A 57671-nucleotide genomic window follows, 5' to 3' on the forward strand; every position below is an offset into this window, starting at 1 on the left:
CTTGTCTTTCATACCATGCTTGTGTTCTGAGATGGAGAGCTTTATTGTAAACCAATCTTACACAGCCCAAAGTGCGCCGCAATAGCGACTCTTGTTCTGGTGTGGGGTAAAATCGAAACGAATAGGCTTTTTCCATATCTTAACATTCTGGCATATATTTCGTAAATGTGCTAATATTTAACGGTAAAGCCAACCTAGAACGACGGGGTTTCAGACCCAAATTTTCGATGAGTAAGTATTTGATACTAGATATTCTGTTCAGATCATACCGGAATCAGTGGCCAAAATTATTTATCAGTAATCAGTAAACAGTGAAAAGACAGCACTGTTAATGCTATTTCATCCTCCTCACTTAATACCCCTGACTAAAAACCCAGATCTGATAACTGGTAACTGGTAACTGATCACTGAGTGCTGATTACTGACAGGCTGCGGTGGATGTGGAGAAATTTAGTTATTTCCTCCACTGCTAGAGGGCCACTGATGCGATTGCCTTGCATTCTCTCGCAACCTAATTCTTGCAGGATTTCTAATTGTTGTTGGGTTTCTACTCCCTTGGCGATCACTATTAAGTTAAAACTTTTCGCTATCGCCAACAATGACGAGATAAAACGGGTATCTTGGGGATTATTACTCAGGTTTTTCGTTAAAGATTGCTCTATTTTCAGTTTTTTCACGGGAAATTGACCGAGATAGGCGATCGACGCGTAACCGCTGCCAAAATCATCAAGGGTGATACTAATACCCAATTCCTGCAAATCCCCAAGAATTCGACCGGTTTCGCGGCTATTTTCTAGTAAACTTGTCTCGGTTATTTCCATCTCCAGAAAGAAAGGCCCGATTTTGCTTTCAGTCAAGACTTCTTTGAGGATGGTGAGCAACTGCGGATCCCGCAATTGGTGCGGGGACAGATTGATCGAGATGGGAGTGTATAATAATCCTCGCTGCTGCCATATTTGTGCTTGTTGACAGGCATTTTTCAGCACCCAACGATTAAGCTCAAGGATTAACTCGCTTTCTTCGACTAAGGGTAAGAAACGATTAGGAGCGATTAATCCGAATTGAGGGTGTAACCAGCGCAATAATACCTCTAACCCTTCCACTTGTCCCTGAGTCATATTAACTTGCGGTTGATAGTAAAGAGCTAATTCATTATTTCTGATTGCCTGATAGAGAAAATATTCAACTTTAGAACTACGAGTATTTTTAGGGCGAACATTAACTGACTCTATCCTGGAGTTATTATTGATATTATTCTTGACCGCTACTAAATTCTCCTCCAGTTTCTGTAAAATTATTTTTCTGTCTGTGCCGACGGGGGGACAGATAACTGAACCTAAATTTAATCGCACGGCTAGGGAGTGATTTTCGATTTCGTAATTATTTTCTAGGGTTTTAATAATTCTTTGACTAACTTTTTCCAGATCATTGGCATTATTAATTTGTGGCAGCAGGATAATAAATTCGTCCCCTCCCCAACGAGCGACTATATCCCCCGATCTCAAATTTTTTCTTAACCGTTCACTGACGATTTTTAATAGCTTATCTCCCAGTCGATAACCTAGTCGATTGTTGATATTTCTTAGCCGCTCTACATCCACTAATAACAGACCGAGCAGTTGATTACTTTTCTGGGCATTATTAATAGCATTTGACAGATATTCATTAAAGAGAGAACGGTTAGGCAAATTCGTGAGAGGATCTAGGAAAGATTCCTCTTGAGTCCTGTTATCAAAACTAAGGGTCTGGGATGGGGAATTATGGAGAATTAGGGTACTTTTTGTGTGGAGGTTATTCTGGCTATAATTTGCTTCATTTTCCGTTAGATGCACTCGTAGCTGTCCTGAACTTTTAACCGGTGCTTGCTCTATTTTTTCTTGACTGGCTATTAAATGAAAACTGGCATTTATATCACAGCCAAAGTTAATTAAATCACCATCTTTTAATTCATGAACCAAGCATTTAGACCCATTGACATAAATACCATTATGACTTTTATTTCCCTCTAAATCACCATCAAGAATCCAATAGGAAAATTTTTGGCGATCAATACTCTTTTTAATTAAAGTCGCATGATAGCGAGACGCGTGTTTGGAGCGAAGAACAATTTGATTATCGGACTTACGGCCGAGAGAATATTTCATGTCTTCTAGGGTAATTGTTCTTCTCCCTTGAGGATCTTCCACAATGAGGAGATAACGGGAATTGGATGAACCATTAATCATTTTTTAAGCACCTCGACAAAATATAAGTTAATATGCTCTCTCAAAAAGTCAAGGCTTATTCGTCTTTGACTTAATTTATTTTCTCAATAAAGTGTTAGGTGTGATTCGGAACAGTTACTTAACGGCAATTGAGTCACATCTTCTGGTTTCAAGGACTGAGTCAACCAAAATCCTTGCACTTCTTCAAATTCTGTTCTAGGCCGATTATAGTCGATAACATGGCTAAATGCTCGGTTTTTGATGGTAAAGATTGGATAAAGGTTCGCTCTTCAAACTGTCGAGGGGATATTTATAAATATAACTTAAGAAGGAATAGCCAGCATCAAAATTATCTAAAACTAACTGTACCCCTAATCCCTTGGCTTAAAGCTGACCCCGCTTCCACGCAGTTTTAACGAGTAATTCAGATAGTCAACAGCTTACCGACAATCAGCAATTATCAGTCATCCTTAAACTGGTACAAATGTATAAACAACCCCGTGTAAGCATCCCACTTGCAAAGCTAATGCTTTCCAGCGTTTGGGGGAGACAGTTCCTCCACGGACATCTGAGAGCAAATCGGTTTTTAGTGGTACGATTAACTGCCAATCAAACTTTAAAAACCCGCTCCCTTCTCCCCACTTCCCACTTCCCACTCCCCAACGGAGGGTTTGGGGGGTAGAATCCCCCAAGAGTCAAAGATTAAGTGATAAAATCGGAAATAACAGCCAATTCTAGCAGAGAGTTTCCCTTTAAAAATCCCAACCTAGTAAATTGACAAAAATGAGATGCAACCGACAGGAGTTCTCCCTATGGATAGCAACCGATTAATCGAAGAATTAAAAAATCCCGACTTTTATCCTCATTCTGTAAAAATTCCCGTTGAAATTATCCAAACCCATGCTTCAATTATCTTCTTGACAGGAGATTATGCCTATAAAGTCAAGAAACCAGTTAATTATAATTTTTTAGATTTCTCCACTTTAGAAAAGAGAAAGTATTATCTAGAACAGGAACTAGAGTTAAATAAAAGAGTCGCGGCGAATATCTATCTGGAAGTTTTGTCAATTAATGAGGAACGGGGTAGCATAAGTTTAAATGGAGAAGGGAAAGCGATCGAATACATTTTAAAAATGAATCAGTTTCCCCAAGAATGTTTACTGAGTAAGGTTTTTGAACGGGGAGAACTAACGGAAAAAGCTATAAAATCTTTGGCTGAAAAAGTGGCAGGATTTCATCGACAAGCTCTGACTAATTCCTATATTACCCAATTTGGCAATTTAGAAGTTATTAAACAAGCTTTTGATGAAAACTACCAACAAACCGAGAAATATATTAATTTTGTCCAAACCCAAAAACAATACGATGAAACGAAAGCTTATACAGATAAATTCTTCGCAGAACACGGAGATTGGTTAGAAGAAAGACAAATAAAAGGGATGATTCGCGAATGTCACGGAGACTTACATTTAAATAATATCTGTCAGTGGCAGGGAGAAATACAATTATTTGATCGCATAGAATTTAATGAATCTTTTCGCTTCGTTGATGTCATGTATGATCTTGCTTTTACAGCCATGGATTTAACCGCTAGGGGGAGAGAAGATTTCGCTAATTTATTTGTGAATACTTATTTAGAACAAACCGCCGACTGGGAGGGTTTAAAAGTCTTGCCTCTCTACCTGACTAGACAAGCATATGTGAGGGCAAAAGTCAATAGTTTTTTGCTTGATGGTGACAGTTTTTCCGAGAAAATTAAAGCCAATGCACAGGATTATTATCAATTAGCTTGGCAGTACACACAACCGCAGAAACCGAGATTAATTCTGATGTCGGGATTTTCTGGCTCGGGTAAGAGTACCATAGCGAAAGTAATTGCTAAAAATCTTAATGCTATTCAGATTCGTTCCGATGCAGTTCGCAAACATTTGGCTGGAATTGACTTAAATCAAACAGGAATTCTCGACATATATAGTCTGGAAATGAGTCAAAAAACCTTCGCTAGACTGGCAGAATTAGCCGAAATCTTAATAGCTTTAGGTTATCCGGTTATTCTTGATGCACGCTACGATAAATATGCTTGGCGAGAACCTTTATTAACCTATGCCCAAAATTTACAGATTCCTTTTCATATTGTCCATTGTCACGCACCTATAGAAGTTTTAAAACAACGGATTGCCGCTAGAAAAGGTGATATTTCTGACGCTACTATCGAGGTTTTAAATGCCCAAATTGAGAAAACAGAACCTTTTAATGAAAAAGAACAACCCTATCTAATTTCCCTAGACACTACTAATCCCGATTGGCCAGAATTTTTAGAGAGTCAATTAGATAAATAGGTTGAGATGAATCACCGATATAGCCATTCTTATAATTAAGTTATCTTGTATAAAGCAGCAAGAAGGAGAAGCGATTATGGAAACTGTAGTGTTAAATCTAGAGACAGTTAATTTGACTGATGAACAATTTTATCATCTCTGTCAGGCTAATCAAACATGGAATTTAGAACGTAATCAAAAAGGAGAATTATTAATTATGGCTCCCGTGGGTGGAAATAGTGGTAAACAGGAAGCTAATTTGATTGTTAAAGTTGGGGTATGGAACGAACAAACTCAACTTGGTGAGGTATTTAGTTCTTCGACAATTTTTCGTTTACCAAATGGAGGAGATCGTTCTCCTGATGTTGCTTGGATAAAACGGGAGAGATGGGAAGCTTTGAGCGCAGAAGAGCGAGAAAAGTTCCCACCTTTGTGTCCCGATTTTGTGATTGAATTACGTTCTCGTACCGATTCTTTAACCTCTTTACAGGACAAGATGCGTGAATATTTAGCCAGTGGTTTACGTTTGGGTTGGTTGATTAATCCGCAACAGCAGCAGGTGGAAATCTACCGACTAAATAGCGATGTGGAAATTATTAATTTACCTGCTATTTTATCCGGAGAAGATGTGTTAACCGGGTTTGTTTTGAATTTAACATAGGAAGGATTACAGGGAATAACAAAGGGAATGACACCGAATCAGGCTATCTCTATTTTGTCAAAACATTTCCAGAAAAGCGATCGATTGTCAGCTTGGCGGTGTATAATCTCTCAATATCGCCCAAAAAAAAGAATCAGGATTTCAGGAACAGATTCTCTGGCTACTGCTTCAAAGAAAGAAGAAACTCTCAGTCACAACATTGATATTTGTCAATAATGTCACCTAAAATTTTCAATCATCACTTTACTCCCCTCAAATCCCTCTCTTTGGGGTTATTTCTCCTGCAAGCTTTCACTCCCCTCACCCTAGCAGCCCCCCCGCGAGAACTGGATCAAACCGTCGGCTGTGATATTCTGGTGGTGGGTGGTGGTTTAGCCGGTGCCGGTGCGGCCTACGAAGCTTTATTATTAGGAAAAACCGTCTGTTTAACCGAGATTACCGACTGGGTGGGGGGACAGATATCTTCTCAGGGAACCTCCGCATTAGATGAAAGACGAACACAAAGAGAAAAATTATTTTTCCCGAAAGGTTATCTAGAATTTAGGGAAAGAATTAGAAAGCATTACGGGAAACGCAACCCCGGAGAATGTTGGGTAAGCGGGTCTTGTTTTTTGCCTTTTGATGGACATAAATTATTATTTCAACAGTTAGAAGACGCTGCCAAAAAAGGCAAAGGAACCCTGAAATGGTTTCCCTCCACGGTAGTCAAAGAATTAAATATTGAAACTTTACCCAATCGCGGTACTGGTCAACAGATTACCGGTGTAATTGCTATTCAACATAGTCCCGCAAAAGGTACTCCTCCCCTAAATACCGAGTTTTTATCGCAAAAAATGGAGGATATCTATCGCTACGAAAATTCTCCCCGTTTTGATAAGAAAATCCTCCGTTTTGTCCCCAAATCCTCCCAACCGAATCAATTAGCAGATTGGTATGTGATTGAAGCGACCGAAACCGGGGAAATAATCGGATTATCAGATATTCCCTACCGTTTAGGTGTCGATAAGCGCAGTTATCTCGAACCTTCTTCCTCTAGCGTCACTGGAGACCCCTACTGTACCCAAGGCTTTACCTATACCTTCGCCATGGAGGAAACAGAAAAACCACAAACCCACGAGAAACCCGTTTATTATGAACGCTATGCCCCCTATTTTAGCTATGAATTGCCCCGATTAGCCGATTTTGACCTCGTTTTCACCTATCGTCGTATTTGGAGTCCGCAACTGGGTAAAGAGAAAACCTTTGGGGGAATTACTTTCACTGAACCCGTCCCGGGGGATATTTCCATGCAGAATTGGACCTGGGGAAATGATTATCGTCCGGGGACTGCTAAGGATAACTTTATCTACACCCGTGAACAGTTGCAACAGTTAGGACAGTTATCTCCGGGGGGATGGATGGGAGGATTACGCACAGAAACCCTCGCGAGGGGCGAAGAACACGCCATTTCCTACTATTATTGGTTAGTAGAAGGAACCACCGATTCCCAGTTAGGGGACGGGGTAAAAGTTCCCCATTTGAATAACCGTTATCTCTCCGGTTTTGATTCTCCCATGGGTACTGCCCACGGTTTGTCAAAATATCCCTATATTCGGGAAGCAAGACGGATTATCGGTCGTCCTTCCCTGACTTACCCCGATGGTTTTACCGTCACAGAAATCGATATTTCCCGACAAAATTTTCAAAGCGATTTCTATCGTCAAAATCTTTCTCCAGCAGAATATCGGCGCTTAATTGCCACCTTGGCAGGATTAGAGGGATTTTCCGTACTTGATGGCACATTATCCCCCGATAAGGCCGTTAAACGCAAGCGATCGACTATTTACCCCGATTCCGTCGGTATCGGTCACTATGCGATTGATTTTCATCCCTGCATGACGGAACATCCCCCCGAAAAACCTGGTAATACAGAAAAAGCAGGAGAAAGACGGGGACAAGGGCAAGCTTACCCCTTCGAGATCCCTTTAAGGGCTATAATTCCCCAAAAAATCGATAATTTACTGATAGCGGGGAAAAGTATCGCTCTCAGTCATATTGCCGCGGCCGCCTATCGTGTCCATTCCTTCGAGTGGTCCTCTGGGGTAGCTGCTGGCATCACGGCCGTGTATGCTTTAGATAATAATGTACTGCCCTATCAATTAGTAGAAAGTGACTTTCTCATTGGGAATAAACAACTGCGAGAATTACGACAAAAAATCGCTGCTAGTGGTAATCCAACTGTGTTCCCCGATGCCTCAATTTTCCGGTCGATGGATGATTGGTATTAATTAACAAAAATTGCAGGAGTCAGGAGTCTTTAAGCAGTCAGCAGTCAGCAACTCGGACTGTGATAATAACTAGAAAACGGTTACGACTGTTTTGGGTTGAGAATACTATTAATAATCAGAGCGTTTTTGGGAAGATAAGGAGGATCAATCATTTCACGATGAATACCAGTGGCATAATGATTGATTCTTTCTCCTTTTGTTGCTTGTATCCAATCATCTTGAGCTTCATAGTTTCCCTCAGCACGAATCAAATGAATAGTCCCTTGAATTTGTACATTTTTTAAGTCAGAATTCCAAAGAAAATTAAAGTATTCCCACACTTGATTATAAGTGCGATTGCGGAGTTTTTGATTCTCTAAAAAGTAACCTCTTAATTGCTGACGTTTGGGATTTAATAAGAAAGCATCAACCCCTTCTTGAATCTCTGACATATCAGCTTTTTTAGCCTCACGTCCTCCTCTGTAAGTATCCAGTAAAATGACATCAGAAACAACTCTCCCTCGACTTTCTAATTGTTGAGCCATTAACATCGCTAAAAATCCGCCAGCGGAATGTCCCATTAATTTTATATCTTGATTCTGAGCCAAATCCTCAATTAATTCAGCGTATTTTTTTAACATTAATTCATCGCTAATATACCGGAAAGTATAGAGAGCATAATCCGTTATATACTCTGCTAAATTGGCATAAGCAGCAGCGAAACCAAGAGCGGGAGGAAATAAAAAGACGGCTTTTTTTTGCTCCTTATTAAACACCACATAAGGACGTTCTTTCGGCTGAATATTCATCTCCTGAGCATAGATAATATAATCGCTTAATTCGGCTACTGTTGGCTTTTCATAAATCATTGATAAAGGAATTTCTATGGCCATTTTCTCATAAATTAAAGCCATAAGATTCATAGCTTGTAAGGAATGACCACCCAACTCAAAGAAGTTATCATTAACCCCTATCTTGCCAGCTTGTAGAAGTTGTTGCCAAAGGCTTACTAAGATAGTTTCCGTTGAATTGCGGGGGGCTAAATAGGGTGATTCAACTAGAGAAGTCTCATCCGGTATAGGCAATTTATGAACGTCTATTTTTCCGTTAGGATTTAAGGGAAAATCCGACAACAGGACAAAAGCAGAAGGGATCATATAAACGGGTAATTTCTGTTGTAAGAAACGGTGCAGCTCCTGAGAAGTTATTAAAGTATCTTTTCTCATTACATAAGCAACTAACCGTTGATTATATAAGGTGTCTTCCCGCATAATCACAACAGCTTGTTCGACGTTGGGATGAGTTTCTAAAACTGTCTGAATTTCTCCTAATTCAATACGGAAACCTCTCAGCTTGACTTGATTATCAATTCGCCCTAAATATTCAATATTGCCATCGGGGAGATAGCGAGCTAAATCCCCCGTTTTATATAATTTCCCCTGAGCAAAAGGATGAGGAATAAATTTTTCAGCCGTTAATTCAGGTTGGTTGAGGTATCCACGCGCTAAACCCATTCCACCAATATGTAATTCTCCAGCAACACCAATAGGAACCGGTTGAAGATAGCTGTCGAGGATATAAACTTGAACATTAGCAAGGGGACATCCAATAGAAATTTGGGAATTTGGCTGACAGCACCAGCCAGTGGTATAAACGGCTGCTTCTGTCGGTCCATAAAAGTTATATAATTCACAGTTTAACTGCTGAAAAAATCGTTGATTGAGTTCATAAGATAAGGCTTCTCCCCCGACAATTACTCGTTTTAAACAGTGGCAATCTTTGCTCTTGGGATGTTGCAGAAAAACTCGCAATATTGAGGGAACACAAGTGAAATAAGTTACTTGTTCTTGCACAATTAAATCTATTAAATAATCTATATCTTTATACCCGTCAGGTTTAGCCACGACTAGGGTAGCACCAGATGTTAAAGATGAGAAAACTTCCCAAACTGAAACATCAAAACTAAAGGGAGTAATTTGGAGAATGCGCTCTTCAGAGGTAAGATTATAATAATCAATAGTGTATTTCAGCGTATTAGAAATTCCTTGATGAATATTCATCACACCTTTAGGTTTTCCTGTTGAACCAGAAGTGTATATAACATAAGCTAAATTTTCTGGTTTAACTGGAGAGGTCAAATTCTCTTGACTATAATTAGCTATCCTTGACCAATCTGTATCTAAACACAGTATTTCGGGGCAATTTTCTGGTAGAGATTGGACTAAAGATTGCTGAGTTAACAACAGAGAGATAGCTGAATCAGATATCATATAATCCAAGCGCTCAGGGGGATAATTAGGATCCAAAGGAACATAAGCTCCCCCGGCTTTAATAATTCCCAATATTCCGATAATCATCTCAAAAGAACGCTCAATAAAAATCCCCACTAAAACTTCTGAGGTTACGCCTTTTTCTTGTAAATAGTGGGCGACTTTATTAGCCCTATTATTTAACTCTTGATAGGTCAAGGTTTTCCCTTCAAAAATAACAGCTATTGCATCAGGATTGTGCTTTACTTGTTCCTCAAATAGCTGATGGAGACATTGATCTTGAGGATAGGCCACTTCGGTTTGATTCCACTCTATTAGTAATTGATGCCGTTCTTCAGGGGTTAATAAATTAATCTCAGATAATTGACAATCTGGATTCTGAATTACACTTTCAATAATTTGTAAAAAGTGACCGCTCATTCTGGCGATAGTTTCAGGCAAAAATAAATCTGGCTCATATTCAATAGCTAATATAAGATTATGACTATCTTCAAAGAAGCTCCAAGTCATATCAAATTGAGCCATGCGTGGTTTTAGGGGATAGGGTTGATGTTCCAAACCTGGAATTTTTAAGACAGTTTTGCTTTCTTTACCCAGTAGAGAAAACATGACATCAAATAAGGGATTTCGGGACAGATCTCGTTCTAAATTGAGAGCAGATACTAATTTATCAAAAGGATAATCACGATATTCATAAGCATCAAGACAGGTGTTAGTTACTTCCCCTAAGACTTGCTTAAAAGTTACTCCCTCTGGTAATAAAGATCTCAAAGCCAAGGTGTTAACATAAAACCCGATCTGGTTTTCTAAATCAGGATGATTTCGTGCTGAAATAGGGATACCAACTACTAAATCCCGTTGACCGGTGTGGCGGTAGAGTAATATTTTAAAGAAAGTCAGTAGGGTAATAAATAGAGTCGTATTATTTTGAGTTGCAAAGGTTTGTAATTGTTGGCTAAGACTCTCACTAAATTGATAAGTGTAGGAAGCCGCTTGAGAAGATTTTACTTGAGGTCGAGGGAAGTCTATCGGTAAGTTTAAGATAGGGGGATGTTCGGAAAAAACCTCACACCAATACTCATGTTGTTCTCTAACTTCTTCACTTTCTAACCACTGATTTTGCCATGCCGCATAGTCTTTATACTGTAGGGTAAGAGGGGGTAATTCAGCTTTTTTTTGTTGAGTATAAGCAGAGTATAATGAAAAGAACTCTTGAAAGATAATATCAAGTGATTGTGCATCTCCAATAATATGATGGACAGTCAAACCAAAGATAAATTCTTCTGACTTAATCTGCACCAATAAGACCCGAATAAGGGGCAACTTTTCTAAACTAAAAGGTAAATTTGCCGAATCTTGAATCAAATCATCTGCTAAAAGTTCAGCCTCTTTTTCTCCTCTTAAATCTTTAAAAATGATTAACTGTTCTGTGGGGATTTGCTCATGAATAACTTGCTTAATATTGCCCCCAACACTGGTAAAAGTGGTTCTGAGAATTTCATGACGGTTCACCAGTTCTTGAAAAGCTGCTGTTAATATAGAAACATCTAATTTGCCATTAATTCTCATGGCAAGCCTAATATTATAAGCACTAGAAGATTCGCTGATATGCTGCAAAATCCAAAGCCTTCTTTGACCGTGAGAGACTTCGTAATATTTTTGTTTTTCCAGTGGGTTAATTGAGTCAGATTGTGGTAAGTTGATCATCGTTTTTGTCGGGATTGAATTAATACAGCTTGTTCTTTTAAAGTATTATGGGTAAAAATTTCCCGTAATCGGAGGGAAACACCAAATTGATTACGGATTTGTGACACTAAGCGCATCGCCTTTAGACTGTTTCCTCCTAGTTCAAAAAATGACTGATTACTGTTACTCACTTCTGCTTCTAATAACTCACCCCAAAGGGAAGCTAATAAAGCTTCTTGTGGATTAAAATCTGGGACTTGGTTAGTTGAGTCAGTAATATTTTCTTCGGGTTTTGGCAAAGCTAGACGATGAATTTTTCCATTGGGTAACAAGGGAAAAGCTTCTAACCGCATTAAAAAGCTAGGCTGCATATAAATCGGTAAGAGTTGCTTTAATTTACCTCGAATATATTCCTGATGAACTGTATCCTCTGCTTGATAATAAGCAATTACGGTTACTAATTCCTCCTTTTTATTAGCTATAACTAAGGCTTTTTCTACTCCCTCAATCGCACTGAGGACATCTTCAATCTCTCCTAATTCAATCCGTACCCCATTTAATTTAATTTGGTTGTCACTGCGTCCTATTACTTCTAAAGTTAGATCAGGAAGCAGTCTGCCTAAGTCTCCAGTACGATAAACTATATCCCTCCCCCCATTCAAAGGATTAGGCACAAAAACTGAATGAGTTAAGCTTTCATCTTGATAATAACCTTTTGTTAAATAGGGGGATTTAACGAACACTTCTCCTACTTCTCCTATTGCCCTGGCGCGATTTCCATCAACCACTGCATAAGCGGCATCTGGCAAAGTTTGACCACCCGGAACCCGTTCATAGGGAATATTATTAGGGTTAGGAATTCGATAAAAATGCTTAACAAATGTAGTTTCACTCGCTCCATAAATATTGACAAATTCTGTCTGAGAGCCAAAAATTTGATGCCATTCAGCCAGTTCTTTCACAAATAAAGGCTCTCCTCCTAAGACAAAAATTCGCAAATTTTTCAGGAGATTATGAGCATTAATTAAACCACGCCCCATCTTTAAAAATAGACGCATTACCGAGGGGACAGTGTGTAGTAAGTTAATTTTCCATTCTCCTATTCGCAGTAATAAAAGCTCTAAGTCTTCTCGCTCTGTACTCTCTGGAATATACAGAGTTCCCCCTGAGCATAAAGTCACACAGGTTTCCCTCAAATAAGCATCAAAATTAATTTGAGCAATTTGTAAACAGCGCCAACTTTCATTAATGCCAAATTCCCGTTTTTCCCAATCAATGAAATGACGTAAGCTGCCGTGACTGCCTAAAATTGCTTTAGGTTCACCGGTTGAGCCAGAAGTAAACATAATATAATTAGAATCATCAGCATCCGGCATAGCTAGAACGGGTTGCAGTTTGCTTAATTGGCAAGGAAACTCTTGATAATCCATGCCATTCCACTGATGATATTGCTGAATTTTATGAGCCTTAACCACTAAGATATGAGGCGGTTTTTCTAATGCGGATAGTTGGGGTTTAATCCCCTCTAAATTCTCCGCCGCAACTAAGATAATTTCGGGGCTAGTTTTAATCATCATGCGTTGCCGACGCTCCTCTGGTTCATCTAAACGTAGAGGTAAATAGATTCCTCCGGCTTTAAATACTGCCAGCATGGCGATTAACTGACGATAATCTCCTTCTAGGAGAACACCACAAACCTTGTCTTTTTCCACGCCTAATTCTTTTAAGGCATAAGCCCAAAAGTTAGTTAGTTCATGTAATTCTTGATAGCTAAATTTACCCCCTGGATAAATAATCGATGTTTTCTCCGGTTTGGCTTCAACTTGGTCAATAAAATCATGGATAATGGTACGGGTTTCTAAGCGAGGAATAGGATTGATAAAATTGGCGATGAAAGCGGTTTCTGCTGCCGATAACAAAGAAATGTCTTTGACGGGTTGGGCAGGGTTAGATAGCATTTCATTCAAGAGTTTATCGAAGTGAATGAGACATTTTTTCATCCTCTCCTCTTGGAATAAGTCGGTGTTATAAATTAGCTCTAATCTGAGTTTTTCCTGAGCTTCACTAAACACAAAAGATAGATCAAACTTACTGGTCGGGGTCAGGGAATCTAGAGATTTTATTTGTATATTTTCTAAGCCTACAGGTTGATCAAAATTTTGCAGAAGGACTAATATATCAAACAAGGGAGTGCGGTTAATTTCTCTAGAAACAGCTAATTTTTCTACTAAAATATCAAAGGGATAATCGGAATGTTCTAAGGCTTCGGTAACGGTTTGACGAACCTTTGCGAGTAGATTTTTGTAGCCTTTTTCGGGTTCAATTTGGTCACGAATAACTAAGGTATTGAGAAATAAACCGATTAGAGATTGCAGTTGAGGATGGTTTCTAGTGGCGATTTCTGTACCAATAGTAATATCATGTTGACCACTGTAGCGATACAGTAATATTTTGACAGCCGCTACCAATGCCATGAATAGGGTTATTTCGTTTTCTTGACAAATTTTTCTTAATTTAGAAATCGTTTCTCGGTCAAATGTCCAGCTTAAATGAGAACCCTTAAACGTCTTTATTTGGGGACGTTTAAAGTCTGTCGGTAAGTGAACTCTGGTCAGTTGTCCATTGTCCAGTTTTTGCCGCCAGTAATCTAGGTTTTTTGAATTATTTTCGCTCCTTAAAAGATTATTTTGCCACCCTGCATAATCTTTATATTGTATCGGCAATGGCTCTATATTAGGCTGTAATCCTTTGGCTAAATCAGAGTAGTATTCTAAGCATTCTTTAGCTAACAAACTCATTGACCAACCATCACAGATAATATGATGAATTTCTAACTCCAAAATATATTCATTCGGAGACAGTTTATAAACCTTAGAGCGCACCAGGGGACTTTTTTCTAAGTCAAACGCTTTTCTCTCTTTTGCAATCGTTTCTAAGATTTCTTCATCAGGTTTATTTGTCCAGTCTTTAAATTCCCAATCAAAAGGACGATTTTGCAGGATTTTCTGTTGTGGTTCACCGTTAATTAAAATGAAAGATGTCCGCAGGGATTCATGACGGGAAATCAATAATTGTATGGCTTTTTCAAAGACATCTGGGCTAAAATTTCCTGCTATTTTGAGGGTGGAAACAATATGATAAGCTACATTATTGAGATCCATCTGTTGCAAGACATAGAAACGTCTCTGAGCATGGGATGTTTCGTAGGTTTCTTGTGCAGATACAAGGGGAATAGTGGCTACCGTCAGAGGGGTAACAGTGCTTAATAATTCTGCTTGTTCAGCAATGGTAGGATGAGCAAATACTTGTTTAATGGGCAAAGATTGCCCTAACTTTTCTTGAATTTTACTCACTAGAGAAATAGCTTTTAAGCTATGTCCTCCTAACTCAAAGAAGTTGTCATTAACCCCTATTTGTGATAGCTGAAGAACATCTTGCCAAATCTGAGCTAAGAGGCTTTCTTTTTCATTTCTTGGGGCTAGATAAGCAGATTCAATAATTGATGTCTCATCGGGGACAGGTAATTTTTTCCTGTCTATCTTGCCATTGTTATTTAAGGGAAAATCTGACAACATGACAAAGGCAGAAGGAACCATATAAGCGGGGAGTTGCTGCTGCAAGAAACGGCGCAATTCTCCGATACCTAATGAGGGGAATTTCCTGACTATATAAGCGACTAAGCGTTGATTTTCTGACGTATCTTCTCGCAAAATAACTACGGCTTTTTCCACTTGAGAATGGGTCTCTAAAACTGCTTCTATTTCCCCTAATTCAATCCGTAATCCCCTCAGCTTAACCTGATTATCAATGCGCCCTAAAAATTCAATATTGCCCTCTGGAAGATAGCGAACTAAATCCCCCGTTTTATATAATATACCCGAATTAAAAGGGTTAGAAATAAATTTTTCTTTAGTTAATTCCAGACGATTGAGATAACCCCGCGCTAACCCCACACTGCTAATATGTAACTCTCCAGGAACCCCAATCGGAAGCGGTTGTAAATTCTGATCTAAAATATAAATTTTTGTGTTAGAAATTGGCTTGCCAATAGACGGGGATGAGGAGTTTCCTTCCTCAAAATCGGGAACTATTCCTGAAGTGGTTACTACTGTATTCTCTGTAGGACCATAATTATTAATAAGCTTAAAAGGCCTTGATACTGAAGGATAATGATGGAGTTTATCCCCACCCGTTAAGATAATTCTGAGGGCTATATTTTCATCCCATTCTAAAGATAAAATCTTCTCAACTAGGGGAGTTGGTAAAAAGCTGACGGTGATTTCTTGGGCAATTAACCAATCTCGCAAGTCCGGGGGAGATTGCATGATTTCAGGTTTAACTAAGACAAGACTCGCACCGGCTGTTAAACAGGGCCATAACTCCCAAACCGCAGCATCAAAAGCGCTTCTTGCTAGTTGAGTAGTTTTGTCTAAAGGCGTAATTTCAAAAGCGTCTTGATGCCAACAAATTAAATTCATTAACCCCCGATGGCTAATTAATACTCCTTTGGGTTTTCCCGTTGAACCTGATGTATAAATAACATAGGCTAAATTCTCAGGAGTCGTTAGATTGAAGGGATTTTCTGGGCTATAGGTAGCTATCTTTTCCCAATCCCTATCTAAACACAGTAATTCGACACCAGTTTGGGGAAGAAAATCCCCTAAAGATTCCTGAGTTAACACCAAAGAAACACCCGAATCTGAGAGGATATCCCCCAAGCGCTCGGTAGGATAATCTGGCTCTAAAGGTACATAAGCTCCCCCAGCTTTTAATATCCCTAATAAACCGATGACCATCTCTAGGGAACGCTCCATAAAAATACCGACCAAACTTTCTGGATTTACACCCTTATCTCGTAAACAGTGAGCTAACTGATTTCCCCGGTTATTTAACTGTTGATAGGTCAATTTTTGGTCTTCAAAAATAACCGCTATTCCCTCGGGATTCTGGGCAACTTGTTCCTCAAATAATTGATGTAAAGACTTATCTAAAGGATAATCAGCCTCAGTATTGTTCCACTCTACTAATAACTGATGTTGCTCTTCTGTTGTCAATATAGGTAATTGTGTTACTCGTTGCAGAGGTTCAGTAACAATTCCTGTTAAAATAGTCTGTAAATGTCCTGCCATCCGTTCAATCGTATCCTGAGTAAAACGGCCAGTATCATAGATTAACTGAATCAGTAACTCCTGTTTAGGAATAGCAACCACCGTCAAAGGATAATTAGTTTCCTCAAAATTCTCCACATCCTTAACCCTTAAGGATTGACGAGAATCTCTCGATAACGCTTCTCTGGGATAATTCTCAAAAACGACCAAACTCTCAAACAGGGGAACCCCCGGTGGAATATCACTCAATCTCTGTATTTCAGCCAGAGAAACATAAGCATAATCCTGAATTTCTGCTTGCTTTTGCTGTAATTCCTGTAACCAAGATAACAATAAATCTGATTCTCTGATGGAGACTCGCAGCGGCAATGTATTAATAAATAATCCTACCCTATGTTCTACCCCTGATAAATCATGGGGGCGACCAGAAACCGTAACCCCAAATAAAACTTCTGACTCCCCACTATAGCGACTGAGAAGAATCGCCCAAGCGGCCTGTACTAGAGTAGATAAGGTCAGATTATGCTTTTGCGCCAAAGATTGCAGGTCTTTCGAGTGAGAAGCCGATAAATGACAGTTATACTCTTTATAAGTCGGCTTACCTTCAGATTTCATTAACTGGAGTCTGTCCACCCTCAGGGGGGTGGGAGTCATAAACCCTTCAAGAGTTCGCTGCCAAAAACTCTCAGCAACAGATGGGTTTTGCTGCTGTAACCAAACAATATAATCTTGATAAGGACGCGGCAAAGGAAGATGATAACTTTTCCCTTGAATACCTGCCTCATAAAACCCTAAAACTTCTTGATAAATAATAGGCATACTCCAACCATCCAGAATAATATGATGATGATTGCAGAGGAATTTATAAGTTTGGTCTGATAGTTGAATCATCAAGCAGCGCATTAAAGGAGCAACTTTGAGTTCAAACCCTTGTTGACGCTCTGTTTGTAACAATAAATCTAAACGTTGTTGTTGTTCTCTGGGGGAAAGATTGCGCCAATCTTGATAATCCCAAGGCAAATCAACCTTTTTTCGCACAATTTGCAGAGGTTTTTCCCGTTTTTCCCAAAGAAATAGAGTCCTTAATACCGAGTGACGCTCGACAACTTTTTCCCACGCTTGCCTAAAAACTGTAAGGTTAATTTCTCCCTCCAGAGTAATTAGAGTTTGACTACAATAAATCCCTGAATCAGGAGTATAGAGACTATGAAAGAGCATCCCTTCCTGCATGGGGGAAAGAGGATAAATAGACTCCACATTTTTGGCGGGTTGATTTTTTGTGTCTGCCATGAAAGATTCTCCTTATTAGTCAATTTCTGCCAGAATATCGTCTAATTCCTGTTGATTCAATTGCGCTACTGGAAAATCTGAGGGAGTGTAACCCCCAGCATCAGGAGATAAACAATGCTCAATCAATTTCAGCAAAGCTTCTTTATAGCCGCGCCCTAAATATTCTACCGTCGAACGTTCATAGATGAGAGCGCTATAAGTCCAGTTTACTTGTAACTGTCCCTCTATAACTCTGGCCGTAATCTCTAATAAATGACTACGATGTCCCTTAAGACTGTGATTAGGCCCCTTAGACTCATCCGCTAATTTCCAATCCCCTTTTTGCAATCGTCCTTGCTCAAATTGACCTAAATAATTAAACAAAACTTCTCTGGCAGGAATTTCAGCTAATTTAGACTTAATATCAGCATCATCACTCAAATATCGCAAAATTCCATAGTCAATTCCCCTGTGAGGAATAGCTCGTAACTGTTCCTTAATAGATTTGAGTCGCTCACCGGGGTGATTTTCGGGGGGGAGTCGCAAAACAACCGGAAAAAGACTGGTAAACCAACCTACCGTCCTCGATAGGTCAACCTCACCGAACAAATCTTCTCGTCCGTGTCCTTCTAAATCAAGGGATATGGTCAAATTTTCTGTCCATTGTGTCAAAGTTTCTGCTAAAGCGGTTAACAAAACCTCGTTAATTTGAGTGTTATAGGCAGCGGGAACCTTTTGCAAGAGGGTGCGGGTTTGTTCTTCATCTAGAGTCACCGTGACATCATTTGCCATCGCTACTGTATTGTCTTCTTTTCCACTCTCGTTATCTACAGGTAAATTTCTCGCTTCTAACCAAGGTTGAGTTAACCAATAGTCTAATAGCGCTTTCGCTTTTTCCCCTTGTCCATAATCCCTCAAGAGAAGCGCCCAATCCTGAAAAGCTATGGTTTTTGGAGGAAGTTCTACATTCTCCCCCCTTTCCAACTGTTGATAGGTCATCAATAAATCTTCTAGCAAAATTCGCCAAGATACACCATCAACTCCCAAGTGATGAATAATAATCAGTAACCGACTAGGTTGATAGGGGGCCAATTCAAATAGTACGGCCTTGATTAATAGTCCACTAGAGAGATTTAAACTTGCTTGTTGAACTGTTGCCATTGCTAAGAGAGTTTCCCCTTGCTGAGATTGAGGAATAGAAGACAAATCAATCACCTCAAAAGGTACTTCATCCGACATTCCTTCATTGACTTGTTGCCATTGTCCTTCCTCCACAGTAAACTGTAACCGCAAAGCGTCATGATGTTCAATTAATTTTCTCAGAGATTGAGCTAACAAATCAGCTTTCAGGTGATGGGGAACTTCTAAGAGGACAGACTGATTAAAGTGGTGCATTTCAGCGCGATTTTGCTCAAAAAACCACAGTTGAATGGGAGTGAGAGGCACAATACCCGTCACTAAACCCTGTTTAGCTAATTCGGCTGTGGAATAATCGGCAACTGTAGCCAGTTCAGCAAGAGTAGGATATTCAAATATCTGTTTAGGAGTAATCTTCAACCCGGCTTGACGAGCGCGAGCGACAACCTGAATACTGAGAATAGAATCGCCCCCAACTTCAAAAAAGCGGTCATAACGACTCACTTGTTTAATGCTGAGAACATCTTGCCAAATACTAGCCAAAATCTTTTCTTTCTGAGTATGAGGGGGAACAAAATCCTGCTCAGATGTGCAAGGTATCTCAGGGATGGGTAATCTTGAACGGTCAATTTTTCCATTAGGAGTCAGAGGGAGAGCTTCTAAGGACACAAAAAGAGCCGGAATCATATACTCTGGCAACTTCTGTCCCAAGAAACGACGCAAATCCTCAGTATTTATCGGGCCATTTTCTCCTACTAGATAAGCGACTAACCTCTTATTCCGATAGGAGTCCTCCCAAACCTTCACCACCGTTTGCTTAACTTGGGGATAAGTCCCTAGAGTTGCCTCAATTTCTCCTAATTCAATGCGGAAACCCCGCAATTTTACCTGATTATCACCCCGCCCCAAAAAATCAATATTTCCCTCGGGTAAATATCGGGCTAAATCTCCTGTTTTATAGAGTTTTGCATTGGGTTCATTGCTAAACGGATTGGAGATAAATTTCTCGGCGGTTAATTCAGGTTGATTAAGATAACATCGAGCTAACCCTTCACCCCCGATATATAAATCACCAATAGTTCCTAGAGGAACCGGTTGCTTAAAAGAGTCCAGAATATAAACTTCAGTATTGGCAATAGGCCGGCCGATACTCGGTTGTCCATGGTGTCCTTTAGGCACTAAGCTAAAAGTGGAATAAGTGGTATCTTCTGAAGGACCATAGAGATTATAAACTTTCTTAATGTTTTCCTGCTGGTAAAGCTTCTGGACTAATTGATTAGACAAAGCTTCTCCTGCGAGGTTTACCGTTCGCACAGTCTCAGGTATCGCCTCAATTTCCAGGAGTTGGGCGATCGCTGTAGGTACGGTATTAATTAATGTTACCTCTTTGGCTGCACTTAAACTAGGCAAATCTAGAACATTCTGGGCCAGAATAATCTTACCCCCCACAGTCAAGGGCAAAAATAGTTCAAATACTGACAAATCAAAACAAATAGACGTAGAACCCAAAACCCCCGCTAATTCCTCACTGCTAAAGACTTCCTTGGACCAATTCAGTAAGGTTGTGGTGCTTTGATGCTCAATGACAACCCCTTTCGGTTTCCCCGTTGAACCGGAGGTATAAATCACATAAGCGGTATTACTGGAACTTACGGGTAAAGAGAGGTTTTCGGGACTTTCTAGGGCTATATTTCTTGGTTCTGCCTCTAATATCACCAGATTCCCTGGATAATTCCCTAATTTCTCGACTAATTTTTCTTGTGTTAGCAACAAGGAAACTTGGGCATCCCCTAAAATGACATTGAGGCGTTCAGTTGGATAAGCTGCATCTAAAGGTACATAAGCTCCCCCTGCTTTGAGAATGGCTAATAACCCTATAACCATCTCAGTTGTCCGTTCTAGGCAAATTCCCACCAAAGACTCCTGTTTCACCCCTTTTTTGCCTAAATAATGCCCTAATTGATTCGCTTTTTCGTTTAATTGACGGTAGGTTAATTGTTCATTTTCTGCAATAATAGCGATCGCATCAGGACTGCGCTTAACTTGCTCCTCAAACAATTGATGAATACAGTCATCTGGATAGTGAACCTCAGTATCATTCCATTCTTTCAATAATTGATGTTGTTCTTGCTCAGAAAGTAAACAACAAGTCTCATAACGTTCTAACCCTTCCGTTGCCATAGCGATGAGAGTTTTCTCGTAGTATCCTCCGATTAACTCCATCTGCTTTTCCCCTAGATAATTCCCATCATATTTAAGGGTAAGTTCTACTTCAGATGAAAGGGGATGAAGACTAAAATTAGCTAACAATGTAAAATTAGTTTGATTAAAAAACTTCCCTCCCAAGACCTCTAAATCTTGCACCCCGATGATACCTTGATAAACATGAAAATGAATAAAATTAAAAGCCGTATCAAACAAAGGTTGACCCGCAAAAGTTTTTTGTAACTCAGCCAGGGGATATCTTCGCCAAGATAAGCATTCTCTTTCAACATCAAAAGCTTGCTTAACTAAATCGCTCCAAGAACCTCCAGATAACTCTAAACGTAGGGGCAAAGTATTCAAAAATAAACCTAATATCTTTTCCCCATCGGCTACTTCTAACCGTCCATTAGAGACTAAACCTGTAACAATATCCCTCTGATTATTCAGTAAACTTAATACCCGAAAATGAGCCGCCAATAAAACACTTTTTAGGGGGACTCCAACTTGTTTACCGAGTTGTTTTAATCCCTGAGATACCTGACTAGATATGGGAACTAACCAATCCCAATCTTGATTAACTTGATTAGATTTCGACCACTGAGGAAGTTTGGTCAGCGTGACATCTCTGAGTTTTTCTTGCCAATAATTCTGGCATTCTGTCGATTGAATAGTTTTCTTTTCTAAGGCGACAAAATCCCTAAAACTGATATCTGGAGGGGGAGAAAGAGGTAAAACTTTTTTGTCGAGAAGATAGAGATACTGTTGTAACAATTCTGTGAGCAATGAGGCGACACTCCAACCATCTAAAATAGAGTGATTAAAACTGAAAGTTAGGTTAAAGTTATCCTGATTGCGGCGATGGAGATGAAAGCGAAATAAAGGAGGACTATTCCAGTCAAAAGTGCGGATTTTTTCCCGCTCAATCCAATCATCAATAGCCGTGTCTTGTTCAGAAGGAGATAAATGGGTTAGGTCATCTAATCCTAAAGGAACATCGATTTGTCGATGAACTAATTGTAGGGGTTCCTGATATTCAAAGAGTGCGAAACTGGTTCGTAATACCGGATGCCGCTGGACAATCTCCTTAATAGCACTATGTAAAGCGGGAAAATTAAAAGTAGCACGAATATGATAGGTAAACACATCATGGTACACCGACAGATTCCCCTGATATTCACTATGAAATATCATCCCCAATTGTAGAGCAGTTAGAGGATAAGCATCCTCCACTTCCTCCGGTAAATCCCAGCGAACTTCTTGAGGAATTAAACTAAAAACTTCCGTTTTTTCAGTCCCCAAAGTATCAATTTCATAGCTAACGCAATTGGCCAATTCTTGAATGGTTTGATGTTGCAATAATTGGGGTAAGGAAAAATGAAAACCCATTTGTCGCGCCTTAGCGATCACTTGTATTGCCCGAATCGAATCCCCCCCAAGTTCAAAAAAATTATCGTGAATACCAACCTCTTCGATGCCCAAAACTTCAGCCCAAATCAGTGCTAAAATTTCCTCAAGAGGGGTACAAGGTGCTACAAAATTCTCCGAATTCCTTAAACTGTTATAGCTTGGAGAGGGTAGGGCGCGACGGTCAATTTTTCCATTATTTGTCAGAGGAATAGAATCCAATTGCACAAAGGCATGGGGTATCATGTATTCTGGGAGTTGCTTTTGCAGATAACTCCGCAGTTGGGGAATCAGTTTACTGTTTAACTTAGACCTTAAAGGGTGATTTGCATAAAGTTGCCATTCAGGTTTTGCGGTGTGGGTGGGGGTAAAAGCGATGTAATTTCTACGGGAATTTTCTAGCGGAGCAAAAATCACATCGTAACAGTCCGGAGTATCAGACCAAGTTACCCAAACCGAAAGGGATAAATCCGCAGCTAAAGCCGAAAAATCTTCAGTTTCTACGGCATTTTCCGGTATAATGTCCGATTTAATCGCTTTAAATTCCTCGATTGTCCCAAAGTCTTGAGAATTGTTCAACAATTCCACACTTTTTAAAGGTCCAAACAAGCGCAAATTAGGGACACCTATCACCCTTAACCCCTCAGATGTCCCCAGTTGATTTCTCACCTCAGATAAAGTCAGCTGCTGTTCAGTCCAGTTTAATTCTGGAAGGTCGGTGCTAAAATCCACAATTGTTCCAATCCGCAGAACAACATTGTAACGAAATTGAGTCAATTCGTTGTGGTATCGACCTCTCTCTAGATGAATCTCGACTTCAGTAATCTGAGGAAAATAGGACTGAATTGCTCTAAAAAAATCAGGGTCAATGAATAACTCATTTTCTTGCTCAATTTTCCTCTGTACAAGCTGTTTAAAATCCCTAATCGAATCTTCAGGGTTAGCCTTATAAAGTTCTACATCAGCGTGAAAAGCTGCCATGAGTTGCAAGTTTCGCACATCTCCAAGGAAAATACACCCCCCCGGAGTTAGTACCTTGATAGCTCCCTCTAAAACCCGCAATAAGTAATCTATATGGGGGAAATACTGCACAACCGAGTTAAGGATAATTGTATCGAATCCTTCTGACTCCAAACCCTCAAAATTATCGGCAGTACGGGTAAATAACCTTATTTGCTCCAGCTTTGGCCCTTCTTGATTAATTCGCTGAATATGGTCTAAGGCTACTGATGAAATATCTGTTCCCCAATAATGCTGACAATGGGGAGCAACTTGGAATAATATTAACCCGGTTCCACAACCTATTTCCAGAACTTTTTTAGGTTGTTGAGCGAGAATAACCTTCACCTTATCATCTAGCCATTCTCGCATCTGAGCAGCCTGGATAGGTTCCCCCGTGTAACTACTATTCCAGCCAACAATATTAAATATACCCTCAGAATCTGCCGATGTTTGGCTGTAAATTTGGTTATAGAGGCTTTGCCATTGCTCGATTTGCTCATCGAATAATTGCCCTTTTTCTGAAGTCGCCAAGAGTTCCCCCTCTTGAGACTGACCCACAACATAAGCAATTAGTGTTTTACTGCCGGTTTCTGTCTCCGATGCAATGACTACCGCTTGCTCAACTGCTGGATGTTCACTGAGTATAGTTTCAATTTCCCCAAGCTCAATCCGGAAACCTCGAATCTTAACTTGATGGTCAATACGCCCCAAAAACTCAATATTTCCATCCGGTAAATACCGGGCTAAATCCCCCGTTTTATATAATTTTGCCCTAATTTCTCCCCCTATTGCTCCTGCGACCTTAGCAAAAGGATTAGGGATAAATTTCTGGTCTGTTAATTCGGGACGATTGAGATATCCACGAGCTAAACCTATACCACCAATATGTAATTCTCCCACAATCCCTATAGGAACTGGTTGTAAGTGCGGATTAAGAATATAAATCTGAGTATTGGCAATTGGTTGACCAATACTCACTATCGCTTTTTCACTCCCCGGTAAACAGGGCCAGTAAGTCACATCAATCGCCGCCTCAGTCGGCCCGTAGAGGTTGTGAAGTTCACAGTTAAAATGCTCAAAAAAGCGTTGTGTTAGGTCTAATGGCAGAGCTTCCCCACTACATAAAACCCGCTTGAGAGAACTACATTCTTTTAGCTCTGTTTCTTGCAGAAACACTCGCAGCATCGAGGGGACAAAATGAAGGGTAGTAATTTGCTGCTCTTGGATCAATTGTATTAAATAGATACTATCTTTATGACCTTCTGGTTTAGCTACCACTAGGGTTGCACCGGCTAATAATGGCCAGAAGAATTCCCACACTGAAACATCAAAACTAAAAGGGGTTTTTTGTAAAATGCGATCGCTGTTAGTTAACTGATAAGTATCCTGCATCCACAACAAACGATTCCTGATACCCTGATGAGTATTCATCGCACCTTTAGGCTTACCTGTAGATCCCGAAGTATAAATAACATAGGCTAAATTTTCCCCCGCTACGCCACTGTCACAATTGTTCTGACTTTCTTGAGAAATTGCTGGCCAATCTGTATCTAAAGCAACAACAATCCCCCGGTATTCCCCCAACAATCCCCGCAGCAATTCCGCAGTAATGATCACTTTTACCCCAGTATCTTCTAATAGATAACTTAGGCGTTCTTGAGGATAATTAGGATCTAAGGGGACGTAAGCTCCTCCGGCTTTCAAAACAGCCAATAAACCTACTACCATTTCTAAGGAACGCTCCAGACAAATTCCGACTAATTCCTCTGGTTTTACTCCTAATTTTTGTAGGTAATGACACAGTTGATTGGCTTTTTCATTTAATTCTTGATAAGTTAATTCGTGATTTTCAAAAATGACCGCCACTCTCTCAGGGTAAAGTTTGGCTTGCTCTTCAAATAGCTGATGAATCCATTGCTTTTGAGGATATTGAATGGCCGTATCATTCCAATCTATCAGCAATTGTTCTCGTTCTTTTGCCGTTAATATATCAATTTCTGACAAATCTATATCGGGATTAATCGTCACTGTTTCTAAGATTTTCCGGTAATGTCCTAGCATTCTCTCGACAAAATCTCTGGGAAAGTTATCTTTAATAAAAGTGACAGAAACACCACTATCATCCGCTGCTATGGCAAAAACTAATTGAAATTTATTTAACGAAGAAATGTCCCCACACAGGCCTTCTTTGATCACAGCAACGTCAAAAATATTCTCTAGTTCTCCTCCTCTTGCTGCCAAGGTTTTGACCAAACTATCCAGAGCATAGTTTTGATGGCGATATCCTTCTTGTAAATCTTTACGAATGATTCTTAGTAAATCTTTAAATGAACTAAAATTATGTTGATTGAATCGGCAAAATATCAGGCTATCTAATTTTTCTGTATTCAAAGCTCCTGTAGCCGTAGCAAACTCGACTTGAGCAGTATATTTAAACATTAAAACCTGGACAACAGCCAGATGAAATGCTAAATTATTAACAGAATTATTTGCCGTTAAACTGTTGATTTTTTTCTGTAAATCTGTAGAGATAACTTCAATAACGCTATCTTGCTCCCCGGTTTTATTCTGACTTACATTACCAAATAGAGTAGTTACTGGATCTATTTCTTGAAGTTGCCGAATTTGGTAATCTATTGAAACCAGATGTGCTTCCATTGCTGTTCTAACTTTGTCCCTAAATAGTAGTTGATGGCGGTATTCAGAGTCATGGGGTACAATGCTTACCCGTTCCCTGTTCCCTTAAAGCGATAATTCCCGTCTCTGACGAGTGGAATTATTGCTATATGGACTACAGGAAACCCGACTACGGCTAAGGTCGAGGTTTCTGTCGCTTCTTCAAAATTGTTCTGAGCTTCGACATCATAGCATATTAAACCGACATTCCGCACATCTTCATATACTTTTATATATCTTTACATTCCCCAAGATGTTTTGACGAAAAATCTTCATTGTAGAAACTACTGTTGTCAGCAATAAATTAGTAAAAATTATTAATTGAATATTAAGAAGTGCGGAAAGTGTGACATTTAAAGATATAGTGGCGCGAGACCAGCAGAGCAGAGCTTAGGATGCCACACCCCACACCAGGTTATTGGAGATGTCTGTTGACAATTACTACCTCGATCAGGTATGATTGGCTGTCTGGTCGTAATAGCTGAAGAAGTGACAACGAGGTGGAAATTTAAGTGAGGTGGGGGGAAAATTTCCTCACTGTAAGCCATCAAATTAATCGACTTACCTGGTAAAAACCAAATTCCCTCGTTATCTTTCGGCGAAAGTCTCAAGCTTTTTCCCTACACCCTAACCCCGACAATCTACACCCTGTTTCACTTTCCATCTGCTTGTCACCCCGTCAGTCGCAATAATTATTCTTTTCCAAGTCGAGTCTAACACTATGGACTTTCAAGATAAAAAGAACTTATCCGAAAACGAGCAATCAATCCAAACTAGAGTTTTTAAAGCTCTTAGTGAAGCTAAAGAAAAATTAAAAGCTTTCGAGTCTCAACAAAGCGAACCCTTAGCTATCGTGGGTTTAGGTTGTCGTTTCGGTCATAATATTGCGACACCTGAATCCTTCTGGTCTTTCCTGAAAGCGGGTAAAAATCACCTCAGAGAAATACCTAATGAGCGCTGGAACCAGCAGGATTTTTATGATTCAGATCGGAATAAAGTGGGTAAAATCTATGTTTCTCAGGGGGGGTTTCTCGATGATGTCTCCCAGTTTGATGCCCATTTTTTCGGAATTGCTCCCAAGGAAGCCGTCGCTATGGATCCTCAGCAAAGGTTGCTTTTAGAGGTGGCCTATGAAGCTTTGGAAAATGCAGGAATGGCAACAACGACGGCTAGAAGGGGAAAAACAGGGGTTTTTATCGGGATTACTAACAATGACTATGCCCGTATTCTTACCTCAAATGAGGACTATAATGCCATCGGAGCCTATCATATTTCGGGCAATCATACTAATGCGGCAGCTGGGCGTATTTCTTACCTTTTAAATCTTAATGGTCCGAGTTTGGCAGTAGATACCGCTTGTTCTTCTTCCTTAGTCGCTGTTCATCTGGCTTGCCGTTCCTTACGTTCCCAAGAATGCAGACAAGCTTTAGTCGGAGGAGTGAACTTAGTTTTAACTCCAGAAGTCGTCATCGCCTTGTGCCGCAATCAGATGTTAGCCGCCGATGGCCAATGCAAAACCTTTGACGAAAGTGCCGATGGGTTTGGGATAGGGGAAGGTTGCGGAGTCATCGTCTTAAAAAGACTCAGTGACGCTCTTCAAGATGGCGATCACATTTGGGCAGTGATTCGGGGGACCGCAGTCAACAACGATGGGGCCAGTGGCGGCTTTACCGTTCCTAATGGGCCTGTGCAGAGAGAATTAATCAGAGAAGCTCTAGCTGATGCTCGTTTAGATGCCGCGGCTATCGATTATGTTGAAGCTCACGGTACAGGAACATCTTTGGGAGATCCCATCGAAATTAAAGCCATAGCCGAGGCATTATGCGTCAATCGTCGGAAATCTAACCCGTTATTAGTCGGTTCTCTCAAAACTAATTTAGGTCATCTGGCGGCGGCGGCTGGAATTTCAGGATTAATTAAAACCGCATTATCGCTACACTACCGTGAAATTCCGGCTCATCTGAATTTCAAAAAACCCAATCCTCATATTAATTGGGATGCCTTACCGATTAGTATCGTCACGCAAAATTGTCCTTGGAATGTTAACAATGGCAAGCTCAAAGCGGCTGGAGTCAGTTCTTTTGGAGCATCGGGAACCAACGCTCATGTTATTTTAAGCGAACCGCCTCAACCGCAACCCCAAAACCCGAAAATATCCCCCATTCTCGTTACTTTTTCGGCTAAAGAACCCGAACGTTTACGTCTTTTTACGACTCAATTTGTGGATTATCTTGAGCAGAAAACATCTCTCAACGTCAAGGACATTGCTCTATCTTTAAATACCGGTCGTTTTCCCCATAAACACCGCCTTGCTCTTTTAGTTTCTAATCAAGAGAATCTGCGCCAAGGAATTCAGGCTTTTCTCAAGAGCGATGGGGATGAAAAGCACTTTCAAAATAATAGCTTCGACATTATTTATGGAGAAGCGCAAAGCAATCCTAAAATTGCTTTTCTCTGCAATGACGAGCAAGAAATTAGTCCAGAAATCCCAGAAATCATTGAAACCCTGCTCAATAATGAGCCAGTATTTCATGATGCTTTTAGGCAGTGCGATCATCTGTTTAAAAAATATTTAGAATTTTCTCTTCAGGAATTATTGTCATCTAAAAAAGCCTTAGAGCCTCAGATTCCTTTGTCTGTACAACCGTTATTATTTGCCTATCAATATGCTCTTTGTGAACTCTGGAAATCGTGGGGAATTTCTCCTTCTGCGATTTTAGGTTCTGGATTAGGGGAATATCTCGCCGCTCAACAAGCGGGAGTTTTTTCCCTTGAAGATACCGTCAAGCTGGTGGCGAAACGCGCTCAAATTAGCCCACAAAACCCCAACTCAGAAGACCTTTTATCCTTGCTCAAAAGCACCTCAGAAGTCGATTCTAACTCTCCCGATATTACCCTAATTTATCAGGGTGAAGTTGTGAAAAAATCTCTCACAAATTCAGTTAATAGAGGGGAAAGGATTAGGCAGAAATCCGACGAAATCGCCCAGGGAATTTCTACTTTGCATCAAATGGGATATCAAATCTTCCTAGAAATGGGAATTAGTGCCAATCTCATTAATATAGGTCGTCAAAAGTTAGGGGTAAATTCAATTCTATGGTTATCTAGTTTAGGGGAAGATTGTCACAGTGATCAGCATGAGCAAAGGGTGCTAGGTCAACTCTATGTACGAGGATTTAATATTAACTGGGAAGCCTTTCATCGCTCACATCCGGGGCAAAAAATTAGTTTACCTAATTCGCCTTTTATCCGCAAACGCTACTGGATAAATTCTGGCAATAAATCAGAGTCTTCTAGCTATAAAAACCCTAATTATTACTCTGGACATCCCTTACTAGGCGATCATTTTCCTTCTCCCTTAGCTCTCCTTCAATATCGAGGGAGCATTAGTCAACATAAACCTGCATTTTTAGGAGAACATCAGGTTTTTGATCAGGCCATATTGCCAGCATCTGCCTTGATAGAAATGGCTTTAGCTGCCGGGGAGAATCAAAAAGTTATTTTAGAAAATGTTGAATTTAAGAAGGCATTAATTTTAAAAGATACGGAAGACACATTACAGTTAATCATTGAGCAAAAAAGCTTTAAAATTTACCATGCACTTGAGCCAAATTGGGAAATATTAGTTAGTGGAAAAATTGATGAATTGAAATCAACTAATTTAACCCATTGTCATCTAGAAGAAATCGCCAAAAATTGTTCTGAAGAAGTCGATATCAACTCCTTTTATGAAACTTATCAAAAATCAGGGATAAATTACGGGAGTAACTTTCGGCTCATTCATCAACTGAAGCGGGGGGAAAATACAGCTTTTGCTCAAATCAAATTAACCGATAGGTTAGAGCGGGAAAAATATCATTTTCATCCGGCTATGTTAGACGCTTGTTTTCAAGGGATTGCTGCCATTTTATTTAAAGAAGAATCCTCAGTAACTTATGTTCCTGTTCGCCTTGGGCAATTGGCATTTTTCCACCCTCCTGATGAGCAGGTAATCAGCGCGGTTCGACTGAAAAACTCCTCCCCTAACCCTAACATTATTATCGCTGATATTGATATCTATTCCCCCCAAGGTCAACCCTTGGCATCCCTCATCAACTTAGAACTAAAAGCCGTTCAATCTCAAGAGATTATCCCCCAAGAAATACCCCCTCAAATCTATCTAGAAGAATGGATGCCTTGCGAGGAATTATTAGGGAATGGTAGAGACACTTTAGTAGCTCCCCAGGTGATTAAAAATCAAATTCACCCCGCACAGTTAGAACAACAACTAGGGGAAAATTTGGGGCAATATGAGCGCTTAATGGAAGCCTTGGAAAAGTTAAGCGTTGTCTATATCTGGGAAGCCTTAACAAAACTTAATGGGCAGCCAAAATTAGGTCAAACTTATTCCGAAGCACAGATAGCAAATCAAGGTCAAATTGTTGATTTTTACCGACCTTTATTATCTCGATGTTTAAGTATTTTAGCTGAAGAAAAAATCGTTAATCAGACAAAAGATGGCTGGTTATTCGTCAAAGAATTAGAAGCACCTTCATCGCCATCGCAAATTAAAATTCTCCGCCAAGAATTTGCCGATTATCCAGCAGAAATTAGTCTAATGGAGCGTTGTGGCTCTGCTTTGGCAGCAGTCATGAGTCGTCAAGTTGAGCCATTAGAATTACTCTTTCCTCAAGGGGATTTAGAAGCGATCGCATCAATTTATTCGGAAGCTGCCGGAGCTAAATTGATGAATCAGTTAGTCGCCACCACAATCAGCCGTGCTATTGCGAATTTCCCCCCCTATTATCCCCTAAGAATTCTCGAAATTGGGGGAGGAACAGGAGCCGTTACTGCTGGCATTTTACCTCACTTACCGACAGAACATATCGAATATGTATTCACCGATATTTCCTCTAGTTTCTTAACAAGAGCCAAGGAAAATTTTAGAAACTATCCCTTTATTAAATATCAAACTTTAGACATTGAAAAAAATCCCTTTACTCAAGATTTTCTCCCCGGCAGTTTTGACATAATCATCGCCGCTAATGTTCTTCATGCCACAGCCAACCTTCAAAAAACCCTTGAAAATGTGCGCTCTCTCATCGCTCCTAAGGGACGACTAATCCTCTTAGAAAGTACCGGGGCAAGACGTTGGGTAGATTTAACCTTTGGCTTGACAGAAGGATGGTGGTTATGTAGTCAAGATCTGCGGCGGAATGGTTATCCGTTAATCAGCACAAAAGATTGGCAAAATTTACTGATTGAGAATCAATTTGAAGACATTAATATTATCGAACCAAGCCAAGCAAAAACCCGAAATTTATTAAAACAAAGTGTCATCATTAGTCGAAGCAGTGAGCAATTACCTTCTCTTCCGGCAAAATCTTACTATCATCAAATAATCTGGGCAGATAGTCAAGGAATTGCTAACGGTTTAATCCCTCTATTCCAACAGAGAGGAATAAGTTGTTCTTGCGTCTTTTCCCAAGATATTAACCCGGAGATGGCTGAAGATTACCTATCAATATTGAGAAACTCGATAACTTCAGAAACTCGTCAAATACTGTACTTCTGGGGCTTAGAAAAAATCCCTGGAGAAATTGATCAACAAGTCGAGATTCATTGTCAACGATTTCTCTTTTTCTTACAAGCCTTATTGCAGCAAGAAAATCCGCCGGCTCTGATTTTAGTGACTCAAGGAGCAGTACCAGCAAAAGCCATTAAAACCCTGACCTCTCCCTCTCAAGCATCCTTATTAGGAATAGCCTTCAGCCTAGTCTTAGAACATCCTGAACTTAATTTCAAGGCAATTGACCTAGATCCAGATGAAGTAAACTCAGCCGACAAACTGCTGCAAGAAATCTACAGTAATTCCCAAGAAAACCGGGTTGCTTTGCGGGGGGAACAGCGTTTTTATCCCCGTTTAGTGCAGAGAAAACTTGAAGATGGAAATATCAATTTTAGTCCTGATGGCTATTATTTAATCACAGGAGGCACAGGGGGGTTAGGATTAGCAACAACCCGATGGATGATTGAAAAAGGGGCGCGGAATCTAGTTTTGTGTAGTCGTCGAGGGGCAGAAGGAATTAGCCCTGAAATATTAGCCAATCTCTCCTCTAGTGGGGCAGAAATTACCATCAAAAAACTTGATATTACTGATGCTGAAAAACTGCACACTGTCTTAGAAGAATGCCGTTCTAAATATCCTGTGCGGGGCGTTTTTCACATTGCTGGAACCTTAGACGATACAACCTTATTAAGACTAACACCAGAGCGCTTTAATTATGTTTTAGCTCCCAAAGTTAAAGGAACTTGGTTGCTTCATCAACTCACCCTAAATGACCCATTAGAATTCTTTGTCTGTTATACTTCTGCTGTATCTTTAATTGGCTCAGCTGGACAAGCTAATGCTGCGGCAGCTAATGCCTTTGAAGACGCTTTTATCTATTATCGTCAGGCGCATCATTTACCCGGAACGGTCATAAATTGGGGTCCTTGGAGCGAAATAGGTGCAGCAGTAGATCGCAATGTTTTGGAGAGATTAGCCGCTAAAGGATATGCGGCTATGAAACCAGATTTAGCCCTTAATGCTCTCGAAAAAATTCTCCTAAATCAGATTATTCGCGCTGGTGTAATTAAGATTGACTGGCAACAATTTCCTTATATTCATCAAAACTTTTATAAAAACTTCCTGCCTCAAGGAAAACCCCAAGCTGCCCCCTCATCTGAGTTTTTAAAACAATGGCAAAATTTAACCTTAAAAGAGCGTCCTAATTGGCTAACTAATCATATCATTATGCGTGTTTCTAATGTCTTAGGACACTCAAATGATGAAACTTTTTCCCCTCAACAAGGCTTTTTTGATTTGGGGATGGACTCTCTCACTTCTACAGAGTTACGAAATCTGTTACAAACTGACTTTAATTGTTCTCTCCCTTCGACGATTACTTTTCGTTTTCCGAATGTTGAAGCCTTAGCTAATTATTTACAGCGAGAAGTTCTAGATAATTCTCAACCGGTATTTACCCCTCAAATAAAAGCAGAAATTTCTCAAAAACAGCCAGAAAAATCACAACTCGATGATGATCCTATTGTTATTGTCGGCATGGCTTGTCGATTCCCCGGCGGTGCTAAGAATTTACAATCTTTCTGGGAACTTTTAGAACAGGGAAAAGATGCTATAACAGAAATTCCTCAAGATCGCTGGGATCAGGAAACATGGTATGATCCTAATCCCGATGTCCCTGGCAAAATATACGCTCCTTACGGTGCATTTCTAGAACAAATTGAGGAATTTGATGGAGAATTTTTTGGCATTATTCCTAGAGAATCTGTCGCTATGGATCCTCAGCAGCGTTTACTCTTGGAAACTACTTGGCAAGCTTTAGAATCTGCTGGACAAAATCCCCAAAAATTACGCAACAGTCAGACGGGAGTTTTTATCGGTTGCATGACGCAAGATTATGCCCAATTAAGTTATTCTCCTCAAGCCATTAATGCTTATACTGGTTCAGGAACTTCTGTTAGTATGGCGGCGGGTCGTCTTTCTTATGTCCTTGGTTTACAGGGTCCATCAATGACTATTGACACCGCTTGTTCCTCCTCATTAGTAGCGATTCATTTAGCTTATAATGCCTTACTTAATGGTGAGTGCGATCTGGCTTTAGCCGGAGGGGTTAATATTATTTTAACTCCCATTATTTCTTTAATCGAAAGTCGCGCCCATATGCTTGCCCCTGATGGACATTGCAAAACCTTTGATGAGAGCGCGAATGGCATGGTGCGAGGAGAAGGCTGTGGAATAGTTGTTCTGAAAAGATTGAGCCAAGCGGTTAAGAATGGAGACCAAATTTTGGCGAAAATTTATGGCACAGCCGTCAATCATGATGGTCCAAGTAGTGGGCTAACCGTTCCTAATGGTCAAGCTCAAGAAAAATTATTATATCAAGCCCTTAAACGTGCTAATCTCAAGCCTGAACAAATCGATTATATCGAAGCTCACGGCACTGGAACAGCCCTTGGTGATCCGATTGAATTAGAAAGTATGTCCGCCGTTTTTGGTCAACGCTCCCCTAATCGGCCTTTAATTATTGGTTCAGTAAAAACGAATTTAGGCCATTTAGAAGGTGCTGCCGGAATTGCCGGATTAATTAAAACCGTTCTAGCGTTACAACACCATAAAATACCTCCTCATCTTCACTTTAAAAATCCTAATCCCCGCTTTGATTGGAGTTCTCATATTTTTGAAGTTCCTGTACAAGGAAAACCTTGGAATATCAGCGAACGTCCAAGGATTGCTGGAGTAAGTTCCTTTGGATTTAGTGGAACGAATGCTCATATCATTGTTGGGGAAATTGACGCTGATTTACCTCAACCTTCGGAGAATAATTTTTATCTATTACCCCTTTCGGCTCGCTCTGAAAAATCGCTGCAAGAGTTAGCGAGAAATTATCAAGATATTTTGACTGAGTCTATCAATTTAGCTGATGTTTGTTTTACCGCCAGTACAGGACGGGGGATTTTTCCGCAACGAATCTGTATTTTAGCAGACTCAATAACCACGGCACAACGAGCATTAATTGATTACCAAGATGGTGAAAATTCTGACTCATTAATCCGACCGATTTTATCAGAGACTCCGCCAAAGATAGCTTTCCTCTTTTCTGGACAAGGCTCTCAATATTCTGGCATGGGAGAAACCCTTTATAACCGAGAAGTTGTTTTCAAGGAAACATTAGATCTTTGTGCTCAAATTCTAGAACCCCTTTTAGAAAAATCTCTCTTAGATTTAATCTTTCAAGAGCAAAATAGCGAGTTATTAGAGGAAACCCAAATCACTCAGCCGGTGATTTTTTCCCTTGAATATGCACTTGCCAAATTATGGCAATCTTGGGGAATACAACCTTCAGCCCTTTTAGGACATAGTATCGGGGAATATGTGGCGGCTTGTTGGGCAGGAGTCTTTTCTTTAGAAGATGCCTTAAAATTAGTGACTCAACGGGGTAAATTAATGGGAAAATTGCCCCACAATGGCAGTATGTCCGCTATTTATGCTGATTATGAGACGGTAGCAAACGCTCTAACTTCTTATGAAAATCAAGTTAATATTGCTTCAGCCAATGGCTCAATTACCGTCATTTCTGGATTTAAAGAGATTGTTGAGCAACTGGAAAAAAACTTTATTGATCAAGGGCATAAAACTAAACGTTTAGCGGTATCTCATGCTTTTCATTCTCCTTTAATGCAGCCCATTCTTGATGATTTTTCCCAGGTCTTAAAAACAATTTCTTTTCATGAACCTAGCTTAACGATTATTAGTAATCTGACAGGGAAAGCTGTAGGTTCAGAAATTACAACTCCTGATTATTGGGTAGATCATCTGCGTAGTACTGTACAGTTTAGTCAAGGATTTCAGTCTTTAATTGATCAGGGTTATCGTTGTTTTCTAGAAGTCGGTTCTAAGCCTGTATTACTGAGTATGGCTCGCCTTATTTCTGCCAACCAGGATCTATTATGGTTGCCTAGTATTGTACCCGGTCAGGATGAACAGGCACAAATGTATAGAAGTTTAGCGACACTTTTTGTTAATGGTTATTCTGTGGACTGGACTACAGTATTTAAACAAGGTAAGCGGATTATTTTACCGACTTATCCCTTTCAAAGAGAACGGTATTGGCTATCTAATTCGGAATTTTCTCTAGGGCAAATCAAGACTCAGTTACATCCTTTTATTAAAGATTTTAAAAAGTTAGCAACGGGAGACATGATCTTTGAAGGTGAGGTGAGTTATCTTAACCCTAGTTATTTAGAAGAACATCAGGTATTTGATAACATTGTATTTCCAGCTACTGGTTTTATTGAAGCTATTTTAGCCGCCAGTCAGAAAATATTTAATGGGCATTTTGTCACCCTTCAAAATGTCTCTATTCATCAGGGATTACTCTTATCTCCAACTCCCTTAATAGTCCAAATAATTTTTAGACCTAAAAAATCATCTCAACTGATTTATACTTTTGAGATATTTAGCAGTGATTCTGCACAAGAAAAATGGGTTCTTCATGTTACAGGTGAAGTCAAACCTAAGGATATACAAAGCTTGGCTGCCTCAGAATTAACCCAAACTAAATTAGAAAGAGAAACCCCTAAAGAATCAATTTCTATTCGTGAATTCTATGAACTTTATCAGCAGATGGGGATCAGGTATGGGGAGCAGTTCCAAGCGATTCAAGAGTTATATTCTTTCAAAAAAGGCTCTCAAGCTAAAATTAGTATTAACCCTAGTTTAGCGGATCGGCGTTATCATTTTCATCCAGTTCTTTTGGATGCTTGCTTACAAAGTATTGGGGCAGCTTTCCCCGAAATTCATGGTCAAGAATTGCATCTACCTTATGGATTCTCTTCCTTGGAAATATTCCTAAATCCAACTTCGCAAGTTTGGACGGAAGTTCAGGTCATCTCAGATACTAATGGTGAAATGAGAGTAAATGTTAATATTTATGATGAACAAGGACAGCTTTGCGCTCGCTTTACTGACTTAACAGCACGGCGCATAAATCCGGCTATTTTACAGAGTTTATGGCAAGAAAAGTCGAACGATTGCTTTTATAAAGTGGAATGGAAAAAACTTCCATCAATGCCAACTGTTGCCGTTGATCCTCAAAATTCTTGGTTAGTCTTGGTTCGTCCAGAAACAGACTTAAATTCCCTAATTAATTTATATAAAAGGGCAGGAGAAAAAGTAATTACTGTAGAAATGGGGCAGAATTATCAATGTAATTCTCAAGATTCTTTTGTCATCAATCCGGCTCAGAAATCTGATTTTCAGCGTCTCTATCAAGAAGCTTATCCATCGGGAGAATTTCCGACTGGCGTTGTTTTTTCTTGGGAATCTTCAGAAGCTGAAGACGTGCTAGATACAGTATATCAGAGTTCTCATGCCGTCTTAAATTTAGTGCAAACCCTCACTAATAACTGGGAGAAATTACCTCATTTATGGCTGATTACTCGCGGGGCTAATAAAATTATCAATGATACGGCTTTATATCCTCAACAGTCCCATTTATGGGGATTAGGAGCAGTCATTAATCAAGAGTATCCTAAAATGGGTTGTGTTTGTTTAGATTTACCAATCCATAAAGAAGCTGATGAAGCTGAACTTTTATTCAATGAATTAAAGTGTTTCCCCCATGAATTCCGTTTGGCTTTACGTCAAGGAAACCGCTACGCAGCCAGGTTAGTTTCTGCATCTCTTCCTAGCTCAGAAAAACGACATTTTATTAATCAGTCAGGGGTTTATTTAATCACGGGAGGGGGAGGAAAACTGGGCGGATTAGTGGCTCAATGGTTATCAGAAATGGGAGCAAGTCACTTAGTTTTGTGTAGTCGCCATGTTAAATCTTCAACAGAATTGATAGCCCCATTAGTGGAGAAAGGAACAAAAGTAACCTTGATTGAAGCTGATATTACTTCCCCCACAGATATGAAAAATTTATTCTCTCGTTTTGGGGCAGACTTGCCCGTCTTACGAGGAATAATTCACGCAGCAGCGGTCTTAGAAGATGGGCTGATCAGTAATCAAAGTTGGCAAAAATATCAAAAGGTAATGAGTCCAAAAGTAGCAGGAACTTTATTATTAGATCGTTATACTCGCTCTCTATCTTTAGACTTTTTTGTGAGCTTTTCTTCTGCGGCTGTCATCCTTGGTTCACCGGGTCAAAGTAATTATGCTGCGGCTAATGCTTTCATGGATGCTCTAATGCAGCAACGGCAAAGTTTAGGATTACCTGGTATTAGTATTAATTGGGGAGCTTGGGAGACGGGCAACCAAATTGATCAACAACGTTTCGCTAATTGGGGTTTGCAGATGATGCCTTCTGAGCAAGCGTTTCAATATCTCAATCAGGTAATTTTAGATGATATTAACCAAGGGATAGTTCTCGATATTAATTGGTCGATTTTTAACCAAACTTTCAATATTAATCAACCCTTCTTTAGCGAGGTATTAACCCTAAAAAATCAAAAACAAACAAGTCCAGCAAAACTATTAGAACGATTAAAATCTGTCTCTATAGACGAACGAATAAACGCTTTAGTAGAAGGACTGGAGAAAATATTAAGAGAAGTGACAGGGTTAAATGGGAACAAAGTTATTCCTCAACAAACATCATTCTTAGACTTAGGTTTAAACTCTCTAATGGTCATAGAATTTAAAAATCGCTTAGAAACAGATTTAGGGTGTAAATTGCCATCTTCGATCATTTTCGATTATCCTAATCTTCTCAGCTTAAGTACCTACTTACGGGAACAAATTCTAGCCAATCATCTCGATTTTGAGATTAAAATAAATCCAATTCCTGACAATCATAGTCCCTATGACAGCCTCAGTGAAGACGAACTGGCAAGATTACTTAATCAAAAATTAACGGAGCTTGATCAATATGGAGGTTAAATTTTAAAAATAATGTTTCAAAAGGCATGAGATGTGGTAGGCTAAGTAGATGAACATGAGTAAGCTTAACTCTGTGGGGTTAAACTTTTGTTTATATTCACTGATAGTAGCATCCTAATTTATGTTTAACGGCGTATAAACTTAGAAATTATCGAGAATGGGGCATGGTTGAGAGTATAGATTACAAAAAATTAATGGCAACGACCTTAAGCAAAATGGAGGTAATGCAGGCTCGTATCCATGAATTAGAGACGAGACAAAGTGAATCCATTGCGGTGGTCGGAATGGCTTGTCGTTTTCCGGGAGGTATTAATTCCCCAGAAAAGTATTGGAGTTTTTGTCAAGCTGGACTTGATGCGATAGTAGAAGTTCCTAAAAGCCGTTGGGATATATCAAAACTGTATTCTCAAGAACCAACTTTAGGAAAAATGAACACCGCTTATGGGGGATTTCTTCAAGAGAATATCACAGAATTTGATGCCCGTTTCTTTTCGATCTCAGCAAGAGAAGCCGCCTCCATGGATCCTCAACAAAGGTTACTCTTAGAAGTTGCTTGGGAAGCCTTAGAAAATGCCAATTTACCTCTGAAAAATTTAGCCGATAATAAGGTAGGGGTATTTGTGGGGATTACTAGCATTGACCATGCCCTGAAGGTTTACGGCACAAACTATGATCAAATTGACTCTTTTTTTGGCACCGGCAATGCTCTAAGCGCAGCCGCTGGCAGGCTATCTTATTTTCTCAATCTTCACGGTCCTTGTCTCTCGATTGATGCAGCCTGTGCCTCCTCATTAGTAGCCGTCCATCAGGGGATTCGTAGCCTGAGAAATCGTGAATGTGAACTCGCTTTAGTGGGTGGGGTAAACCTCATTTTAGAACCCGCAATTACGATTACTCTTTCTCAGTCGGGAATGATGTCCCCCGATGGGCGTTGCAAGACTTTCGATGCCTCTGCAAATGGATATGTGCGAGGGGAAGGCTGTGGGGTTTTAATTTTAAAAACTTTATCAGAAGCCCAGAAAAACGGGGATCAAATTCTTGCCCTGTTGCGAGGTTCGGCGGTGAATCATAATGGCGCTGCTGCAGGTTTAACCGTACCCAGTGGACCCGCCCAGCAAGAATTGCTCCGTCAAGCTCTAGCTGATGCCAGAATAGTCCCTGAAGATGTCAGCTACATAGAAGCTCATGGCACAGGTACTTCTTTAGGAGATCCCATCGAATTGAATGCCATTGCCTCAGTTTATGGAAAGCGCTCCGACCCTCTTTATGTCGCCTCAGTGAAAACCAATATCGGCCACCTTGAAGCCGCTGCTGGCATGGCGGGAATAATTAAAACAATTCTGATTCTTCAACAGGGTAAAATCCCTCCCCATCTTCATTTCCAAAGCCCTAATCCTCTGGTTGATTGGGAAGACCATCCTATTAAAATTCCTACTCAAAATATACCTTGGCCGAATAACAATAAAGTACCCATAGCTGGGGTAAGTTCTTTCGGGTTTTCCGGCACAAATGCCCATGTCATTGTTCAACAAGCACCCGTCAGCAAAATCTCAGAAATTCAACAACAAATTCCTAGTCATCTCTTAACTCTTTCAGCCCACAACACAACCGCTTTAAAAGAATTAGCTAAACGTTTTCATACCCTCCTAGAATCTCATCCTGAAATTGGAGATATTTGTTATAGTGCAGCTGTCGGAAGGATAGATTTACCTGAACGTTTAGCCATTGTTGGCGATACTTGTCCAGAATTACAACAAAGATTAGCCGCTTTTGCTGAAGAAAACCCACTTGATGATTTGACTTTTTATCAACGTTTTACATCAGAAAAATCCCCTAAAATTGTTTTTCTTTTTACAGGGCAAGGGGCTTGTTATCCCGGCATGGGGCATCAACTCTATCAAACTCAGCCAACATTTCGTCAATATATTGATCAATGTGCCGAAATATTAGCGAAGTATTTAGACCATCCTTTAACTGAAATATTATTTGGTGAACAGACCGATTTACTCAATCAAACCGCTTACGCTCAACCGGCTATATTCGCCCTAGAATATTCCCTAACAATGCTATGGAAATCTTGGGGAATTACCCCCAGTTTACTGATTGGCCATAGTGTGGGAGAATATGTAGCAGCTTGTATCGCAGGAGTATTTAGCTTAGAAGCTGGACTCGCCTTAATTGTCAAACGGGGGCAATTAATGCAAACCACAACCTCCGGGAAAATGGCTTCAATTTTTGCTGATGAAGAGACAGTAAGTTCCCTAATTAAAAATTATAATGAAACGGTTTCAATAGCTGCCATTAATCACCCTCAACAGATTGTTATTGCTGGAGAAAGTGCCAGCCTTGAGGAAGTTATTAGCACCTGCAAAAAGCAAAAAATTCCCGCCCAATATCTCCCCGTTACTCAGGCTTTTCATTCCCCTTTAATGGAGCCAATTTTAAAAGAATTTGAAAAAGAGGCTCGTCAAATTTCTTATCAACGACCCCAAATTCTCTTACTTTCAGGACTTGATGGAGAGGTTTTAGAAAATGCACCAGATGCCACTTATTGGAGCAAACAATGCCGAGAACCAGTAAGATTTTTGTCGAGTTTGATAACCGCTTTCAACAAGGGATATAACCTATTTTTAGAAGTGGGACCAAGACCAATACTGGCAGAACAAGGTCGTCGTTATAAAGATGAGGTCATCTGGTTAAGTTCTCTCAATCGTGGCTTAGATAACTGGCATACAATTCTTTCAGCCTTGGGACAACTCTACCTCAATGGCCTGCCTTTCAACCCAGAACAATTCAATCAGAATTATGGCTATAAAAAAGTCAGATTGCCGAACTATCCCTTTCAAAGAAAACCTTTCCAATTTCAGCCTAATCCTCGAACAGAAAATCAGAGCATTGACAAAATATTCCTAGACTCACAAACTTCTAACCTTACCGAAACCACAGTTTTTAATATGCAAAAGCATCAACAGGAAATCCGTAATAAATTAAAATCAATTCTGGCTTTACTTCTGAAAGAAGATGAGAACGATCTGCCGGAGGATGAGACATTACTAAACTTAGGAGCAGACTCAATTATCTTGACTGACTTTTCTCGCAAAATTGAAGAAAAATTTCAAGTCAAAGTGAAAATAGATCAACTCTTTACCGATTTACAAACTCTTGTTGATATCTCCGAATACCTCGGCCAATTTGTAAAAGAAAAACCCTTAGAAAATACTTCAAAAATAACAACTAAAGTTATCGATGACGAGACAGAATTAAGCAATTATCTGCAAGTCATTAATCAATTGCAACCCATCGCTACAGCCTATATCATCAAGGCTTTAGAGTCCTTAGGGAAAAAACTTAATCAGGGGGAACAATGGACAATAGAAACCCTAAGACAAACCTTACCTATTGCTCCTAAATATCACATTTTGCTCAATCGTTATTTGCAGGATTTAGAGCAAGCTAATATTCTTCAAAATCAAGGGAATGTTTGGACTGTCAAAAACTTGCCTGAGTATTTTTCCTTACCCCAAGCCCTACAAAAGCTAGAAAAAATTTGTCCGTCTGCAAAACCTGAATTAGAAATGTTGCAACGCTGCGGCGAAAATTTAGCAGAAGTTCTTAAGGGAAATACAGATCCCTTGACATTAATTTTCCCAGAAGGTTCCGTTGCTCATGCAGAAAGTATCTATGGCAACTCTCCCGTATCTCGATTGATGAATCAACGAGTTGCCCAAGCTATTAACCAGATTTTAAAGAACTTTTCTAATAGTGATCGCCCCTATCGAATTCTCGAAATAGGAGGAGGAACTGGTGCCACTTCAGAAGCAATTCTTAACCACTTAAACCTCGATCATGTCACTTATTCTTTTAGCGAAGTTTCTCCCTTCTTACTGCATCAAGCTAGGCAAAAATTTCAGAAAAAATATAACCTAAACTTTCATCAACTAGACATTGAAAAGTCCCCCATTTCTCAGGGGATACCTGCCCATACTTATCATATTGTTGTGGCCGCTAACGTCCTTCATGCAACCCGAAATATTACAGAAACTCTAACCCATATTCGGGAACTTCTGCGCCCCGGCGGTTACTTAGTTCTCCTCGAAACCGTAGAAAATAACTCATGGCTGAATTTAACCTTTGGATTAACCCCCGGATGGTGGCGCTTTCAGGATCAACAATTACGCTCAGATACTCCCTTATTAAGGGGTGAAAATTGGTGTTCCGTTTTAAAAAGTTGTGGGTTTGCTACGGCGAATAGTTTCTCTAAACAAAACAATATTCCCATTAACAATGGACAAGAATTAATTCTTGCTTGTGTGCCAGATGAAACCCTCTCAATTCCTGCAATGCCTAAGCTCACTGTCTCTGGTGAAAGCTCTGGTAAAGAAGCCTTAATGATGGCTCAATTACAATCTTTAAAAGACCTAAAAGACCTCCATGAAAAAACCATTATCAAGCAATTAGAAGTTCTTCAAACTGCCCCCGTCTCCCCCAGTATAGCCCCCGAAATATTAACGAATCAGACTCAAATCATTCCTGCCCAAAGCTCTAAAATAGAAACTTACCCGCCGGTTTCTCAAGAGAAGCCCAAATCTCCTGAGAAACCTAGTTCTCCCAATTTAAACCCCTTAGCCTTAAAGCTCACTGAGAACAAATCCTTAACCGAACAACAACAAGCCTTTATTCAAAATTTACAGGGTATTTATAACCAGAAAACCGCCAAATCAAAAGCCTATTCACAAAATAGCCGTAAGACAATGGTAGATGTTAAACCGACCATTGACTTCCGCATGGCCTTAAAAGAATTTCAATATCCCATTGTTTCAGAATCCGCTCAAGGGGCTTATTTTAAGGACATTGATGGCAATAATTACATTGACTTAGCCATGGGGTTTGGGGTTAACTTTTTTGGGCATAGTCCTGATTTTGTCATTGAAGCGGTTCAAGAACAAATAAATCGAGGAATAGGTTTAGGAATGCAGTCAAATCTGGCCGCCGAAACCGCCGCTTTAATTAGTGAAATGGGCCGAGTCGAAAGAGTCGCTTTTAGTAATACGGGAACCGAGGCGATTATGGCGGCTGTTCGCATTGCTCGCTCCCGTACAAAACGTCAAAAAATCGTTATGTTTGCCGGCTCCTATCATGGAACTTTTGACGGCATCTTAGCACGAGTAGGAGAAGATAAAACCACTGCTCAACCTTTAAGTCTAGGCACCCCTTTAGGAATGGTTGAAGACGTAATAGTCTTGAGTTATGGAGTTGAAGAAAGCCTCGATATTATTGCTACTCATGCTGATGATTTAGCCGCCGTATTAGTCGAACCAGTTCAAAGTCGCAAACCCGATTTACAGCCTCAAGAATTTCTGCAAAAACTACGACAAATAACCCACAAAAAAGGAATCACACTCATTTTTGATGAAATTATTACTGGCTTTCGGATTGCTCCGGGAGGAGCGCAAGAATGGTTCAATGTTGAAGCCGATATAGTCATTTATGGTAAGGCCATTGGAGGAGGTTTACCAATTAGTATGATCTGCGGTAAAGCAGATTTCTTAGATACCGTTGACGGCGGTTTCTGGCAGTACGGAGATGACTCTCATCCCCAAACCGAGTTAACCGCTTTTGGGGGAACTTTTTGTCGTCATCCTTTAGCCCTTGCTGCTTGTCGTGCTGTGCTGTTACATCTTCGGGAAAACAGTACAACGATTCAAGAAAAAGTGAATCAATTAACTCATCGATTAGCCACCGAAGTCAATCAGTTTTTTCAAGAAATAGGCATTCCGATTCGGGTTGTCAATTTTGGCTCTTTATTCCGCTTTGAACCTTTTGGAGCTTATAGTATCTTCTTACAACCCATCGAATTACCCCTCTTTTATTATCTATTAAATCTCAAAGGGATCTACACATGGGAAAAACGAGTTTGTTTTCTCTCCACCTGCCATACTAATGAAGATATAGACAAAGTTATAGTAGCTGTCAAAGAAGCGATTACGGAATTGCAGCAAGCCGGTTTTTTTGCTAATGCTAAACGCCCCCAAGTCAAGAAAGAAGAAAAAAAGCCGCTCTCTGAAGATGAAGATGGTAGGGGACATTTACCATCTTTAAATCAATCCTTTCCCACCAGTGAAGCTCAACGTCAGCTTTGGTTATTAGCTGAATTAGACCGTAATGCTTCAGCATCCTATAACGTCACAACATCCCTAGAATTACGAGGTTCTTTAGATGTTTACATTTTAGAAAAAACGATTAATCAAGTTATTAATCGCCATGAAGCTTTGCGAACCCAAATTATAGAACAAGGAGAATTACAGGAAGTTGTCAATGAAGTTAACATTAAATTAAAACTAATTGATTTGAAGGATGAAGATAATCCCGAAGCGACGGCATTAGCGTTACGATCTCAGTTTTCCCAAAAACCCTTTGACTTGTCGATTGCCCCCTTATTTGCTGTGATTTTAATGCGCTTAAAACCTGACCATTATCTGCTATCTTTAAAAACTCATCATATTGTGGCAGATGGTTGGTCACTAGGATTAATTTTGCAGGAAATTGGTCAATTTTATTCATCCTCAAATAACACAACTAAAGAGGTTCTCAAACCACCGATGCAGTTTCGGCAATATTTAACTTTGCGAGCGCAAGAGACGCAAAGTCCACAAATGTTAGAGCATCGGGATTTTTGGTTGAAAACCTATCAGGAAGATCTGCCAACCTTTGAGCTTCCCACCGACTTTCCCCGTCCCGCCGTTAAAACCTACACTGGTGGACAAGAAAGTCAAGTCATTCCTTCTGAAGTTGGGCAAAATTTGCAGAAAGTAGGACGCAAAAATAAAGCTACATTATTTATGACGATGTTCGCCGCTTATACTGCTTTTTTGCGTCGAATTTCTGGCCATAAAGATTTAGTCATTGGTATTCCTATTTCTGGGCGACAAATAGAAGGCAGTGACAACTTAGTAGGCTTTTGTTCTCAATTTTTACCCCTGCGGATACAAGTCGATGCTACCACCTCTTTTATTGAACATTTACAACATACTAAACAAACCCTGATAGACGCTTTTCGCCATCAGAGTTATACTTTAGAGGATTTATTAGCAGCTTTACAATTACCTAGAGATTTTTCTCGTTCCCCTCTCATTTCGGTATCTTTTAACATGGATCCTAGTTTAACTCTGCCTGAGTTTAAAGACTTAAAAGTATCCTTGCCACCGGAACCGATTGGTTACACCCCTTTTGATCTAGGATTTAACTTAATTGAACTTAATGATAACCTCATTATTTACTGCAATTACAATACAGAACTCTTTAAAAAAGAGACAATTAAACAATTTATTGAAAGCTTTGAAATTTTGCTGAGGGGAATCATTGACGATGCTAATAATCTTCTTTATCAGTTACCTTTATTAACCTCAGTCCAACAAGAGCAGTTACTCAGACAATTAACGGGAAAAACTCGCAAAATCCCTGAAAAATCCACCATCATTGATGACTTTGTAGCTCAAGTTAAATTAACCCCTAATGCTCCCGCCTTAATTGCGGGAAAAATTAGCCTTAGCTATCAAGAATTAAATGAAAAAGTCAATCGTCTTACTCATTATTTACAGCAGGAATATCAGCTAGGTGTAGGAAAAGTGATTGGGGTGATGCTCCAGCGTGATCACAACTTAATCATCGGGATTCTGGCTACCTTTAAAACTGGAGCGACTTACGTTCCTATAGACTCTCAATATCCTAACAGTCGCATTGAGTTTATTTTAAAAGATAGTGGCTGTCATGTTTGCCTAACGGAGAGTAATTTTATCTCTAAGTTACCTGAAAAAATAGAGAAAATTTGCTTAGATAAAATCGATCCTATTGTTGAAAAATATGACAAAAATGAGCCTAAAATATTCCGCAACTCTAGCCAAACCGCCTATATTTTCTACACTTCAGGCTCAACTGGTAATCCTAAAGGAGTCATGGGCCGTCACATCTCAATTTTGAATGTTATTCAAAGCTTACGACTTACCTTTGATTTAGATAAACATCCTGAATGGCGCTATATTTTCACAGCTGCTGTTACTCATGATCCATCTATTCGTAATATTTTTCTCCCCTTAACCATAGGTGCATCCCTATATATGTACGAAATAAAATATATAGGACATTTGGTTTCTTTCTTACAGGAAAATCAAATTAATGCCCTACACACCACCCCATCTATCTATCGAGAAATCTTCGGGCTACTTGAACCAGAAGAAACTATTTCCAGCTTAAAATATATCTCGGTAGGAGGGGAAAAATTAGATCGGGAAACTGCCTTAGCTTTACGGAAACGTTTTCCAGCAGAAATTGTTAGCAATGTCTACGGATCTACAGAAACTTGTGTAGGAGTATCCCAGTATGAAATCACGGAAAACTTAGACAGCGAAATCCCCCTCGGTCAAGTTTTCCATAACAATCGCTTAGGGGTTCTTGATGAATTTAATAATCCCGTTCCCCTCCATGTAATCGGCGAAATTTGTGTAGAAGGTGCCGCCCTAGCATCGGGTTATCATAACCAACCCGAAATGACTCAAGAAAAATTTAAACCTAGCTTTCTTGATGAGACAAAAACTCTCTTTAGAACCGGCGATTTAGGCAAGCAAACTGCTCCCGGTATCATTGAGTTTATAGGACGAAAAGATAATCAAGTTAAGGTCAATGGTTATCGAATTGATCCCGGAGAAATTGAATATCAATTGACTCGTTATGCTCCCATTGAAAGAGCGATTGTTTTACCCGTTCAAGTGAATAATCAAACTCAATTATCTGCTTACTGTCAAACAGACAAAATTCTGGAAATTGCTGAGATTCGAGAATTTCTTGCCAAATTTTTACCAGTTTATATGATTCCGAGTTACTTTATTTTTTTAAAGCAATTCCCCTTAACTCGACATGGGAAACTTGACCTGCACTCCCTGAGAGAACTCAGAGAAACCGGTAAATCTCTGGTTAATTCTAATTATGTTGCACCCCGGAATTATTTAGAATCCAATCTCGTTAGCATCTGGGAAAAAATTCTCTCTAAATATCCTATCGGTATTTTTGATAACTTCTTTGAAATTGGCGGTCATTCTCTACTCTTATCAAGGGTTGTAACCCGGGTTCATAAAGAACTAAATGTATCCGTAAAATTGGCTGACTTCTTTAAAGTTCCAACCATTGCTGGATTGGCGACTTTAATCTCCCAGACTCAATACAATTATCAAGAACCCATTGCGGCAATTCCCCCCCAAAAATCCTATCCGATGTCTCATGGTCAGCGTCGTCTTTGGGCTTTAGAATTTCTAGATCACAATCATAATGCTTACGGAATGCCCAGTGCTTATCAATTCAAGGGCAATCTTAATATTGATGCTTTTGAAAATGCCTTTCAACAGTTAATTCAACGCCATGAAATTTTGCGGACAACCTTTACTTTAATCAATAATCAACCCCGTCAAGTTGTCCATAATCAAATGAACTTTGTCATTAAACAAATAGACCTGACAGCTTATGTTAGGACAGAACAAGAAAACTTGATCGAAGAAGCGATTGCCCATAATGCCAAAACGACTTTTGATTTAGAAGTCGGACCGTTACTTAAAGTTAACTTACTTAAACTAAGCCAAGAGAATTACATCGTCTTGTTTAATATGCACCATATCATTTCTGATGGTTGGTCAGCAGGGGTTTTAATTAAAGATTTCCTCACCCATTATCACGCCTATGGACAAGAAAATTACCAATTAATGCCCCCTCTCAGAATTCATTATAAAGACTATACTTCTTGGCAAGAAAGTCAATTAGAAACCTCGAAACTTCAAGGTCAACGGGATTACTGGTTAGCTAAATTAACTCCTGTCCCTGTGCGTCTTAACTTACCTGTTGATTATCCGCGCCCACCTGTTAAAAGTTTTCAAGGAAATACAATTACATGGCAACCTGAACCCGAATTGATCGATACTTTTGAGAAGTTAATTAAAGCACAAGAAGCCAGTTTATTTATGGGTTTGGTTAGTTTGGTTAAGAGTTTTCTATTCCGTTATACTGAGCAAAATGAAATTACAATAGGCTCTGCTATCGCCGGCAGAAATCATCCTGATTTAGAAGAGCAAATCGGATTTTATGTTAACACTCTAGTCCTGCGGGATCAGATAGCAGATCACGACAGTTTTACGGATGTCCTTAGCAAAGTAAAAACAACCACTTTAGAGGCTTATGATAATCAAGACTATCCCTTTGATCAGATCGTATCTGATTTGAATTTACAACGAGATCCTAGCCGGAATGCTCTCTTTGATGTTGCAATTGTCCTGCAAAATAATCAAAATGTAGATCTCGCCTTGAACGGAATTACAGTTAACTCCATTGACCCCAAAATGATTACCGCTAAATTTGATTTAGAATTTATCTTTGTTGAGGAAGAAGAACTTTATCTCAAGCTAATCTACAACACAGATATATTTATCCATGAGCGAATTTTATTGATCATAGATTTGTTAAAAAATTGGCTAGAGCAAGTTTTAAAATTTGCCCATGAACCTTTGATAAACTTATCCTTAGCTTCCTCAGAAAATCTGATTCAAGAGGAGCAGGATCTGTTCGCAGAAGACTTTAATTTTTAGTCAACAGCAATTATACGAGCAGGAGATTTTAATGAAGACAAAACTACCGATTCTTGGCATTTTAGGGGGTATGGGGCCAGTGGTTACCGCCGAATTTCTTAAGTCGATTTATGAATATAACCCTTTTATTGATAAGGAACAAGAAGCCCCTAATGTCATCGTTTTTTCTCTTCCCTCTGCACCTGATCGCACAGGTTCTATTGATAGTGGAAAAGAAAGAGAATTTATTGATTTTATCCAAGTCAATTTGGAACATCTCAATAAACTGGCTGATTGCATAGTCATTGGCTGTTGTACGGCTCATTATGCTCTACCTCAGATTCCCGAAAATCTGACGGATAAACTTATTTCCTTAATTAAAATAGCGGATCAAGAACTCCAAGAATATAATGAACCTACCCTTTTACTTGCTAGTACAGGGACTTACCAGAAAAAATTATTTCATGAAGGCTGCACCACCGCAGATCTGATTATTTCTCTCTCAGAAAGTGATCAAAAGTTGATTCATGAAATGATCTATAAAGTGCTAAAAAGAGGACACGATCCGTTAAGTATTCTTAGGGATATAGAAGCATTATTAGAGAAATATAACACTCGCTCCTATATTTCTGGGTGTACCGAATTTCATCTCTTAACAAAATCTCTCAAACTCAAAGGAATTGACTCCATTAAAGCGATCGATCCTTTAAGTACCATCGCTCAAAACTTTTCTCAGTTAATCATCAAACAAGCTCAGGTAGATCTAGTGACCGACTGCCATCAACCTTCAAACCCAAAAAGCCCTTGACCATCGCACCCCTAGGAGGTACAATTCAAACTTGAATTGGCCACTTCTGACTTTTAACTTGCGCGTAGCGATATACTGATTCATAGGGTTTTCGAGATTGGTTCTATTTTTGATAAAGAGGTGTAAAAAAAATGTCTAAGCATTCAATCAGTTTTGGAGGACAATTGGAAGATAATTGGCGGACTCTGTCAGAAGTCTTAGAAAGTGCCACTAAACATAATAATCATGGAATTACTTATATTAAAAATGACGCAACTGAATATTTTCAGAGTTATCAAGACTTATATCAAGATGCTCTGGTTATTTTAAATGGACTGGAAAAAAAAGGAATAAAATTAGGGCATAAAGTCATTCTACAAATTGCCAAAAATCAAGACTTTATTCCCGCACTCTGGGCTTGTTTTTTAGGGGGAATTATTCCAGTTCCTTTGACCGTTGCTCCTAGCTATGATCTGGAAAATTCTGCCGTCAAAAAACTAGAGAATGTTTGGAAAATTTTAGACAATCCTTTGATATTATCCGACAGTGAACTAATTACTGAAATTGAAAAATTAGGAACTTACTCTCATCTAGAAGGGTGGCAAGTTATCTCGGTTAATGAACTCAGAAAAGCCCCCTCTAAAGTCCATCAATTACCGATTATTGATCCACAAGATACGGCCTTATTACTCTTTACTTCGGGTAGTACGGGTATGCCCAAGGGAGTAATATTAACTCATCATAATATTCTGTCCATGACTGCTGGTACAGTGGCAATGAACCACTTTACCCAACAAGAAGTTACCCTTAATTGGATGCCCTTAGATCATGTAGGAGCTATCGTATTTTTAGGAATTATGGCGGTAGATTTGGCTTGTCATCAAATTCATGTTCCGATGGAATTAGTCCTACGCCAACCTCTCCAATGGTTAGACCTCATTCAAAAGCATCAAGTAAGCATTTCTTGGTCCCCTAACTTTGCATTTTCCTTAATTAATCAACAGGCCGAAGAACTTAAGCACGCCTCTTATAACCTCTCCTCAATGAAATTTTTAGTGAATGCTGGCGAGCAAGTTTCAGTAAAAACGATTCGCCTATTCTTAGAAATTCTTGAAAAACATCAACTACGGGAGAGAGCGATTAAACCAGCTTTTGGCATGACTGAATCCTGTTCTGGGATTACTTGGTCAGCCGGTTTAAGTAAAAATGAACTCACCGAAGAAAATAGTTTTGTCTCTCTAGGAAAGCCGATTCCTGGAGCAACTATCCGGATAGTCGATCAGGAAAATAATCCTTTACCTGAAAGAGAAATTGGAAAGCTTCAAATTCAAGGTAATTCTGTTACTAAAGGATATTACAATAATACTGAACTCAACCTGGAAGTTTTTCAAGAAGGGTGGTTTACTACGGGAGATTTGGGGTATTTATTTAATGGGGAACTCTTTATTACTGGGCGAGAAAAACAAGAAATTATAATTAATGGTGTTAATTACTTTGCCCATGAACTTGAAACAACAATCGAAGAATTAGAAGGGGTTAATGTATCTTATACAGCCGCCTTTGCCGTCTTTGATCAAAGTCGAGAAACTGACTTATTAATTATTACTTTTAGCCCAGAATCTGATCAATTTGAACACTGGATAAAAGTTGTTAGAAAAATTCGCAGTCATTTGACCCAAAAATTCGGGATTGCTCCAGCTTATGTCATTCCCTTAGAAAGGAATTTAGTTCCTAAAACCTCTATTGGCAAGGTTCAAAAATCTAAATTAAAAAAGGATTTTGAACAGGGATTATTTACCAGCCTTATCCAAGAAATAGATCAATATTTAGCAAAAGAGCGCCAGAAAAATCAAACCTTACCTCAATCAGAAAATGAACGTCAAATAGCAGCAGTTTGGAGTGAGGTTTTACAGTTAACCTCAGTTGGTTTAGAGGATAACTTCTTTGAACTAGGGGGACATTCTATACACTTAATCCGAGTTCAAAATGAACTTGAAAAACTTTTTAACCGTCAGCTATCCCTTGCTGAAATGTTTAAAAATCCTACCGTTGCCACCCTAGCCCGTTTCTTAAGCGAAGAATCAAATACCACTCAAGTTATAGCACAAAAAAGCCGTCAACGTGCCGAAAATCGGACCCGTCGCCATAATGAAACCCATGACATTGCAATTATTGGTATGGCGGGGCAATTCCCAGGGGCTAAAAATTTAACAACCTTCTGGGAAAATTTAAAAAATGGAATCGAAACTATCTCTTTCTTTTCGGAAGAAGAATTACAAGAGTCGGGAGTGTCTCCGGAACTCTTTAATCAGCCTAATTATGTTAGAGCTAGACCAATTCTCGATCAAGTTGAATACTTTGACAGCGAATTTTTTGGCTATACAGATAGAGAGGCAGAATTACTAGACCCTCAGCAACGTTTACTTCTTGAATGTAGTTGGGAATGTTTAGAAAACGCTGGTTATAATCCTAGTACTTATCAAGGAGCAATTGGTATATTTGCTGGCGCAAGTATGAACACCTATTTGATAAATAATTGTTATCCTAATCGGGGTCAATTAGATAGTAATGACGAGTTACAACCCTTCACACTAGATTCAACGGGAGGGTTTCAAACAATGGTAGCTAATGACAAAGACTATTTAACAACGCGAATTTCTTATAAACTAAACTTACAGGGCCCAAGCGTTAATGTTCAAACTGCTTGCTCTACTGGATTAGTTGTAGTTCATCTCGCTTGTCAGAGTCTAATTAGTGGAGAAAGTGACATGGCTCTAGCTGGAGCTGCTTCAATTAATTCTCCTCAAAAAATTGGTTACTTATATCAAGAAGGACTGATCATGTCTCCTGATGGTCATTGTCGCGCCTTTGATGCTGAAGCAAAAGGGACTATTTTTGGCAGTGGAGTAGGAGTAATTCTGCTCAAAAGATTGTCAGATGCTTTAGCCGATCATGACCATATTTATGCAGTTATTAAAGGCTCTGCTATTAATAATGATGGTGGCCAAAAATTAGGATTTACTGCGCCTGGTGGAGAGGGTCAAATTGCTGCCGCTACGGAAGCCCTAGCCTTTGCCGGTGTTGATGCTAATACAATTAGTTTTGTGGAAGCTCATGGCACAGGAACCCCCCTTGGAGATCCCATTGAAGTTGATGCTTTAGCTAAAGTTTATCAGGGTGCAAATGAGGGAGAATGTGCTTTAGGTTCAGTAAAAACTAATATCGGACATATGCAGATTGCTTCCGGTATTGCTGGTTTAATTAAAGCGACTTTAGCCCTCAAATATAGAGTTATTCCACCTACATTACATTTCCAAAATCCTAACCCTCAAATTAATTTTTCTCAGACTCCTTTTTATATTAATAATGAAGCTATTTCTTGGACTACTAAGCAAGACAAGGACGAAAAATTACCCCGACGGGCAGGGGTAAACTCTTTAGGTATTGGCGGGGTTAATGCTCATGTTATTCTAGAAGAAGCTCCTCCCATTATTCCTCAAGACAATCAGAGCAAACGTCCCTATCATTTGCTCACCCTTTCCGCTCGAACCGAACCGGCTTTAACAGATTTAGTAAGTCGCTACATAGACTTTTTAGAAAGTCAACCTGAAAAGGATATGTCTGATGTAGTATTTACGGCCAATACAGGCCGAGTTCATTTCTCGAATCGTTTAGCCTTAACTGGCTATAAAAACAGTGATTTTATTGAACAATTACGTCAGTTCAAGCAACTAGATTATCAGTCAACTATTCATGGTATAGTTGATGAAAAAAGACCGCCTAAAATTGCCTTTTTATTTACAGGACAAGGTTCTCAATATGCAGGGATGGCTCATCAACTCTATCAGACTCAACCCACCTTTAGAAAAACTTTAGACGCAGGGGAAAACTACTATCAAAAACTAACGGGTAAATCCCTGCTAAACGTCGTATTTGCTGATACAGATGACCCCTTAAACCAAACCGCTTATACCCAACCGGCACTATTTCTGATTGAAGTTGCTCTCGCTCAATTATGGCATTCTTGGGGAATTCAACCGGCCGCCATTTTAGGGCATAGTTTAGGAGAATATTCTGCTGCTTGTTTTGCTGGCGTTTTTGATCTTGAAAGTGGCTTAAAGCTGGTCACCCATCGAGGCAATTTGATGGGGCAGTTACCCCAAAATCAAGGGGAAATGGCCGCTATTTTTCTCGATAAGAACTCAGTTATTGAGCAGTGCCAAAGCCAAGGCATAAAAATCGCTATTGCTGCCATTAATGCGGAACAACATACCGTTATTTCTGGAGAAAAAAGCGTAATTCAAGAACTCTGTAACCATTTCACTAATGCCGGGGTGAAAGTTCGTCAACTCAAAGTTTCCCATGCTTTTCACTCCCCTTTAGTAGAGCCAATGGTTGCAGAATTTAAAACGATTCTTCAAGAGACTTCTTTCAGTCAACCTCAAATTTCTCTGGTCTCTAACCTAACAGGAGAAATTGCTGATGACAGCATTATGACTCCTGAGTATTGGCTTCAACATTTACTAAATACGGTACAATTTCATCAAGGGGCTTTATTCCTACAATCTCTCGGATGTGATACCTTTATTGAAATTGGACCTCAACCTATTCTCTCAGGAATTGTTCAATCATCCCTATCTTCATCTGAACCTCTAACTCTACCCAGTTTACGCTCAGGATTTTCTGATTGGCAAGTTTTATTAGAAAGTCTGGGCAAACTTTATGTTCGCGGTGCAAAGATAGACTGGTTTAGTTTTGATCAAGACTATCATCCTAGACGATGTGCTTTACCTACTTATCCCTTTCAAAAACGTCAACACTGGATTTCTTTAAAAACCCCATCTGCAACTGTTCCACGGGAATCTAATCTGGTCAAAATGTTATCTGAAAAGGACAAAACTACTTTAATGCAAACCCTCTTAGAAACAGGTCATTATTCTGAAGATGAAAAACCAACAATATCCGCCATTGTTCAACAGTTGATTAAACTCTATTATCAAGAAAAAGAGGACTTTAATTTTGCCAAATTACTTTATCAAGTAGCTTGGCTTCCCTGGGATTTAGCCAACGGTAAGCTACAAAATTTGACCCCCCTTAAAACGGATTTGGAGGTTTACTTAGAACCCCAATTACACTCCTCAGAATTGATGGGAGTTTCTCTCGCTTTTTCCGAAATGGAAAAACTGGCAGCTGACTTTGTAGTTAAAGCTCTGAAAGATTTAGAACTCTTTCAAATGAATACCTTTCTTGATCCCGATCAAAGTTTTATTCAAGCTGAACTCAAACAAGAATATAGAGCTTTCTGGAATCATGTTCTAGAAATATTAGCGAAAGTCGGCATTTTAGAAAAGCAAAATACCCTATGGAAAATTGTTAAAGAACCCGAACACTCTAATCCTGATTTAGCGGTAGAGGATTTAATCAATCATTATCCTAATGCTCAAATAGAACTCAATCTATTTCGACAAGTTGCCACAAATTTAGCAGCCATTATTACGGGAAAAATATCCCCTTTATCTATCCTATTTTCTCAAGATGGACAAGGAGGAGCCAGCGAGTTTTATAAAAATACATCTTCGGCAAAAATTCTCAATCTGGGTATCTCTAAAACCGTTGAACTTCTACTCTCAAGTTATGCTCCCTCAGCTTCCCTCCGCATTCTCGAAATTGGCGCGGGAACTGGAGCTACAACCCAACAGGTTCTTAAAGCTTGTAAGTCTCGTCAAATTACCTACACATTCACTGATGTTTCCCCCTTCTTTCTAGAGAAAGCTAGAGATAATTTGGCTGAATTTTCTGGACTAGAATACAAAGTCCTCGATATTGAAAAAAGTCCGAGATCCCAAGGGTTTTGCTGTCATTCTTATGACTTGATTATCGCAGCTAATGTCTTACACTCTACCGCCAATTTACAAGAGGAAACCTTGCCTCATATTCAAAGTTTACTACGTCCAGGCGGTCATTTATTACTGTTAGAATTAACTCAGCAATCTTCCTGGATTGATTTAATCTTTGGTCTGACCCAAGGTTGGTGGCGTTTTAGCGATTATCATTTGCGCCCAAATCATCCTATAATTACAGCATCGACTTGGGAATCTATTCTGCTTAAATCGGGGTTTTCTCAGGTAGAATTTGTTTCTCCTGATCAAAAAATAGGTAGTGTTTTATTTCAGCAAAGTATTATTCTGGCTCAAAGTTCCGAAATCTCCCCTAACCTCGCTAAAAACTGGCTAATTTTTACTGATGTTGACCCCCAACAAAATACTTTTCCCTTAGCGATTCAAGAGCAACTACTTAAAAAGTGTGATTCCTGTCGGATAATTTATCAAGGGGAGAAAAATACACAAATATCATCTTCTGAGTCTTGTTTGAATGCTAATCAACTACAACAATTAGAGGAATGGTTTGCGTCAAATCCATCTCCAGATCGAATTATTTATCTTTTGAATAGTGATGCCAAAGATCAACCAGAATCCATTTTATTAAATCGCTGTAACTATCTTTTAAATCTTCTCAAAGCTATTCAAACAATCCCTAATCCCCCTCAATTATTCCTTGTCACTCAGGGGGCCCAACCCTTTGAATTAGAACAGCCTTCTTTAGGGTTTCAGTCTCCTCTTTGGGCAATGGGGCGTGTTATTGCCCTAGAAAATCCGCAATTATGGGGAGGTATGCTGGATCTTGATCCCGACCTTGATATTAATCAAAATATTACCGCATTACTATTAGGATTAACTCATGCTCACGATGAGGATCATTTGGTCTTCCGCAAAGGTCAAGGCTATGTTGCTCGTCTGCTTCCTCTGAAGTCTCTAGAGACAAAAACCGTTAAGATTCAACCTGAGGCTACCTACCTAATTACGGGAGGAATAGGACATCTAGGCTTAGAATTGGCGGAACATTTAGTCAATTTAGGAGCAAAACATCTCATTTTAACGACACGCCGCTCATTACCAGCCCGCTTCCTGTGGGATTCAGCAGCCGAATTAGCTCAAATATCAGAAAAAATCAGAAAATTAGAGGAAAAAGGAGCATCAATCGAAGTGATTTCGGCAGACGTTGGCAATTTTGAGGCTATGCAGTCCATATTTACCCAGATTGAAAAAACCGCTTATCCCTTGCGTGGCATTTTCCATCTTGCCGGAATCTCAGGCCGACAAGCTCAATTAAAAGACTGTACTTTGCAGGATCTCGAAGCAGTTTTTCAGGCAAAAGTTAAGGGTTCTTGGAATTTACATCAACTATCTTTGGGTACTCAATTAGACTATTTTGTGCTGTTTTCTTCGGCGGGTGCTATTTGGGGGGCAAAGGAACAAGGCTTATATGATACTGTTAGTCATTGGCTGGATGCTTTGGCTCATTTCCGTCATCTTCAAGGGCTTCCCGCAACGGCTTTAAATTGGGCGTTATTGGCGGGTAATGGTATAGTTTCTCAAGACTATGAGGACTGGCTCAAACAGATTGGTATCAGGGAAATTGCTCCAGATATGGCCTTGAGGGTGATGGATGCTATTATGGCTTCTAATCAAACACAAGTTTTAATCGCTGATGTGGATTGGGTTCGTTTCAAAAATATCTATCAATTTAAAGGCGAGAAACCACTCCTAAAAAATTTAGGACTCTCAGAAATTCCCATTAAGTCTGTTCAAGAATCAGACTCTGTACTGGAT

12 protein-coding genes (1 of these 12 running past the window's edge) are annotated in these 57671 nt (G+C 39.6%); 7 read left to right on the forward strand and 5 right to left on the reverse strand.

The window, feature by feature from the left end; all coding sequences use genetic code 11:
* Positions 1-136, reverse strand: a 136-nt coding sequence (locus tag EWV84_RS07490; RefSeq protein ID WP_287077519.1) for a helix-turn-helix domain-containing protein, incomplete at its 3' end; no start/stop codon positions are given.
* A 268-nt stretch (positions 137-404) separates the two neighbouring features.
* Positions 405-2225, reverse strand: a complete 1821-nt coding sequence (locus tag EWV84_RS07495) for an EAL domain-containing protein (RefSeq protein ID WP_287077504.1) — start codon at positions 2223-2225, stop codon at positions 405-407.
* Positions 2226-3016: 791 nt separating this feature from the next.
* Here EWV84_RS07495 and EWV84_RS07500 point away from each other — a divergent pair.
* The 3 genes from EWV84_RS07500 (at position 3017) to EWV84_RS07510 (ending at position 7450) form a co-directional block, all read left to right on the forward strand.
* The gene (locus EWV84_RS07500) at positions 3017-4543 is read left to right on the forward strand and encodes a bifunctional aminoglycoside phosphotransferase/ATP-binding protein (protein WP_287077505.1); all 1527 of its coding nucleotides are present in this window, start codon (positions 3017-3019) and stop codon (positions 4541-4543) included.
* A gap of 76 nt (positions 4544-4619) precedes the next feature.
* Positions 4620-5183 (forward strand): Uma2 family endonuclease, encoded by a 564-nt coding sequence (locus EWV84_RS07505; RefSeq protein WP_287077506.1) that lies wholly within the window; start codon positions 4620-4622, stop codon positions 5181-5183.
* 215 nt (positions 5184-5398) lie between these two features.
* Positions 5399-7450: an FAD-dependent oxidoreductase gene (locus tag EWV84_RS07510; protein WP_287077507.1), complete on the forward strand. Its 2052-nt coding sequence runs from the start codon at positions 5399-5401 to the stop codon at positions 7448-7450.
* 80 nt (positions 7451-7530) lie between these two features.
* On the opposite strand, the gene EWV84_RS07515 is transcribed toward EWV84_RS07510, so the two are convergent.
* From EWV84_RS07515 to EWV84_RS07525, 3 genes are read right to left on the reverse strand one after another with little or no spacing between them, the layout of a single operon-like run.
* The gene (locus EWV84_RS07515) at positions 7531-11406 is read right to left on the reverse strand and encodes a non-ribosomal peptide synthetase (RefSeq protein ID WP_287077508.1); all 3876 of its coding nucleotides are present in this window, start codon (positions 11404-11406) and stop codon (positions 7531-7533) included.
* Positions 11403-17783, reverse strand: coding sequence for a non-ribosomal peptide synthetase (locus EWV84_RS07520; protein ID WP_287077509.1), 6381 nt, complete (start codon positions 17781-17783; stop codon positions 11403-11405). The genes EWV84_RS07515 and EWV84_RS07520 overlap by 4 nt, the downstream gene beginning before the upstream one ends.
* Before the next feature lie 15 nt (positions 17784-17798).
* Positions 17799-26168 carry a non-ribosomal peptide synthetase gene (locus tag EWV84_RS07525; protein WP_287077510.1) on the reverse strand — a complete coding sequence of 2790 codons (8370 nt, stop codon included), beginning with the start codon at positions 26166-26168 and terminating at the stop codon, positions 17799-17801.
* A 739-nt stretch (positions 26169-26907) separates the two neighbouring features.
* Here EWV84_RS07525 and EWV84_RS07530 point away from each other — a divergent pair.
* The 4 genes from EWV84_RS07530 to EWV84_RS07545 form a co-directional block, all read left to right on the forward strand.
* Positions 26908-38613 (forward strand): type I polyketide synthase, encoded by an 11706-nt coding sequence (locus tag EWV84_RS07530; protein WP_287077511.1) that lies wholly within the window; start codon positions 26908-26910, stop codon positions 38611-38613.
* Positions 38614-38777: 164 nt separating this feature from the next.
* Positions 38778-49235, forward strand: a complete 10458-nt coding sequence (locus EWV84_RS07535; protein ID WP_287077512.1) for a non-ribosomal peptide synthetase/type I polyketide synthase — start codon at positions 38778-38780, stop codon at positions 49233-49235.
* Positions 49236-49266: 31 nt separating this feature from the next.
* Positions 49267-50022: an aspartate/glutamate racemase family protein gene (locus EWV84_RS07540; RefSeq protein ID WP_286824305.1), complete on the forward strand. Its 756-nt coding sequence runs from the start codon at positions 49267-49269 to the stop codon at positions 50020-50022.
* Between the two features lie 131 nt (positions 50023-50153).
* Positions 50154-57671 carry the 5' portion of a type I polyketide synthase gene (locus tag EWV84_RS07545; protein WP_287077513.1) on the forward strand. Its footprint extends 378 nt past the window's final position, so the window shows 7518 of its 7896 coding nt (coding positions 1-7518); it begins with the start codon at positions 50154-50156; its stop codon lies off the right edge, out of view.

Origin of the sequence: Microcystis sp. M_QC_C_20170808_M3Col (assembly GCF_007095505.1) — a bacterium.
In the GTDB taxonomy this organism is placed as follows: domain Bacteria; phylum Cyanobacteriota; class Cyanobacteriia; order Cyanobacteriales; family Microcystaceae; genus Microcystis.

Coding starts and splice junctions, on each gene's coding strand:
- EWV84_RS07495 (WP_287077504.1), bottom strand. CDS start 2,225: ATGATTAATGGTTCATCCAATTCCCGTTATCTCCTCATTGTGGAAGAT.
- EWV84_RS07500 (WP_287077505.1), top strand. CDS start 3,017: ATGGATAGCAACCGATTAATCGAAGAATTAAAAAATCCCGACTTTTAT.
- EWV84_RS07505 (WP_287077506.1), top strand. CDS start 4,620: ATGGAAACTGTAGTGTTAAATCTAGAGACAGTTAATTTGACTGATGAA.
- EWV84_RS07510 (WP_287077507.1), top strand. CDS start 5,399: ATGTCACCTAAAATTTTCAATCATCACTTTACTCCCCTCAAATCCCTC.
- EWV84_RS07515 (WP_287077508.1), bottom strand. CDS start 11,406: ATGATCAACTTACCACAATCTGACTCAATTAACCCACTGGAAAAACAA.
- EWV84_RS07520 (WP_287077509.1), bottom strand. CDS start 17,783: ATGGCAGACACAAAAAATCAACCCGCCAAAAATGTGGAGTCTATTTAT.
- EWV84_RS07525 (WP_287077510.1), bottom strand. CDS start 26,168: ATGGAAGCACATCTGGTTTCAATAGATTACCAAATTCGGCAACTTCAA.
- EWV84_RS07530 (WP_287077511.1), top strand. CDS start 26,908: ATGGACTTTCAAGATAAAAAGAACTTATCCGAAAACGAGCAATCAATC.
- EWV84_RS07535 (WP_287077512.1), top strand. CDS start 38,778: ATGGTTGAGAGTATAGATTACAAAAAATTAATGGCAACGACCTTAAGC.
- EWV84_RS07540 (WP_286824305.1), top strand. CDS start 49,267: ATGAAGACAAAACTACCGATTCTTGGCATTTTAGGGGGTATGGGGCCA.